The organism is Cellvibrio sp. BR (genome assembly GCF_000263355.1).
In the GTDB taxonomy this organism is placed as follows: domain Bacteria; phylum Pseudomonadota; class Gammaproteobacteria; order Pseudomonadales; family Cellvibrionaceae; genus Cellvibrio.
In genome coordinates this window covers 1-57,671 of the sequence record NZ_JH668206.1, presented here as the reverse complement: position 1 = coordinate 57,671, position 57,671 = coordinate 1, and the positions used below count along the sequence as shown (strand labels likewise).

Here is a 57,671-nt window from a genome sequence, read left to right as displayed (position 1 = left end):
TTACACCATCTACAACCCGCAACCATACCAACGCTGTTGCCACATAAACTCCACCATAGGCTGCGTAAATCCGCCCGCTGGCAGCCGGGTGCAATGTGAGCAACCAGACAAACAAAGCCAGGCTAGCCGCAGCGGGAACCAACAACCAGATCGAACCCTCTTTGCGCAACCAGAGGTAAGGCAAGAAACAACCAATAATTTCTGCCAACGCGGTGCCAATAAATAAAAGGGGGCGCTTGACCCGTTCCGCAAAATATCACACTTTACTCTGAAACCCACGTGACGTAAGGCTTTCACAGGAATGATCAAAATATACACTACTTTAATAACTCTTTTTTGTAGGCGGTATCGACTCACTATATCTTGCGATTTCTCCGTCAGATAGCGGCTTTTCCAGATAGCGGCGCTTAATTCATCCTATGTTTTTGAGTTATGTCACAGGTCAAATAGTTCTCGATACTTCCTGAAAAGTTGCTTGCTAGAATCCTGCCCCACTCTAAATAGATGGTGGGCGAAACATTGCTAGTGTTGATAAACGTCTCAAGATACTTACACAAACTGAAATTGATGAGTTATATGCTGCGCCAATCTTTAGCGCGGAAGATCGCGACTTCTTTTTTGACATGGATGAAAATGAACAGCGCGCCTTTGAATCGCGTAAAACTTATCCGGCACAACTCTATTTTGTTTTATTGCTTGGGTATTTTCGACGTAAACCCATCGTTTTAAGCGAGCTCCCAAAACAATACCGTGAGGATCTAGATTTTATCTCCGTAAAATATTTTAAGGGAAAACCGGTACCACGCAAAAACATTACTTCAACCGAGAGATTTCGCATCTACGACAAAATTTTAGATGTGTATGGATTGAATAAATTTGATAAATCACAACAAAAAGATGCTTTTACTTTTGTGAGTCGTACTGCGGCAACGTCCGTTGAGCCGCGATATCTATTCGACGAATTGTTCATGTATCTTTCTACTAAGAAAATTGCCCTTCCTGCCTATTCATCTCTTCAAACTATTATCAGCAAAGCCATCGCCGCAGAGAACGAACGTACATCTATCATGCTACGGACAATACTGTCAAAATCACTGAAAGAAAGATTGAATACAATCTTAACATCTGAGGATTCTAAGGCCTTACTGACGACGATTAAAAAATTACCAAAAGATTTTACACATCGAGAGATGTCCAAAGAGATAGAGGTGTTTAACTTTATTGAAGAAATTTATCCCGACGTTGAAAAAGCGATTAAGCAATTGGTCTTGTCTAACAGTAATATTGAACACTACGCATTATTGGTAGACTTTTATAGCCCGACCAAACTGAAACGTTTCGCCCCGGAGATATCCTCGTTGTACCTGGTGAGTTACATCTACAAACGTTACGCCAAGATGAACGAATGCTTTACGATTGCGATGCTCTACCACATAAATAAGTTCGCAAGTGATGCAAAGTCCTATGGGAAATCCCAGGCTTATGAAGCCTTGAGTGGTATGCGGGAAAAAGTTAAGAAGGCCGGCCCCATCATGAAGCTTGTCGTTAATGGCACGGTTAAGAAGCATGATTATTTCGAAGTCTTCCTAAATAAAGCGCTTGATATCCTTCCCGAGCAAGATATTTTTTTGATCGGTGATTACCTGGTGAACGAGGTCATTGATGAAAAAAAATATCAATGGGAGTTCATCGATCAAAACTTGTCAAAAATAAAAAAATCAATCCGGTCGCTGTTTAAATGCCTGACCTTCTCTGATCGTGATGGCGATACCTTCGCAATACGCGAGATTGTAAAAGCGCAAGAGCAGTTGATTACCGACGGAAATTTATCGGATTTCAACCAGCAATTCATAAAAAAGAACATTCGTCCTTACATCATTGACAAAGATGATAGTGGCGCAACGCGGATAGATTACGATCGCGCGGAATGGTGGTTGTACACGAAACTAGCGTCATTGATCAATGAACGCCAAGTCAATATATCGGCGAGCCTAACCTATAAAAGATTCGAAGATAATTTGCTTAATGATGAGCGCTGGACCCGCAAACAACAATTGCGTGAAAATTCTAATTTAGAGTCCATGAAGGCTGATGAAAAAGTATTTGTGCCTGCGAAAGTAACGGTATTAAAAGACAAATTGACCTTTGTCAGTAAACGCGTTATGGAGGGGCAAAATACAACGATGGTTTACGCTGATAGAGACGGACAAACGACTTGGACTATCAAGAGGAAGCCGAATGCGCCCGAAGTGAACAATCCATTTTTTGAAGTGATGCCGCAGATTCATATCGGCGATGTGCTTGGCGTAACCCAGAGGGAAACAAATTTCACCTTAGCACTCACTCATATTCACGCCAAACCGAACGCAAAGAACAAGCCTGAATTAAATCTATCTAACGCCATCGCCTGTATCGTCGGCAACGGAGCCAGGTACGGTATTTTTCAGATGGCAAGACTATGCAGCATTCCATACGACCAGCTCAGGAATACCCAAATGGGTTATCTAAGTTTGGAAAACTTACGTAATGCACATGACATCGTCAGTGATGCGATCGCGGCCTTACCCATCTTCAAACATTACAACATTCAGGAAAATCTTCTGCATGCGAGTGCTGATGCACAAAAATTTGAGAGTCGCGTGAGCACAATTCGAGTCCGCTACTCATCGAAATATTTAGGTCGTGGCAAAGGGCTGGCAGGTTTGTCATTGAGTGCAAACCATGTACCGGTCAATGCTAAGTTGATGGCTCTCAATGAACATGAATCTCACCATATGTTTGATTTACTCTACAACAACAATAGCTCCATTCAACCGGACATGGTGTCTACCGACAACCACGGTACAAATCAGTGTAACTTTGCGCTTCTGGATCTTTCTGGTTGGCAATTCGCACCGCGTTACGCCCAGGTGCGTAAAGTACTCAAGGATTTATTTAAAGTCTCTAAAGACGGTGTTTTGGAACTTCGCATCGCGATTAAAACAAAGATAATCCTTGACGGATGGGACTTGATTCAGCGCATTATTTTGTCGTTGCATTCAAAAGAACTTTCACAAGCCACGATATGCAAGCAATTGTCCAGTTCAAAATCTAACAGCAAACTGTTTAAGTCGCTTATCGAGTACGATCGTTTAATCAAAGCCATTTACATGCTGGATTACGTTGATAGTGAAGAACTACGTGACTACGTGCAACGAGCATTAAATCGCGGAGAGGCCTATCACCAAATTCAACGCACAATTGAAGCCGTGAATGGAAATAAATTTCGGGCAGGTAACGATGACCAACTGGACATTTGGTATGAGTGCGCACGCTTTCTTGCGACCGCTATTATTTATTTTAACTCGTGTTTGCTATCGAACTTGATGGATATTTATGAAAAGCGTGGTGATCTGGACATGGTGGAGCGAATAAAAACCTTCTCGCCCGTCGCATGGATAAATATCAATCTGAATGGCATTTATTCTTTTTCGTCACACGGTGAACACGTTAACCTTGCGGATCTAGTAAAGGAAATGACGCAACGGGTAGCCGCATGATACCGAGCGTTATTCATATTCCGTGAGCGTTTTTTCGCAATCGCCACACACAATGTACAACTCCGGTTTGCCCCAGACCTGCATGCTACATTGTGGGCATTGATACTTATGTCTATTGGATTTATTCGCAGGCTTGGAGGTTGGGACGGTAAGTGGCCTCACGGGTTCTGGGACGCGCAGTGATGCCTGCAAGGCCGCATCAAGCTCTTCAAAACTGTACGGAAAAGTTTGCTCGAATTTATGAACGGCACTTTCCGCTATGGGCGACTTTGCAGCCGGCTCGGGCATGATAGGAACCAACTTACCTAAGGCTGTGAACGTCGGCGTCGGCTGTGTATGGCGAATAACAGGATATCGATCTTTCCATTTCAATTTAAAGCCGGTAGTTTCGAACGTTTTGAACGCTTGCATGAAGGCACCATCATGCAAAATATAATCTGAGACCTTTTCACCCACGAGGTCACCGCCCGGCGCGCCGGTGGTCGAGGGCATTAATCCTACCGATTTCATTTTTTGCGCCCACTCGTGATTATGGTATCCACGACGGCCTGGCGTTCCGAATTCTGCTTGCCAGATATGGACCATTTCGTGGCACAGAGTTTGGCAGATTTCGATCAATGGGTAATGCGCAAAATATTCTGGGTTTATCGCGAGCTCATGGATATACTGTTTTTCGTCGTCGACCCAACGTTCGAAAGAGACGTATCCCATTATTCTCTTCTGGCGTTGAAAGTTTATAAAGCAAACAGGTAGCTCCCCGCCAAATACGTGGAGATTAAAGAAGTCATAGGCTTCTTGAAACGCGCTAAATGTCTCTTCCGTTGGTGTCTTCATCGTTTATTGTTTAATCAACACTCTGGATTGCACAATCCACAAAACTTATATTTGGTTATAATATTTAAGCCTACAATAACCATTGTATATTTTTGTCTCTCTTATTGTTGGATTAACGCACAGAATTAACCAGTTTCCAATAGCATCCTGATGTTGTGCGAACATCCAGAATAAAAGCCCACTCCATTTTATTGGAGTTGCACACCGGATTATTTGCTAGGGGATGGCGAATTAGTTGGAATTTTCGCTAATGGGCGATTCTGGCGATGTATTAATGCGGTGTTTCAAACGGATCAGGACTATCACCGTAGCAGAACGTTAATCTCCTTTCCTACCGACGTAATTCCTCAATGTTTTCACATCCCAACCACCGGCTGACACCCAACTAGCAAAGCCACCCCAATCATCACATACCCGGATCATGAGATTGGGACGATGGAATACTGCCTTTTTCAACTGCTTTTACGGGTCTACTGATAACGCTTGTGGCGGAGTTAGAAATTTTTGCTAGTGAACTTACTGAAGAAAAAGATGGGGACGATATCGTAACCGAAGTACTTGCACCTGCATTCGTTGGGATATCTTGTCTTGGCAGGATGTCATCTTTAACGGATAACCACAAAACAATCGCCGTTAGTGCCATTATCGCTGCGCCGCTGAACCATGCACTTATGAAAAAAGTATGTTCAGATCTGCCAGTTGGAACTGACACCATCTTTTCGTATTCTGTTCCTGGCAAAAACCGGTATAACTTGGACTGCCAGTCGGCCCTTAACTGGCGTTGGATAGAAATAAATTGTGTGCCTGAATAGATAATTACGCTGACATAAACTACGACTAGCAGCATGACTGCAACGATAAGCCAGGCATTAGTATTTGTTGATATACGGGTTGCAATTAACCCGAAACCAACTGCCATGGCAGCAGTTACGCCTCCAATCAACTGCCGGGTAACATCAGTCATTTTTGCCGTCTCTTCCGTTACGGCTTTTCGAAGGTCGCCCAACGCTTTAAGCGTGTCTTTGCTCACATCAGACAGCATCATTTGGTAGGCGATTTTAGCACTGCTCAAAGACGATGAAATTTGTTCACCAAAACATTGGAGCAGGTTTGTACCCGGGTGTCCTGATCGTGCAACTTCAGTGGCCAACAAGGTATGTCTTGACTCTGCCTCACGTTCATTTTCAAAAATCCAGGTAGCCGCAACCTGGAGGTTTTTAAAATTTTCTAACGAAAATGAAAGGGACAAATCCTCCGTAGCATCCGGAATGGGAATAGAGAGTTTAGGTGTCCCATTGCACTTCAGCGCTCCGGTTTCAGGATCAATTTCGCTTGCGAGTGATCGACAAACTGCTCTCGCAGATGCATTTAGCCATGTGGAAAAAGCGCCACTAGCAGTGAAATGCGTATCAGGATTTACTAAAAGCCAAGGACCAACATTTGGAGGAACTGTCCTTTTACTGGTGTACTCGCGTACAAGCGACCTAGGATTTTTTGTGGCAGGCATGGGATCGAAATCATATTCGTCGTACCAGGGGCACAGCAAGGTAGATCGAGTCACTATACGCTCCGCTAAACCAGCAACGTACCATTTGACATAAGACGGTTGGGACTCCAGAAATTGTTTCATTCCGGTAAGAGTGAGTACTGATAATATCTCTGGCGATAATGTCGGCTTAACAATCACAGCGCGAAATGGAGCAAAGTCCGCATGTAGTGCTACCGTCGCACACGGTTGATCAGCCTCATCAAACAGCGAATAAGGCCAGCCGACCTCCTCGCAGATTTGCGTTATGCGAACGGTGTCTTCTAAATGTAAGTTGGACACCGACACGTTGATAAATGACTCCACCACTACAGCGGAGGCGTTATTCGCAAGCCCGTCGATGAAACTCCCTAAATCACTTATTTCCAATCTTTTCCTCGACGATCTGAGCCGTTTCAATAGTGATTGTTTCGCCGCCGTTAGCTTTTGGCACACGCATGACGGTTCCGCCAACGGTATAGTCGGGATACCGAATTTCTACACCTTCAGTCGTCCGGATTCTTACTGTCGGTGCCTTGCCTAAAATTGTCAGGTCGGGTCGGAACGCCAAACCTTCAAGCTTGTTGTTTTTTATCTTTCGTCGGGTGCAGGCTTCTATCGCTGCCCGAACTTTATCATCAGCTGGATCGCCGGCAACCGATAAAATAGCGTTAACAATGGAATTTTCGTCGATCGAGGGTACGTGCCGTAAAATATCTTTTGCTTCTTTGAGCGCCGTAGAAACAGTGGATGTCAAATTGTCTTTACATGCCTGGAGAGTTGATCTAAGTACGTCAAGAAGTTTGTTGTTTAAGTCCTCATCGCTTAAGACACGAATTACATCTAAAAAAGTTACGAAATAATCGGCGATTTCGGGAGGCCGCTTAGTGCGATCAGTGGCAGAAATTTCGAGTTCAGCCACGCCGTTTATCACTTTAACCATCGCCGATTTCTGAATGGCTTTTTTGTCTGCAATAAGTGCCTTGACGATCATACGAAGAACGCTACCATCTTGGCCGTCCGTTTGCTCAATGGCCTGATGGAAATCGTATTTAATGAAGCTGTAAAATTTCACTGCCTGGTTTTCACAGCCGAGTTCGAAAATAAATAATGCTCCAGCTTTACTACTGCCTACGTGTGCTGCTGAGAAAAGTCGTGATAACTCTCGGGCACCGTCTTCAAAAGATTCGCGTTGGGTGGCCATTCGTTCCAGTCGCGCTTTCACCGCTGACGTTGCATTGAAGCTATATACGGGATCTGCATGAGTGTCGCGTATGCGAGTTACAAAAAATTCCTCATGCTCCACTGCGCGCGCGTTCGCCGGTACAAATTCTGTGTCAGACCCCACAACGTGAAGGATCATATTAGTAATGCAAAGCTCACCGTCAGTATCATCGAATAACGCCATTAATATTCCCTTCTTAATATTTATATGAAGCCAGTAATAAGCTGTTCGATGAGTTAAGTCGCTTATTCACTGTTAGTCAATGACGCCGTATTACATATATTGTTACTCTTTCTGCGCTGAACCATCGTGACTGACTGCCGCCAAATATTACATAAACTCTTTCAAAGCCACGACTTTCAACGCAAAAGCTAGTGTTCGAGGATCTACATAATCTGTTCCGCATGGTGCTAACTAATCAGTCGTCTAACCGGGGATATTTTCAATGCTCTTCTCTGGAACGCTTGTGGGTAAGCATTGCACCTTTTCCATACAGGAATAAATGAGTATCAGGTAGCTTTCCTCAATCTAAAATGCACCATTGTCGATTAATTTTTAACAGGAGCCCAGTCGTGAATAGAATCCCAGGCTTGTTTAAGACTTGCCCCCTAAAGGATGAATTGAGGGGGCATTACGTCAGGTTGGGAAGTGTTGAGCGCAATGTTATGAATGGATCGCCACTACTATCGATATAGCGCATGGCTGAGCGGATATCTTTCCAGCCGATATATTCCATCATCGTTTTCAAATCCCATCCGCTGGAAGCCGCCCAGGTTGCAAAACCTCGCCGCAACGAGTGGCTGGAAAATGAGCCTGCATTCTCTAGCCCCGCGTCACTCAGTATCTTCCGCAAGATTAAGATGAAACTGGTTGGATGCATGGATGCCTTGCCCAATCTCCCCCACCGATTAATAGCTGGGAACACAGGCCCTTCAGTGATTCCCGCCATTTGTACCCATATTGCACAGGCATGGACGGGACAAAAGCGTCTAAGAGCCGGTACTTTGTAGGTGATCCCTTCGTGCTCAGTCTTGGTTTGCGGTAAATATAAGGTTATGCCCTCATGGGGTTGGATAATGAGGTGTTGGATCTGCAATCTGCTTAATTCATCACTTCGAAAACCCCGCCAGAATCCAAGTAATACTATGGCGTGGTCACGCAACAATCTTAAATGAGCGCTTTGATTCCCGGTTTTATCTGCTATGTCGATTCGACCAGCAAACCATGCATCAAGTTGCTCCAGATGTTTGAGTGCAAGAGGTTTAGCTTGTTTGATTTGGTTGGGATGCAGGGTTTGAATGCCCTTGAGTACTTTCTTAACGATGGGGCTCTTGGTCGGATCAGGGAAGCCTTGGTCCATATGCCATTGGGCAATCGCCGCCAACCGCAATTTTAATGTACTGATTGCCAAGGCATCAGCGTAATCAGCCAGGTACCGGGCTATTGAATCTGCTGTGGCGGGTAAAAACCCACCCCATTGAACTTCAAAATGCGCAATCGCTGATTGATAGCTCTTTCGTGTGTTGTCACGCGTGGCGGCGTTGATGTACTGGTCTACGTTTGCCATAGTGGATTTACTGGTTGCCTGTCGATGATAAATAGTGCGCTGGGACAACGCATGAAGCAACACCGTTATTCCTTAATCTTGGTTTTTTACATTACGCGTTTATTATCAGGTTGGGATTAAAATCACCACCCATTTTCCAGCGCTCATTAGGATAGCCAAATTGATTGCTCACTAATATCGTGTTACCTATGTAGGTCGTTGAAGACCAATGATTATGTCCGTAAAACCAATAGGCTGGTTGATAAGTCTCAATAATATCGGCGCAGTCAGCAGTAAAATATGAGGTTACTTTATCGAGTGTAAATTTTGGATGCCGCAATTTTTTTGCCGGAGGAAAATGTGTAACAACAACGCATTTCTTAGGATCAGACTCTGCCAATAACTGTGTGATTTTTGTTTTTGATTCCTCAAACAAAATCCTGGATGTCTCTGGGGTAAAAGCAACTACTTGATCCTTGGAGTCGTCTGCTATCAGGCTAAAATCTGACACGTTATCCTTTGCATAATTCATCACCTGTTCAGATGTGTATTTTGTTGAATGCAGTGGAAAGCCTGTCCACAACGTTGCCCCTATAAAGCGTATGCCCTCTATATCCACATAATCATTTTCTAAAAATGGATGCGTGTGTGCTCAACAAATGCCTCTCGATACGCATTCAGGGTGGAGAGCCGATATTGACGATAGAATTCATGATTTCCTGCTATAACCACCAAGCAGGTGCGGGGCAAAGCTTTGCTAACTCGCTCAATAAAGGGGATGAGTAATTTTCCAATGTGAATATCTCCAGCGAGTACTAACACATCAGGATTTTCGGGTAACGGTGGTAGCCAATCGGGTTCGTTTTTATAAAACTCGGCGTGTATGTCAGAGATAAGAGCAATTTTCATTTTTTATGTTGCTTGATTGATTTAATCATCAATAGTGTAACGTGAATGGCATGGTGTCCAGCACTGAAAGATCAATCCCTTGATTCAAGTATATGGTTTACATGAGGCTGGATTCACGTGCACAAAGTCGATGCAATTGCAGCAGCTCCTGTCGAAATCGACCGAACACATTGATGGTGGTGTCATAGGATTGTGCCAACATGGAAACATGAATGGGTTGCGGATCGTCTGGGTTAGTTTGCGACTCGCCTACAGGCATATTTCCAAAAATAATTTCTGTAATTTCTTCGATGTGCGGCTGCTCTTGCAGTTTAATCGCTAATGGTTTTTCATCGTCGCTATTTGGCATCGTCTCGCGTCGTATCGTTGCAGACTCCGGTATTTCCTCCACTACACGATTCGCGTATTCCACCAAATTGGGTTCAGCCGGTAAATACAAATAACTGTCACCGGGAATATCCCCCATGCGTAAAACACGCCCCAATACTTGCCGAAAATGCAATTCTGTTTTGACGCGTGTCAGGTGGCAGCACACGCGCAGTCGTGGAATGTTAGTGCCTTCGCTCACCATCCCAACGGAAATAATCCAGGGCTGAGCACTGTTTCTAAAGGAATTAATAGTGCCGTGGGCATCTTCATCCAAATAGGTAGCGACGCAAGCACGTTGCCCCAAATGACGTTCCAGTAGCGTCGCAATCTTATAGGCATGATCTACTGATGCGGCGACGATAAGGCCGCCCGCATTCTGGTGTTGCTTGCGAATTTGCATCAACTTTTTAGACGATTGTTTTAACAAATACACAATCAGCGCATCGTTATCAATCAGTTGTTGGTACGAGCAGTCCGATAGTCTGAGCAACTCGGCAAAGGATGAATATTTCTCAGTAGTATCACCGCATTTCACGATGATGCGGTCATTGTCCACTAGCGTGATGCTGGGTGCCCGACACACATTTTCCTGGATAGCCTGCGCCATTCCATAAATAAAATCACAGCGGATTTTATTGTGCTGGCAGTAACTGGATAACGCGATAGGAATTCGGTCGGAGCGCCAGGGTGTACCGGTTAACGCAATGGTATAAGCCGCGCGCCCCTGGATATGCTGGATGATAGTTTGACCCCAGGCATTGGCATTCTCAAGGTTGTCACCGGCGCAGTGATGGATTTCATCGAAAATCACCAAGACGCGATGGGTTTGAAACAACGCCCAAAACGCGTCTTCCAAACTCAACATCGATTGATATGTCAAAGATTGACCCTTTGATCCCAGGCGGCCATCCATTCGGGAGCTTGTGTGGGCTTCCAGCGCTTGCTGAAAATCAGAGGACACGATGATGGAGGGCGAAAAACACAGCACCAGGTCGATCATTCCCAACTCAAGAAGTTGCTGGGCCAAGGTCGCCGCCATGACTGTCTTGCCAGCACCGGGTGTGGCAAGGCACAGGAAGTGGTTCTCTTCATTCCTGAATTTCACCAGAGCCTGTTCAACACACCTGAATTGCCAGCGCCTTAACTTCATTGCGCTAAACCTGTTTCCCTTGCCAATAGGCTTTCCAGGGCTTTCACACGTCCAAGCAACTTGGAGCATTTGTCGCGGGACTGGTTATACAGAGGCTGCACATCATCTCTTAACTCAGGCATCTCACTGCAAATCGCATCGTATTCCTCGGTTTCACCCATGGCGGACAGCATTTCCAATTTGTGCCGGTTGAGCCGTTCTTGCAAGCTCTGGCGAGGACTATCTTTTTTGACCATAGTTTTTGCGGGGGCCGCTGGCGGTGCGACAGCTACTACCGGAGCTTCCCCCAACGCTTTAAACCGGGGCGTTAGTCGATACAAGGGCCAGCCACCGTCTACAACGACCCGTGTCAATTCCCCGTTATCGATAAGGCGGAGCATGTTGCGATAAACAAATTGGCGCGCGGCTTTTTTGGAAATATGAAGGCAGGCCGGATCGTTCAAATAGGCTTCTGTGAGACCGTGTACGGTGAACTCGCGGTCTACCAGCGTCGATAATGCTGAGAGTAGCCCGGACTTAACGGTGAGAGATTTCATGATAGATATTGGCGCCTCATGTCTCGAATTTCGCGACATTCTATCTTGTCTCTATTATCGAGACAATGAAATCATCTCCTTATTCCTCTCATTACGAAAAGCTGAGAACCTGGCTGAAAGAGCAACGGGATGAGAGTGGTTTGTCCCTAAGAGATGCTGCTGATGCGCTGGGACGTCATCATTCGGTGTTGGGGAAGATGGAACAGGACCGGCGAAAAATCGAGATTCTGGAATTTGTTAGGTATTGCCAAATCATAGGCGCAGATCCCCATGAAGGGTTAAACGTTCTTATTGAATCGCTTGAACGTGAGGGCCAACATTAGTCCCAATGGATTGTTCTCTTTCATTTAATCTTGTCCACTTAACTTGTTGATACGACGTGCCATGGCTCAGGTGTAAAGTCCGGGATACACAATATCAACTGCGCGATGAATGTCCTCTGTGTAATTTTCTTCGATGTCGTCCAGGTAGCTGTGGAATGCATCCCAACCTGCTACTGAAAAAATCGCAGTTCCGTAGGGTTCCAGCACCCTTGCTTGCGGTGCTTCACACCATTGATGCATGATTCGATCAACGAAAATTGCATCGCAATATGGACCAAAAATTGAAATGCAATTTGAATCGTAAAACAAACCCGCGAGTTTTTTTCGTGCCTTTTCGGGATTTTTATAAGCACCCTCTTTGACGAGTTTACGTAACATTGCAAAAAGACCGCATGAAATGCGCAGGTGTGGAATCATCATGAAATGGGGTGAGACAAGAAACTTCGCGGCTCTCGCCAGCTGTGCATCAGATTGCAATGTATCTTTATCGTAATGCAGCAAATATTCAACGTACATTGCATCAGTGGGCGCATTCAGATAGGCAATTAGATCACCAGCTCCTAATGCCGTCAACATTTGAAAATATTGTTTCATGAGTGACTGGCCATATCCTTTGGCTTCGATTTCCATGTCCTCCGCGAATGACGTTGTTGACGCGGCCCAATCTGGAAACAAGTTAACGAGCGCTTCGATAGCGTTGAGCTTGCCTTGTCGCATCGCTTCTATATCGCCAAGAATGGGGCGCATATCGATATAAAAATAATCATCCCACGTATTCACATCCTCTCTGAATGCGTCATTTTTTTCGATTGGCTGAGTTATGTCGCCCTCCGCACGAAATGCTGTAAATGCGCGGCTGAGCTGGATACGTTTAATTTCAAAATCTTCATTAAATTTTTGGCCACGTGCTGTTTGTTTAATGAAAGTAAAAAGATCTTGTTGTTGTTCATGTCGCCACAAGTGCGTTTCTGATGTGTGCACCGAAGAATACGGACACACAATAAGTTGTCGTGCGGCCATGTCCGCAATTCGATGCGCTGCCTCCACAAATGGTTTCTCCTGCGCGCGGAATGCATGTGAGAGAAAAAACTGATCAAGATATATGACCTTTTTATTCACATCAGGAAGATAAAAATGTGTCCATTGACGGCAATGATTACACCCTCTCCTTAGCACGTTGTGATGCACATTCACATTGCCATATTTCCCGGTTCCGCCACAACGAGGACAGGGTTCGTCAAGATACTGAGTTATGAGCATATGCCTTCCAGTAGCGAATAAAGTGGCGATTTGGCGTCAGAAAATGTATGGCGGCCTGGGAGGGCCGATGTACTTATTAGCCATAAATCTACGCGTTATCGATTGTAGGAATTACCGTATCTTATCGCTACACTCAACGAAACCCCCAGTATGCGGTGAACTATGACTTATATATGCGCGGCATGCATTGACGAACCCAGACTCAAAGAGCTCGTGCTCCTGGAATCCAGTGACGATCAACCCTGTGAATATTGCGAGGGCATCGAACCTACCGTGGAATTGGATTTTATCGCCGACAAATGCGAGGACGTATTGGCGACCTTTTACGAGGTGTCGAGCCAAACTATGGCGGTGCAGGTCTATGACCAGCTGCCGTCAGGGAAAAGCCTTGAAGCAACGGTGGCAGAGCTGATCGGTGCACCCGATGAGGCGATCGAAGCCATCACTGAAATTCTGGATTTTCGTTGGTACGACAGGGACAGCGGTGAATACCAATACGGCGAGGATCCCTGGTTTATACCCAGTGCCCGGATGGAATCTCCACTGAGCCTTCAATGGGAAATGATCGAGTCCAGTTTGAGAAATGAGGGACGTTTTTTAAACCCTAAAGTCGCTCACTTTATGGATACGGTGTTTGGCGGCGTGATGAACGATGTTGCAGATAATCGACTTCCGGTGTTGGTAGATGCGGGTCCAGGAACGCGTTACGAGGCGCTTTACCGGGCCCGCGTATTTCAAAGTGAAAAAAGTGTGCTTGACGCGCTTGAACACCCGGAACGATTTCTTGGGGCTCCCCCGGTCGGTGTCGGCATGAGCGGCCGAATGAATGCTGCGGGCCAACCTGCTTTTTATGGCGCAACTGACGTGACAACAACGCTCACAGAAGTCAGGCCAGTTGTCGGTAGTTGGGTCGTAGCTGCAAAATTTTCCATTGACCGCCCACTTAAGTTGCTGGATCTGCGATTACTGGGAAAAGTGGTGCTTCCGGAGACTGCGAGCTTATTTGATGAAGCCACAAAAGTAGCAGCACAACGACGAGATTTTCTCCGTAAGTTTTGCAATGAAATGATCCTGCCCGTTATGCCGGAGCGACAAGATCAAAGTTATCTGGTGACACAAGTGATCGCCAATTATCTTGCCACTCATCCATTGGCGTCCATCGATGGCATCATCTATCCTTCTGTTCAGCGTGGCGGAAACGATTGTGTCGATGCGGGTGAAAACGTTGTTCTGTTCTATAAAGCTGCCACCACGGTGAATGCAGATAGTGATGACCCAACGGCTTACGCACAACTGAGGCATTACGACCATGATGGCCCTGACCATTACTTCAGTCCGGCTATTGTATTTTTAGACGTGAAACCCAAACCCCTGTGGTATAAAAAAGATGACCTGCACATCAGTCCGGCATTGTCACTCGTAAGAGACAGTATAGAAATACACGAAATCATGTCGGTACAAATTACCTCGAAAGTATCTTCCGTGGACGTGGGGGAGCAGCATTTCAATCATTGAGATAGTAATGATCAGGACGCTAACGATTGCATAACGTAACGCATCGTTTTGTCTGGAAGGTAACTATCCTCGCTACACATTGAGATCGGGCATTTAACTATGGAAAAAAAGAAATCGACAAGGGACGAGTTTATCCCGTCAATCAAACGGGTTATGGCAGAACGTGTTGCATGGCGATGCTGCTTTCCTAACTGCGACAAAATAACTATTGGACCTCAAAAAGGGGACGATACCAAATCTCTCAATCTGGGTGAGGCTGCTCATATCACCGCTGCCGCTGCCGATGGGCCGCGCTACGATGCAAACCTTGATCGAGCCCAACGTCGAGCCATCACAAATGGTATTTGGATGTGCCGGCCACATGCGCGATTTATAGATACGGATTACAAGGAATATTCTGCTGCGACGCTGCTGATTTGGAAAAAACAGGCCGAAGAAATGGCTTACCAACATTTGATGATGCAATCCGATTATCGACCGGAATCCAGCGTAACTTTGATTGCTTTGGGTACAGAATTATTGTTTTGGGGATCCTGGAAATCGGTGATCGATCAGTGCTGGACATTCGAAGTATCCTCCTATCTCAAAGGGGATGCCCACAACGTACGGTCTTACGCCGATAATTTTTTCAATCTGGATGAAAACCAAAAATTTATTATTGTCGAGTCGCAAGGGGATGCTCGGCAAATCACTGCACCGCTTGAGCTTGAATTCAGCGATAGTAAAAAAGTTACTATAACAATTATGGTGTCAGAAAAAACGCTTGCGACGCCGCCCAAAAGTGTCGGTATGGATTTGAAATTGGGCGAAGATGGGGATTTGGTGTTCATCAATGGCGACTTCGCTACAGTGAGTGGTGTTGAAGCAGCGATTCAGGCAATTAGCATCCTTGCTGGAACACTCTATGGCGAACTAAGGACCGACCCCGGTGCTGGTTCCTATATCAGCGATTACTACCGGCAATATCATCACAACGAAGCATTATTGGCACGGCTGATAAAAATTGAGTTAATCAGATTGTCATTGGTTCCTCGTGTGAAATCGGACGGAGAATGTATTTCGCCTCCGCTGAGTTTTATAAAGGAAATCGTTAGTATCGGCATGGCATCGACAACGTTAGAAAGATCGCGATTAACGCTAGAACTCTCGCTCATCCTTGGTGATGAAACGCGATGGAAAGGCACCTTGCGTATTTTTATAAAAACCACACTAGAGAGTCCTACAGTGAGTACCCATGGGTAAGTGAAAGTCGGTACCCAGCAAATCATCTAATACATCTGTTAAATAGGGATAAGCATACGTATGTCCATATCAAGTAACTTGCGCTGACATTGGTAAGTGCGTTCATACTAATTATGGATTGAATATGGGTTGTTCAAATGGTTTCTCAGTTAAAACAGGGATTGGCAACAAGTGTATCTGCAATCCCATCCCCACATTAAATTGATTATTTTTTAATTTTTGATTGTGCTACCTCGAGTTTTAAACCAGGCCCAACCAAAGCCTCCTAGTGCAATCAGGGCAACAATTGCCTGTGATGCAAATGTCTCCAGCGTTGGATAAAGTCCAAGCCATTCTACGCGCGGGATTGTAATGAGCGTCACACCTATCCATCCGGCCTCTTGCAACGCGGACACCCCTTTGCCAATTAACACTACTGCAAGCACAACGACCAAAATGGATGTGACAGAGAAGAATGTTCCAAGCGGCATACGTGCACTTGTGCGCAACAATACCCACGCGATGACTACCAATAACAACAAGGCTGTAAAAAAACCTGCTATCAATGCGCCGCTATTACCATCCGCTGCCAGCGCGGAATAAAACAAAACGGTTTCAAAAACCTCGCGATACACCGCGATAAAAGCCAGCGCAAACAATGCCCACGCTGAACGTTGCGACACCGCCATAGATAGCTTTTCTTTCAAATAATCTTGCCACTTGCCAGCGCTACTTTTTTGATGCATCCACAATCCAACACTGAGTAAAACGACTGCGGCGAGTACTGATCCAATTCCCTCGGTCACTTCACGGTTAGCACCGCTAATGCCTATTAGATAAGTTGCCACCACCCACGTCAGTACGCCAGCAAGCAAGGCACTTATCCACCCTCTATGGACATGGCGTAACACTTCAGGCCTGTCCGTCTTTTTCAAGAATGTAATCATGCCGATCACAATCAACAACGCTTCGATACCTTCGCGTAAGAGAATCGTGAGCGCACCAACAAAGGTTGTCGTGGGGTCAGCCTTGGCTTCTTGCATCAGCCCATCGACTTGCACAAAAAGTTGTTCCAGTTGAACCGCTGCCGCCTCAGCTTGTTCAATAGTTCCTTGTGAGACTGCCGAACGATAGGTGAGCATCGCGGTTTCCACGGCAATCAACAAAGATCCGTTGCGGGTATTTACTATCGGCTCAAGCGGCTCAAATCCATCCAGGTATGCTGACAAGCTCAAACGCGTTGCGAGATTTCGATCTCCGGCTCGCGCAGCGGCCAGACTTTCCGCAAGACGCAATCGGGCTAATGCCAAACCAACCGGTTTATTTGTTTCTACAACACCGGGACGGCTTCGTAAGTAGGCAGTGACGGAGCGAGCGTCACTTTCTTGTATTGTTTTGGCCAATGCCGCTTCGGTGATTGTTGTTAGCAGGTTCACATCAGCAAAGAGGCCCTTTATTTGTTCTTCACTATTCCAAATATGTTTGCCTTGTTCGCGCATGGATTCATCGTAGGAAAGCGTACCGATATAGAATGCGAGCGCCCATCGATCTTCTTCAGGTAGAGCTTTAAAACTTACCATTGATGTGCCTTCCACGCCTTGGGAAATCACCTGATACAAAGCCATCAAGCTTCGCGTGCGTGCACGTTCTGGATCTGTAAATGCAATCGGTTTGGGCTCCAGGTTTTCAGCGAGCGGGCCGTCACCGTTGCCGTTCACACCATGGCATGTAGCACATTGCGCTGCATACAGAGCCTGTCCGCGCGCAAGGTCGGGTACAGTTCGTGGAGCGACTGGAAATGGATAGGCAGTTATCAAGGATGCATTTGCCTGATGCGCAAGTCGAGTGACTTCGATGCTTGCCTCTTTACGCAGGACGGCTGCGCGCAACTCGGCGATTTTCTCGGCAATATTTGGTTTGGAAGCATGTTCCGGGAGAGATTGTAAAAACTTGCCTGCATTCTCTGTAAAATCCAGCATTTCAGCGTATTCCGCCTCGCTGATGATGACACCATCGGCGACAGCTCCACTGTAATCGACCGCAACATAATCAAGCAGTTGCCATAACTGCTTTGCATCTCCCGAAGTAGTGGTTTGTGCAAACACAGAACCTGTAATCAGAAATAATACTGCGCCAATGCTGGCAATGCGTTTAAGGAAACTTTTTTGATTATTCACGTTTATTTTTTGCCTCTACGTTTAGGGGGGCGATGGCGAATTTATATCAGCTCGCCGAGATGCCACTCTTTATTTTAAAACTTCATGCGCTGAATTCGCACGGCATTCATAATCGCTAGCAGCGCTACACCGACATCAGCAAAAACCGCTTCCCACATCGTGGCCAAACCACCGGCCCCCAGTATTAACACGATGGCTTTTACACCGAATGCGAGGCAAATGTTTTGCCAAACGATGCGTTTAGTTTGTTTACCGATAGCAATGGCGGTGGGGATTTTACTGGGTTTATCATCTTGAATGACAACATCGGCTGTTTCGATAGTGGCATCGCTGCCCAAGCCTCCCATCGCTATACCGACATCGCTTAATGCAACGACCGGTGCGTCATTAACACCATCACCGACGAAAGCAACAGTTTCATTGCGCGCTTTGATTTCTTTTACCTTGTTAACTTTATCTTCCGGTAGTAAATCACCAAAGGCATTGGTAATGCCTAATTTCTGCGCGACAAATTGCACCACGGAATTTTTATCGCCGCTAAGCATAGTGATGTTGACGCCCAGTTTTTTCAACGTATCCACTGTCAATTGCGCATCTTCTTTTATGCTATCGGCAATGGTGAGGTAACCTGCGAATTTATTGTCGTAGGCAATGGCGATGACGGTATACACAATGGTGCTAGGATCAATGTCGTATGCGACTGAGTATTTGTCGAGTAGCCTGAAATTACCTACCAGTAACTCCTTTCCATTCACGTCGGCTTTCAATCCATGACCAGATATTTCTTCAACATTATCTAATTTAATGGTGCTATCAATATCGCCTACAAATTGATGAATGGCTGTTGCTACAGGATGCGTACTTTGGCTTTCCAGTGCATTGACCATTTTGAGAATTTCATCTCGATTGACCTCAGGTTTGAGGTTGACCTCTTGTACTTTAAATACACCTTCAGTCATGGTGCCGGTTTTATCCATCACTACATTTTGAATGCTAGAAATGGTGTCTAAAAAGTTACTGCCTTTAAACAAAATACCATTTTTACTGGCAGCGCCAATTCCCCCAAAATAACCGAGTGGAATACTGATGACCAGCGCACAAGGGCATGAAATCACCAGGAAAATCAGCGCGCGGTACAACCATTGACTGAATACATATGTCTCAACAAAAAAGTATGGCAACAAACAAATCGCAAAGGCCAACACAACCACAATTGGTGTGTATATTTTGGCGAACTTGCGGATGAACAATTCGGTGGGGGCTTTTTGTGCTGAGGCGTTTTGCACTAATTCTAAAATTCTGGACAGTTTACTGTCGGTATAGGCTGCGGTTACTTTGATTTGTGATACCGCATTAAGATTAATCATACCCGCTAAAACACTTTCGCCTTTTGTTTTGGTGTCAGGCTTACTTTCACCAGTCAGCGCAGCGGTATTGAAGGAAGCAGTTTCGGATAAGAGTTCTCCATCCAGGCCTAATTTTTCACCTGCTTTGAGTTGGATAATATCGCCAATACTGACGGTTTCTGCTTTCAGTATCACAGCGCGGTTATCGCGTAACACTGTGACTTCATCGGGACGTTGGTCAAGCAATGTTTTGATATTAAGCTTTGCCCTTTTGACCGCGAGCGTTTGGAATACCTCGCCCACAGAATAAAACAACATAACAGCAACTCCTTCCGGGTACTCGCCGATAGCAAATGCGCCGAGGGTTGCAATACTCATCAAGAAAAACTCGGAAAATACTTCACCTTTCGTGATGCTTTGATAGGCCTCTTTCAACACTGGCAGGCCTACAGGTAAATAGGCGGCAACGTACCAACCAATACGTAACCAGCCAGTAAACCAGGTTTGTGGAAAATAATTATCCAGTACTATCGCAATAATCAGTGCAACCAAACTCATTGCGGCAGGCAGAAATAGCCTGATATTGCTACCGCCATCACTGGCATGATCGTGGTCATGACCACCATAATCGGTATGCTGATCTTGATCATCACTGGCACAACAACAGCTTTTCATGGGGCTATTTTTTATGAGCGAATCGGCTTGGTGATTTATTTTTTCTTCTTCTGTACAACATAGTTGTTTGCCCTGTTCATCATATTTGTGTGTATGTTCCATAGTGTTTCCTTTACTTGAAAATAGTGATAGAAAATGAAGGGTCATATCACAAAAAATCAGTGAGCCTCATGCGGCGTTTTTTGGTAACTCGATTTAATAATTAATGCCTGCGGATGTATGTCATTGATCACGACTGAAAAAGATCCTTTACGACGGGTATTGGGGCCGTAATGCAAGTGACAAGGTGAGTAATTTACATTGAGCGCTTTTAACAAAACGCCTTGGGTATCAAATATCTGAAACTGCAATTGTCCGCACGCGATATGTGGCTTTTTTTGTGTTGGCCAGACGCCACCACTTATTGTCAAAATGCCATCATTAAAACTGGCCGTTGCGTTGGTCAGTTCAAGCTTATGCTGACGCAGTGCATCGTCCTCGAACACAATATTGGACGTAGTGGGCACTGTTGTTTGGCAGGCACTGAGTAATGCAACAAAGAAAAATGAAATCAGTATTCGTGACAGGTTAATCATGTGAGTTCTCCTGTAGTGAATCGAAAGACGACTGGAAAAACATTTCCCAGTCGCACGTTATTCTGTGCTTACGAGCCGCCGATGGGTAATGCCTGTTCAATAGCACTCACATAAACCCATCCACAAACATCGTTACCAATGCGGCCAGCCTCGCGAATAATCCGGGTGATGGATTCCACATCGCTGTCCTCACAGGGGAGTGACAATTGCACCTCGGAAATAACCAGCCGGGCCTCCGACGAATAGGTCAATTCAAAATCGCCCAAGGGTTTGAGCGTACCTTTTACATCCTGTAAGTTGAGGTTGCGATAACCCGCATCGTTCAATGCATCGATAACAGCGGTTACCCGCACATGATGTAAAAGCGCAGTGATCAGTTTCATAATTCCAGTCTCCTGGCGAAGGCGCGCTGCCGATTTTGCAACGCGTCAGAATTAGGTTGTCACCAGCACGAGGCTGGTGACAGTTCAGGTTAGTGGCCTTTTTGTGCTCCGCGATAAGCCATTCGGTATAAACCCGGCAATACCAGCAGGGTCAATATGGTCGATGAAATAATCCCGCCAATGACTACTGTGGCCAGTGGCCGTTGCACCTCAGCGCCGGTGCTGGTGTTCAGCGCCATCGGCAAGAAACCGAGTGCGGCGACTAAAGCAACCATCAAAATGGGCCGTAAGCGCAACATGGCTCCTTCGCGGATAGCAGGTTCAATGGCCAGGCCATTGTTCAAGCTATCGCGGAAGGCAGACACCATCATTACCCCCGTTAGCACCGCCACCCCTGATAGGGTGATGAAGCCGACTCCAGCGGTAATGGAGAGTGGGATATCGCGCAACCATAGGAAAATAACCCCGCCCGTTAAGGCGAGTGGAACTCCACTGAACACCAATAGGGCATCTTTGGCCGAACCAAAGGTCATCATCAACAGCGCAAAAATCATGATCAGGGTCAGTGGAACCAGCAGCGTTAGTCGTTTTGATGCCGACTCCAATTGCTCAAACGTTCCGCCGTAATTAAGCCAATAACCCGGAGGAAGTTTTATTTCTTGTTCCACTTTGGCTTGGACCTCAGCAACAAATCCTCCCAGGTCGCGGTCGCGCACATTGGCTGTGACGACCAGGCGGCGCTTACCATTTTCACGGCTGATTTGGTTGGCTCCGGGTGCAAGTGTCAGTGTTGCGACTTCGCCCAGTGGGACAAATCCACCTTCTGGTAACGGGATAGGCAAATACGACAAGGCTGCCAAATCATTGCGCTGTTGTTCTGGTAAACGAACGACAATATCGAAACGCTGATCGCCTTCAAATATTTGGCCAGCCTCCTGCCCACCGGTCGCCGCTGCCAGTGTTTCCTGGACGTCGGCGATGTTGAGTCCATAGCGCAGCAACACATCACGATCTGCTTCAACCGCTAGAATCGGCAAGCCGTCGGCTTGTTCGACCTTCACACCATCTGCGCCCTCGATCCCATTTAACAACTTGGCAATTTGATTGCCGGTGGTCAGTAATTGGTTGAGATCGTCACCGTAAATCTTGACGCCGAGATCCGAGCGCACGCCCGAAATGAGTTCGTTGAAGCGCAATTGAATTGGCTGACTAATTTCGTAAGCATTGCCCGGTACTTTCGCCAATTGTTCTTCAATTGCCTCAAGTACATCTGCTTTGGAGACATCGGGATCTGGCCAGTCCTTTCTGTCTTTCAGCATGACGTAGCCGTCAGAAATGTTGGGCCCCATCGGGTCACTGGCAACTTCAGCGGTCCCCACACGCGAGAAGAAGGTTTTCACCTCCGGGACTTTCATGACCGCTTTCTCAACCTGAAATTGCATGTCGAGTGATTGGGTCAGGCTAGTACCCGGTATGCGTAAGGCCTGAACCGCGATATCACCTTCATCCAGGTTAGGCACAAACTCGGTACCCATACGTGTAGATAACCAACCGGAAAAAATAACAAACACAACTGCACCCACTAGAATCGGCACTCTGCGTTTAAGGGCAAAATCTAGGGTTGGTGTGTAAGCTTCTTTGGCTTTCACAACGATGCGATTGTCTTTCTCTTCGATTTTTCCCGTAAGAAGCAATGCAACAGCAGCGGGTACAAACGTCAGTGACAGAATCAATGCACCGATTAACGCCATAATCACGGCCAGAGCCATTGGGGTGAACATTTTGCCTTCCACACCGGTGAGTGCGAGGATTGGCAAATTTACTAAAATCACCACAAGCACACTGATTAGACTGGGCGTAAACACTTCGCGTGTTGCACTAAACACAGTTTGCAGTCGTTCCTCAAGATTTAGCAGTCGTCCGAGATGGTGTTGCCGCTGTCCTAAACGCATCAGACAGTTTTCAACAATAATGACTGCACCATCGACAATTAAACCGAAATCCAACGCGCCGAGGCTCATCAAATTGGCGCTGACTTTGGCCTCTACCATGCCCGTCATCAACATCAGCATTGAGAGTGGAATCACCATCGCGGTGAGTAATGCTGCCCTGACATTGCCCAGCATCAACAACAACACCACGACAACGAGAATTGCACCTTCCAACAAGTTTTTTTGTACAGTTGCGATGGTTTTATCGACGAGCACGGTGCGGTCATAAACAGTGTCGGCGGTGATCCCTTCGGGTAGGGTTTTATTAATCTCCACCAGTTTTTCAGCAACGGCTTCCGATACTGTGCGGCTATTGCCACCCAATAACATCACAGCGGTACCGAGCACAGTTTCTTCGCCATCGCGTGTGGCAGCACCGGTTCGCAACTCATTGCCTAATGCGACACCTGCGAGGTCACCAACGAGAACCGGTAAGCCATCTTTACGAGTTACAATGATTTTTTTAATAGCGGGAATATCAGCAACTTGTCCCGGTGCACGGATCAGGTATTGCTCGCCATTTTTCTCAATGTATCCCGCACCGATATTGGCATTGTTTCGTTCAAGTGCTGAAGCCAGATCGGCGAAGGTAACTCCATAGGCAAGTAATGCTGATGGGTCGGGTGTTATATGGAACTGTTTTTCATAGCCGCCAATAGTGTTGACTTCAGTTACGCCGGGAACGAGACGAAGCTGTGGGCGAATAACCCAATCCTGCAAGGTGCGCAGCGCCATGGCGTCATAAGGCTCACCGTTAGGCTGGCGAGCTTTTGCGTCGGCATGAACGGAGTAGTGAAAGATCTCACCCAACCCGGTCGCAACCGGGCCCATTTCGGGTTCAATACCGGCGGGCATCTGACTTTTTGCTTGCTGCAATCTCTCATTAATAATATTGCGGGCGAAGTAAATGTCAGTGCCGTCTTCAAACACGACCGTCACTTGTGACAATGCATAACGAGAGAGTGAACGTGTGCTTTCTACGTGAGGTAAACCTGCAATCGCCACTTCCACTAGATATGTGATGCGCTGTTCTACTTCAAGCGGCGAATAACCGGCCGCTTGTGTATTGATTTGAACCTGTACGTTAGTAATGTCAGGAACTGCATCAATCGGAAGCTTTTGATAATTCCATAAACCTACACCGGCAGTAACGGCCACTAGAAATAAAATCAGCCAACGTCGCGCGATGGAAAATTGTAACAGTGCATCAACCATGGTTCATTCCTCCTAATGGAGAGTGATCAGGGTTGAGCAGCAAAATGCACAGATTAATGTCCATGTTCAGCGCTCTCCTTGCCCATTTCGGATTTCAGAATAAAGCTATTACGTGCAACATAAGTTTCACCTGCCGCAATACCTTCTAACACCTCGCTGAATTTGCTATCGGCTTTTCCGAGGCGAACAGGCCTGGGCTCAAACCCATCTCCTTCTTTTACAAAAACAACAGTTTTGCCTTCAAGCGTTTGCAGCGCGTCGTTTTGTACCGCGACCGCAACCGGAGTTTTGCCCAAGGTTGCTTGCGCGTTTACAAAATGCCCTGGAATCCATTGGCCTTTTGAATTATCCAACAACACCCGCGCACTGGTTGCCTGGTTGACAGGATTAGCATTTGCAGAAATATAAACGAGCTGTCCCTTATCGACGAGTTTACGTTGCGCTTGTTCAACACGAACCTGTTGTCCAAGTTGTAGTTGCGCAACATCGCGAGGGAATATGGATAAATCAACCCATACGGTGGTCATGTCTGCGACCACGAACAGCGGCTCATCACCCGTTTGCTCACCCTCAACTGCATGACGGTCAGTAATGATCCCGTTCATGGTGGCGTTGATGGTGTACACCTTCATACTTTCATTGCTTTCGATAGTGGCTAATGCATCACCCACCGATACATTATCGCCTTGTTTACGATTTACCTTGCGAATAACACCGGGAAAACGCGCTGTAATGTTTTGGATACGCTCTGCATTGACTCCAACAACACCATAAAGCGGCAAAGTTTGCTGAATATCAATCGGACCTGCTTCTGCTACTTGAATGCCACCATTTTTTTGTTGCTCGGCAGACAACTTCATTTTTTCATCGTCATGGCCACCTTCTTCATCTCCGTGCTCATCGCCATGTTTTTCTTCGCCTGATTTTTTATCTTCATGGTCATCACCATGAGCATCTTTTTCGTCTGCCTGCTCATTCTCTTGGTGCTTGTGATCGTCTTTCTCTGTGGCCGCATTGGCCATGTAAATGTCAGCCAAAAATAGAGCCAGTAAAATGACTAAGACAAAAACAAGTGCGGGTGCGGATTTTAGGAAATTTTTTTCTGGTGATTTCAAGGTATTCTTTTTTAAAGTTTTCATTGCGTAACCTCATTATTCTGCTCATTCAGTGCGGAACCAATCATCCGCTCTAATTCGATCCGGGTTTCCTGCATGCGTGCCGCCGCCTCAACCAAGGCTTGCTGGGCATCCAGCAATTGGCTTTGTGCAAGGTTTAATTCCATGTAGCTATAGCGCCCCTGGTCAAAAGCACTTGCTGTACTGCGCATGGCTTTTTTTAGCGAAGGAAGGACTTGATCACGCAACACATTGACTTCATCAATAGCTTGCCGATGAGCCTCATAAGATGAGATGAGTTGAGCCTCTAATTGAACTCGCGCACTGTCCCGTTCAAGTTCAGCACTTTGTTGGTTGGCACTAGCGGTTGTGATTGCACCACTGGCTCTACTGCCTGTACCTAATGGCATACTCAAGCCAAGAACGACAGCAGAATCCTCGGTAGCTTGAAGGCGACGAACACCGGCATTCCACTCCAAAGAAGGGCGTCGCTCGCTACGAGCCTGTTGCACTTCGGCTATGCGAACATCTACCCCTTTAGTCAACTGCTCCAAATCCGGATTGCCAGACAGTTTTTCCAGCAGCATTGGTAACGGCATTGCCGTTGGAACAGCATAAAGATCTGCTGTTACCGCTCTAAAGTCCGGCGAGGAGTCCGCCCAATAAGCACTGAGCTTGACTCGCTCACTGCTGACCATTTGTCGGGCTTGTTGCAAAGCAATATTAGAGAGAGCCAGTGCAGCGTTTCCGCGTAAGAGTTCACTGTCCGCTGTCCCGCCTGCCTGAACCTGCCTGGTCAGTGAGTTGAGGGTTTGTTGGATTAACTGGTGCGACTCTTCCTGTAGTGCCAATTGTTCTTGCGCTGCCAGTAATTGAATAAATTGATGAGTTACTGCTGTAATCACATCCAGTGTAAGTACGCGTTGGGTGGATTGCAGTTGCTGTTGACGAGCAGTTACTACACTCATGCGCGCATCGCGCTGACCACCTAATTCGATGGCGGACGACAACGAAATGGTTAATTCACTGGCTTTAGTGCCACTAAATTCACCGGAACCGGCGACGTTTTCCAGATCAGCACTAATGCGGTACTCCGGTCGTAGTGCGGCAGTTTGTTTTTCTCCGGCCAATGCATTGACCTTAAAGGTATAGCCCGCCAGCTGAGGATTTTGTTGCAGGGTTGCCCGAACTGCTTCGCTCAACGTGAGTGTTGATTGTGCAGTTGACGACGCAGCATAGGTACTACAGGTAATGGCAATAACCGAGACGGTTAATGCCCGATGGATAAATTGCATAGAAAGCTCCAGCCATATTGGTATTTCCCGGCGCAGCACGTGGACGCACAATGGAAATACACGAATTACCCCTGTCAAAAAAGGGGCGTTATGGGTAATCAGACTGGAGTTACGGGAGGCGCGCGCGGTGGTGGACGTAAACCGACAATACGGCGTGGGTGACACGCTTTAGAAAACGAAACGGAAAATGGGGCTTGTGGCAATACTAAAAGAACAAAAATCGCAACGAGCAACAACGCCAAAGTTGCATCGAATTTCAGCAGTTTTGCGACGACCGATTGGGATAGATCGATATCCATATCAACATGTGCACTGTCTGCATCATGCCCTACATGTGTATCGATATTGTCGAGATGAATGGAAATAGGAGGTTCCTGACCATCAAAGCAATAGTGCCCGTGCACACCAGCCCAACTAGCCATAAGCCAGAGCAGTGTGGACAGCAAGGCCCAATACTTATAACGCAGGAAACAATTCACGATTACTTATTTGTTCCAGAAAAGTTGACTGGATTATGGCAGTAAACCAACGATTGTCTGTAGTGATCATTACCATATTATAAAAAGTGGCGGCTCAAATACCGACACTGTGGTACCAGACAATTATGAGGGGTTTCGCCCTTATAAGTTCACTGCCGCATCCTTACGATGCGCCGAACTGTGAAAGAGTATAAAGTCTACAGTAACTATAGAGTCAATACTGGACAGTCTATGAAAATAGGTGAGCTCGCAAAACTTACTGGTCTTAGTGTCCAAACCATACGCTATTACGAACACGAGGGCTTGCTATCTACGGCCCCTCGTACCGAAGGCAATTATCGTTTTTACGATGAAGCAGCCTCCCATGATCTTTTCTTCATTAAACAGTGCCGGAACCTTGGCTTGACGCTAGAGGAGATCCGCCAGTTGATCGGCTACTCCAGCACTCCGAACGAAACCTGCAACAGTGTAAATATGATTATCGATAGCCATATCCAGCAAGTAGATATTCGCCTTGCTGAGCTTCAGGAATTACGCCGTCAGCTCGGTGAACTTCGAACTAAATGTGATGCTCACCAAGCGGTAAAAGATTGCGGCATCATGAAGGAGTTGTTGGAGCATTGATTTACATTAGCGTTATTTGTATTGCCAGCGCGCGTTTATTGCAACGCTGGCAAACGGTTCGGAATTGAGTTGTTTTAGCAATAGCGCCAGATAATCATCTAGTGCTATTGGTCAATTGCATCATTGAATTTTGTAATCGGTTATTCTTTTACGTCATGCTTCTTACGCTGCACCAACAAATACGCCGCTGGCAATACCAATAGCGAAAGCAAGGGGGCGCTAATCATTCCTCCCACCATCGGTGCTGCAATACGGCTCATAATTTCCGAACCTGTACCGCTGCCTAAAAATATCGGCAATAAACCGGCAACGATCACTGTAACCGTCATCATCTTGGGGCGTATTCGCAACACGGCACCTTCCCGAATGGCATCGAGTAAATCCTCTTGCGTGGTTGTGCCTGCTTCAATACGCCGCTGCCACGCCTGTTTCAGGTAGAGCAACATAATAACCCCGAATTCAGCGGACACTCCGGCCAGTGCGATAAACCCGACGGCTGTTGCAACAGATAGCTCATAGTCCATCAGGTATAACAGCCAAATGCCTCCGGTTAACGCAAAAGGTAAGGTGCCCATGATTAACAGGGCTTCATCCAAACGGGAAAAGGTCAGGAATAACAGCACCAGAACGATAACGAGCGTTGCCGGGACTATCCATCGCAGGCGGGCATTGGCGCGTTCCATAAATTCAAACTGGCCGGCGTAACTAATGCTGGTGCCCGGTAGTAAAGTCACCTCTTGGTTAATAGTTTGTTGCAGATCCCTCACCGTCGAACCCAAGTCGCGGTCGCGCACATCAATGTAAACCACACTGGTGGGACGGGCATTTTCGCTCTTGAGCATACTGGGGCCATCGGTAACTTTGATGGTGGCAATCGTACCCAATGTGATTTGGCTGCCGAGTGGCGTAATGATGGGTAGGTTTTGCAGCTTGCCAATGCTGTCACGCCAATCGCGCGGATAACGCAGGTTGATAGGGAAACGTGCACGACCATCAACGACTTCACCAATATTGTCGCCGCCGATCAGACTGCTTACTACCGATTGCGCCTGAGTGATACTCAGACCATAACGCGCGAGTGACGCGCGGTCGAACTGGATATCAAGGTAACGCCCACCACCCAAGCGCTCGGCAACTGCCGAGGAGATACCGGGGACGGTTTTGGCAACTTGCGCAACCTGTTGCGCAACCTCATCAATATCGGCCAGGTTCTGGCCTGCAATCTTGACGCCGATGGGGCTTTTGATCCCGGTGGCTAGCATATCGATACGGTTGCGGATGGGCGGAATCCAGATATTGGATAGCCCCGGTATTTTGACCCGTGCATCCAGTTCAGCCATGAGTTTTTCCAGCGTCATGCCGGGGCGCCACTGATCACGCGGCTTAAACTGGATGGTGGTTTCAAACATCTCCAAGGGGGCAGGATCGGTGGCGCTGTCGCTGCGGCCAGCCTTGCCAAACACACGCTCCACTTCCGGGACAGTTTTAATCAGCCGATCTGTTTGTTGCAGCAAGCGGCTGGCCTGTTGGGCACTTAACCCCGGCAAGGCACTGGGCATGTACAGTAAATCCCCTTCGTCCAGCGGCGGCAGGAATTCACTGCCCAGCTGGCTTAATGGCCAAGCGGTGCTCAGTAATACCGCTAGTGCAAAACCCAGTGTCTTTTTCGGGTGGCGCAAAACTCCGGTCAACAGTGGACGATAACCCCGGATCAGCCAGCGATTGATGGGATTTTGATGTTCCTGCGGAATCCGGCCACGAATCCAGTAACCCATGAGTACCGGGATCAGGGTGATAGAAAGCCCGGCAGCAGCGGCCATGGCATAGGTTTTGGTAAAAGCGAGTGGACCAAAGAGCCGACCCTCTTGCGCTTCGAGTGTAAATACTGGAATAAACGAGAGGGTGACAATGAGCAGCGAGAAAAATAGTGCAGGTCCCACCTCGGCCGCCGCCTGGGTCAATACCTGCCAGCGCGGCTCGCCAGTCAGCTCTTGGTCGGGATGTTGCTGCTGCCATCGCTCCACGTGCTTATGCGCGTTTTCAATCATCACGATGGCCGCATCCACCATCGCCCCGATGGCAATGGCAATACCCCCAAGCGACATGATGTTGGCATTGATCCCCTGATAGTGCATCACCACAAAGGCGATCAGTACCCCAAGTGGCAAGGCGACAATGGCTACCATCGCAGAACGCCAGTGCCAGAGGAACAAGGCGCAGACTAAGGCAACCACCAGAAATTCTTCGAGCAGCTTGTGGCTAAGGTTGGCCACGGCACGATCAATCAGGAGACTGCGGTCGTAGGTGGTGATGATCTCAACCCCGGCAGGCAAGCTGTGTTGGAGTTGCGCGAGCTTTTCCTTTACTGCGGCGATAGTGGCGCGGGCATTTCCGCCCGAGCGCATGATCACAATACCGCCGGTGACTTCGCCTTCACCGTCCAGCTCCGCAATACCCCGGCGCATTTCCGGCCCGAGCTGGATATGGGCGACGTCGGCCAGGGTAACGGGAATGTTATCGACCAACTTCAGCGGTATGGATTTGAAATCCTCCAGCGTGCGCAAATACCCGCTGGCGCGGACCATCAGTTCGGCTTCACCCAGTTCAAGAACACCACCACCGGTTTCCTGATTGGCCTGCTGCACTGCGGTAACCACCGCCTCATGGGACAGGTTATGGGCGGCGAGCCGAAGCGGATCGAGCACCACTTGGAATTGCTTGACCATACCACCCACCGCAGCAACTTCCGCCACATCCGCCAAGGGCGCGAGTTCAAAGCGCAGGAACCAATCCTGCAACGCCCGCAGTTGGGCGATGTCATGTTGGCCCGTCTTATCGACCAGGGCGTACTGGAATATCCAACCCACACCGGTGGCATCCGGTCCCAGTGCCGGTCTGGCATTGGCGGGGAGTTGCCCCTGTATTTGGCTCAAGGATTCCAGCACACGGGAGCGCGCCCAGTACAGGTCAGTACCATCCTCAAACAGCACATACACAAAACTATCGCCATACATCGAATAACCGCGCACGGTTTTGGCGCCGGGTACCGACAGCATTTTGCTGGCCAAGGGGTAAGTCACCTGGTTTTCCACGATTTCAGGGGCTTGTCCCGCAACGCTGGTACGGATAATCACTTGCACATCCGACAGGTCGGGTAAGGCATCAATGGGGGTAAACTTAATCGCCCAGATTCCCCAGCCGGTGAGCAGCAGCGAGGCCAACAGCACCAATACCCGGTGGGCGACAGACCAATGAATCAAGCGGCTAATCATGGTTGTGTCCTCCCGTTGTTTTTGGTGCAATTCCCAAAAACGACGCTTCGGAGTCCAGCAGGAACTGGCCGCTGACCACTATCTCCTGATTTTCCTCCAAACCTTCGCGGATGAGGGTCTGGCTACCCATCTCGTGGCCAGTGATAACTTCCACCGGGCGGAATTTGCCACCCGCTTCAGCCAGCATCACCAGTACCCTTTTTCCCGTGCGGATTACCGCCTCCGTAGGCACAAACAATCCGCTTTCATCGGTCGCGGATTGTAGGAGTACTCGCCCACTGGTGCCAGGTTTCAGGCGTCCTTTGGGGTTGTCGAGCAGGATTCGCGCAGTCAGGGTGCGGGAGCTGTCATTGAGCGAAGGCAACAGGTACTCCAGTGTGCCGGTCAGCACCGGATCGCCGGAATTAGCCGAATGGAAAATAGCCTTGTCACCTGGATGCAAACCTGTTATTTGCGCTTCGGGAATGGCGGCATCCAGCCACAGGCTATCCAGATTGTTAATCTTTGCCAGCATAGCGCCACTGGCTAGCGCCATACCGGTTTTCACCTCCAGTATATCCACCACGCCAGCGATGGGTGATGTGATCGTTACCCTGGTCTCCGGTTGGCGGGTTTTTTCCACCTTGGCAATCAAGGTATCAGGCATTCCGAGTAATTGTAGGCGTGCGCGCAATGTGGCCAACAAATGAGGGTTCTGTCCAATTGGTTGGGAGAGCAGCTCATTTTGGGCATCCAGCCATTCGGGGATCTGGAATTCAGCAATTGGCTGACCGACGCTGACGTGATCGCCCACCGCTAGCGGCCAAGCTTTTTCCACATAACCTGCCGCGCGCAATTGCACTATTGCTTGGTTGCGCTGGTTAAATTGCAGTTGCCCAACTACTTCCAGTTCATTGTGGATCGGTAGGCGCTGCACCCTGGCTTTGCGCATACCAAGGTTTTGCACCAGAGCTGCATCGACGGTAAGCCCCGGTTCTTGAGTTGATGGCGCTGCATATTTGGGTACCAAATCCATGTCCATAAAGGGCGATGGACCCGGTTTATCAAAATGCTGGTCCGGCACCATTGGATCGTACCAATACAAAATACGTGGTTCCTGTTTGGCCTCATTAGGAGCATTATGTTGAGGCGGCGCTGTAGAGGTGAATTTATGCAGGTGCTGCCAACCAACACCTATCGCAATGCCAAGTACCAACGTGCTTAACCCAACGGCTGCAAGCAGGCGTACAGAGAGATTATTCATTCAGATGATTCCTGAGAGACGATAAAAAACGTCCCGCCTGAACACCCGGTATCTTTACCGGTTCAAGCGAGGTGTAATCGTATTAACTCAGGAGGCGTTCGGAGGTCGCCAGATACTGGCGGGATTGAAGACAGCAAGATTCAATGGACGAGTTTTAGTGTGTGCCGACAAGCTTGAAAGAGAGAAAAACGACGCGGGTGTATAGAGATATACCTGCACCGGTGTTTTACAGAGATGGCAGGATTTAGCGGTTTCACAGGAATTTATAGCATCACCTTCATCTGCATCAGGGCAGCAAGGCATAGTTTCACTATCACCGGATTCATCCATCACCATTGCCATCTCTTCAGGGCACGGCGACGCGGACAGCAGAATTTCTGCCGCGACTTGCAGAGGCATCACGAAGCTCAGAAGTAAGATAAAAAACAATGAATAACGGCGCATAGTGTCAGCATAGCTCAATGCAGGCGACAGAAAAATACGTCATCCAGGATTAGGGGGGGTAAGCCCTCAAAACTCACTCCCCCCGAGTCTATTGATCGTTGACAGAGATTTTTCCCCGTTTCAACCGCAGGGCATTTCCAATCACCGATGCAGAGCTGAGGCTCATTGCCAGTGCTGCGATCATTGGCGACAACAACCAGCCCGTCCAGGGAAAAAGTATTCCGGCAGCAATTGGAATTCCCAAACCGTTGTACAAGAATGCAAACATCAGGTTTTGTTTCATATTGGCCACGGTGGCTTCCGATAAAAACCGCGCGACCGCAATACCGCGTAAATCGCCTTTCACCAATGTAACTTGTGCGCTGTTCATCGCTACGTCAGTACCGGTGCCCATGGCAATACCCACATCGGCTTTGGCCAGAGCGGGTGCATCATTGATTCCATCGCCCGCCATGGCAACAACCTTGCCCTCGGCTTGCAAGCGTTCAACCAAACGCAATTTATCCTCTGGTTTCACTTCACCGTGGACTTCATCGATACCCAGGCGCGCCGCCACGGCTTTGGCTGTAGTGAGGCCATCGCCCGTCGCCATAATAATGCGTAAACCAGCGGCTTTTAGTGTCGCCAAGGCTTCCGGTGTACTGGCCTTGACGGGGTCAGACACCGCCAACAGACCCGCGAGCTGCCCATCCACTGCCAGGTACATAACACTGGCACCCTCACTGCGTAAGGTTTCGGCTTCGGGCACCAGCGGTGCAACAACGACACCCTGTTGCTCCATTAGCACCGTGTTTCCCAGCGCCAGCTTGCGCCCCGAAACGGTTCCATACACTCCGATGCCAGAACCCGATTCAAATTGTTCGACTTTTTCCAATGCGAGATTGCGCTCGCGCGCCGCGCGGACAATGGCATCGGCCAGCGGATGTTCGCTTCCCTGATCAAGGCTTGCGGCAAGGCGCAACACATCGTCTTCATTAAATCCTTGAGCCGGTACCGCACGATCAAATGCAGGTCGTCCTTCAGTCAAGGTTCCCGTCTTATCGATAATGAGGGTATCTATCTTGCGAAAGTTCTCGATGGCGGCGGCGTCCCGAAACAGCACACCCTGTGTGGCACCACGCCCGGTGGCCACCATGATTGACATAGGTGTCGCCAGTCCTAACGCGCAAGGGCAAGCAATAATCAGTACCGCTACCGCATTAATTAAACCGAATACCCAACGCGGTTCAGGGCCGAACAGTCCCCAGGCAAAAAAGGTCAGCACGGCAATCGCGACTACAGCAACGACAAAATAACCGGCGACGGAATCCGCCATGCGTTGCATCGGTGCTTTGGATCGCTGCGCTTGCGCCACCATCTGAACAATCTGCGCCAACATGGTCGCCGACCCCACGCGCTCAGATTCAATGGTGAGTGCACCATTGGTATTCATTGTCGCTCCAATGACTTTATCACCCGCGCGTTTCATCACCGGCAGCGGTTCACCTGTCAGCATGGATTCATCCACAGCGCTACTACCTTCCACCACAACACCATCCACCGGTACTTTTTCGCCGGGGCGAACACGCAACTTGTCCCCCACATGAACATGCGCCAGTGGCACATCCTCTTCACTGTTATCATCGCGAATACGTCGGGCTGTTTTTGGTGCTAATCCCAGCAAGGATTTGATCGCCGCTGAGGTCTGTGAGCGCGCTTTTAATTCCAACAGCTGCCCCAGCAGCGTCAATGAAATAATAACGGCTGCTGCCTCGAAATAAACGGAGACTCTTCCCATGGATACGAAGGAATCAGGGAATACGTTAGGAGACAATGTTGCCACTAGACTGTAAACAAACGCAGCGCCTGTACCTAAGCTAATTAAGGTCCACATGTTGGGGCTGCGATTCATGATTGACTGCCAGCCACGCAGAAAAAAAGGTGTTCCAGCCCATAAGACGATGGGTAACGTCAGGAACAGTTCAATCCAGGTTTGGATGGACGCATCAAATAAGTGAAGCTGATGACCAAACATGGCCAGAACAGTTACAACTATTGTCAGCGGCAATGTCCACCAAAAGCGGCGAGTGAAATCACGCAACTCCGGATTTTCGTCTTCATCGAGTTTGGGCAACAGTGGTTCCAGTGCCATTCCGCATTTTGGGCAGATCCCGGGATGATCCTGGCGAATCTCCGGGTGCATTGGGCAGGTGTAAACCGCGCCCGGACCGGATATCGCCGGTGCAGGATCAACATGATCGACTTGATCTGGCAGCACCAGATATTTGCCGGGTTCGGCTTTGAACTTTGCCTTGCAGCTCGCGCTACAGAAATAATAGGTTTTGGCCTGATGATCGACGTGATGGACTGATACTGGAGTGACCACCATACCGCAAACCGGATCTTTCAGCGTTCCAAGGTTCGTCGATTGTTCAGTGTGCGAATGCGTGTGTATGTGTTCCATCAGTAAACCTCTTAGCGGTTGATCTACTCAGTAACCTTACCGGTTACTGATATTGCCTGTTTGAGATATATCAAGCCCAGACCCTATTTTTCAGTGTAGCTCAGTGGTGGCTCGTTCAGCCGCCGCGCGCGCCGTCAGGATCTGGTATTGCTCTGGAGTCAGGGTCGGTAATTTCTGGATAAACGCCACCATCGCCCAAATCCGTTGGTCATCATGGGTTGGCCCCCAGGCGGGCATACCACTGGCCTTGATGCCGTGCTTGATGATCCAGAATTGGCGCTGTGTGCTGCCAGTGTCTCCAGCATCGTGGGCATGCTCGTGATCATCCGGTGCCAGAGACAAATTGGGTGGACTGGGATAAAGCCCGATGCTCATATCACTGCTGTTGGTACCCGGTTTGAGATGGCATTGGGCGCACATGTCGTTGTAATCCGGGCCACCGCTCAGCAAAAGTTCCGGGCTGGAAAGATCCGGTACCTGAATATCTGCCGAGGCACGGGATATTGATCGCTCGCGCACCGTTTCCAACAACGAATAAGTGATCCGGTTGTGCGGCACATCGGCACCCATGGGATAAATGCCGGTATAGATAAATGCAGCTCCCGCCAGAAGTGCGGCTGTGCTCATCAGTAATAACCATTTGACCAGTTTCATAGCCTATTCTCCTCAATATACAGAGAGGCGATTAATGCCGCCCCCCTGCAAAACAGCCTTAGTGGGAACCATGACCTTCATGGCTTTCACTGGAGCTGACCTTTTGGTCGTCCATTCCTTTCATATCACCATGATCCATCCCCTGATGTTGCTCACCTTCTTTTTTCTCGGCCGGTGCAGCACTGCATTTTTTCATCAGAGCTTGCATCACCGGATCATTCATATCCATCTTGGAGTGATCCATTTTTTTCATCGCGTCACAATCGGGTGTTTCCGCTGTTTTGGCATGCTCTGCGGGATCATGGGCAAAACTCGGAGCTACCATCAGTACACTGGATAAGATCAAAGCAGAGTTAAGTAAAAACGTTTTCATCGTATATTCCTCAGTAATTAATATTGGTTAACACTGGAATTAAAACCAGGCGCGAACACCGGCGACCCATTGGGTATCGCTGGTAGACTCGCCATGTTCACGCACAAAATCGGCGGTATTGCCGAAGCTTTTCGTCCAATTCACGCCGATATAGGGTGCAAACTCGCGGCGAATTTCATAACGCAGCCGCAGGCCAGCTTGGGCATCGGATAACCCTGAACCCGTCAGGCGATGCATATCGTTTTGGCCATAAAAGTTCACCGATGCTTCAGGTGATAAAACCACTTTTTGGGTAAGCATCCATTCGTATTCCGCCGATAGACGCGCGGCGGTATCGCCTGAATCGCCGATAAACAACGCCGCATCGATTTCAAAGTAATACGGCGCTAATCCCTGGATACCGATCACACCCCATTCACGCTCCGGTGTGGGTTTCAGGTCTTGCCGCACGCCTACCTGGATATCCCAGAACGGGGCGATGGCACGGCTGTACAGCGCTTGGATCTCGGCTTCCTCCGTTTCACCATCCACACGCTCCACATCGGTTTTGATCCAGAGTTTATGCAGGTCTTTACCAATCCAGCCCTGGGCTTCGAGCACATACGGATCGGCCTCGTCATCGCCATCGCGCCACTCGAATTGGTCAATCATCACCCGCGTCAGCAAGGGGTCATCACCCTCATGGGCAATCGCGGGCAGACTGGATAACGCGGTCGCCAGTGTCAGAGTCAGTTTTTTAGATAGGTTTTTCATTGGCGTTTCTCCTAAACAACCCTGACTTCACGCATCATGCCGGGCATGTGGTAAAGCAAATGGCAGTGATAGGCCCAGCGGCCCTTGGCATCGGCAGTCACGAGGTAACTGATGCGCGAGCCGGGCTGGACAATGATGGTGTGCTTGCGAGGGATGTAATTGGGATCACCGGTTTCCAATTCGCTCCACATACCGTGTAAATGGATGGGGTGCGTCATCATGGTGTCATTGACCAGGATGATGCGCACACGCTCGCCAAAGCTCAGTTCCAGCGGCTTGGCGTCGGCAAAATTGAGGCCATTGATCGACCACATGTAGCGGCGCATATTACCGGTCAGATGTAGCTCAATTTCCCGTGAGGGCTCACGTTTGTCGTAGGTGGGATGCAGGCCGCGAATATCCGCGTAGGTCAATACGCGGCGACCGTATAGCTTCATGTGGTCACGCAGGCCAATACCCGGATCGGTCAAACCGCTTTGCGGGGCATCGGAATGGCTATCCACATGGGGGCCGAATTCCGTATCGACATGATTGATCTTGGCGAGTGGATCGAAGTTGCTACCAAAACCCGCTTTGGCCAACCGCGATTTGCCGGTGTGCTGGCTGTGATCCATGGTTTTCATTGCCGACATATCGTGCCCGCTATGATCCATCGCGCTCATGTCATGGCCGGAATGATCCATAGCTTCCATTGCTGGCTTTGCCTGTTCACTATGGTCCATACCCGGCATCCCACCCGACATATCATGACCACTATGATCCATACCGGACATATCCATCCCCATTTCGCGGTGACCCAACGTGGGAGCTGGATCCATCGCCGGTATTTCGGCACGCAACGCAATATCCGTCGTCAGGGTGCCACGGGCATACCCGGTACGGTCATTACTTTGGGCAAAGATGGTGTAGGCGCTATCGCCAGCGGGTTCCACTATCACGTCGTAGGTTTCCGCCACCCCGATGCGAAATTCATCGACCACTATCGGCTGGATATTCTGGCCATCAGCGGCAACCACTGTCATTTTCAATCCCGGAATCCGCACATCGAAAATGCCCATCGCCGCGCCGTTAATAAAACGCAGGCGCACTTTCTCGCCGGGTTTGCAAAGTCCCAACCAGCCTTGATCTGGCGTAACACCGTTCATCAGATAGGTGTAGGTATAACCGGTCACATCCGAGATATCGGTTTCGCTCATGCGCATCTGGTTCCACATGGCGCGCTCGTTCCAGGTGGCTGATAACCCCTTGGTTTTGAGGTCACGCACCAGATCGCCGACCGTCCGCTCGCGGAAGTTGTAGTAGTGGCTCATCTTTTTCAAAGTGCCATAAACCTTTTCCGGCGCGGTGTCCGTCCAGTCCGACAGCAGCACAACCATATCCCGGTCATAGGCAACCGGATCAGGATCTTTGGGATCGATGACGATGGCGCCCATTAATCCAGTCTGCTCCTGAAAACCGGAGTGGCTGTGATACCAATAGGTACCGCTTTGCTGGACATCGAACTCGTAAACGAAGGTCTCGCCCGGTTTAATACCGTCGAAACTCATGCCCGGCACCCCATCCATTTCCGAAGGCAGAATGATGCCGTGCCAGTGGATGGAGGTGTCGTGGTCGAGCGTATTGGTCACTTTTAATTTAACTCGCTCACCTTCTTTCCAGCGCAGGATGGGCGCAGGCAAGCCCTGGTTAACGGTGGTGGCGATCCGTTGTTTGCCGGTGAAGTTGACCTTCTGAAAACCAATCGAGAGATCGAACTGGTTTCCCGTCAGAGTTTGCGGGCCATTGGTTGGCCGGGGTGTGTCCGCAAATACCTGACCGGATAATGGCAATACGCTCAGGGCAGCCAAAGAGGAAGCGCCGAGTACAAAGCGACGCCGGGACTGGTCGGGTGGCAACACATCAGGTACCACCGGATAGCGATCCATTGCTGTAATCAATTCCATTGTTGTGCGTATCCCCGCTGTGCGGGTATCGGGAATTTTCATGCCCATTCTCCTTAGAAAGTTTGCGTCAAACTGGTGATGCGAAGGTACACCTCACTGCTGCCATCGCTTTTAAGCAAGAGCACATCGTAGGGTGTGAATCGTTCGCCCATCTCCATGCCTGGGCTACCTACCGGCATACCAGGAACGGCCAAGCCTATGGCCCCTTGAGGCTTTTCGGCGAGGAAACGGGTAATGAGCTGCGCTGGAATATGTCCCTCAAATACATACCCCTCAGGGGAGACAGCTGTATGGCAGGACTGGTATTGGGGACTGATCTGGTAGCGGTTTTTGATCACATTCAGATCATCGGGATGATGGATAGTGGATTTCAACCCATGGGATTGCAGGTGGGAAATCCATTCTTCACAACAGCCGCAAGTCGGGCTTTTGTATACCGCTAACTGAACGGGTTTATCGGCAGCCGCAGCTGGCGATGGGATGGATGAGGCGTATGCGGTGTGGCTTATCAATAAAAACGAAATCGCCAAGCTACCGATAGCGCCCATAAAACGCTGGAAAACCATAAAAGCTCCAAAACAACGCGAAGTTTGTTAAACATCTACGGAGGGAGCTAATGTCACTCCCGCGAATACAATTGGAAGATCGATACGCCAAATTTCAGGCGTAACTGTCCTGTATCAGCGGAAAATGGGGGGACGATAGAGGGATGAAACGGGCGAGCTGGGGATGTACTGGTGATAACCGTTGGTGTTCACTGACGTGTCAGATTGGATTGCAAAAGCCACGCTATAGCTCAACGCCGGAGCCGAACAACTGCTGGAGGAGCAATGCCCCATGGTTTTGCAACAATCGTGAGTGGCTTTCATATCCATGGTTTTATTCTGGACACCCATTTGGCTCATATCGTGATGCATACCCATCATGGAATGATCCATGGATTCCATGTCATGGCTCATGGGAGCAACGTCCATCAACTGGCATGGCATAGCCACAACCGCTAACGATTGGCCTAAAAAGACCAAAGTAAGCAGTGCGATTAACCACACAGGGTGACGTTGTTTAATGACCATAAAAATGGATATCGTGTGAATACGGTTAAAAGCATAGTGCAATAAGGAGCATGGAGTCCAGCGGTATGGTAGGGCGTGGGCGTGCAATCACAATATTTGCATTTTTAATTCCGACCGCTAAATAGCTCATGGTGCTGACATCATGTGAATCGGATGCGCATTTAACTCTACAGTGATATGCACGAGTTCTTCATGGATACCCAATTGCTCTTTGAAATAATCGGGTTGGACATCACCGGTGGTAGCAAGAGAGAGAATACAGGCATATTTACCCTTGGCCACGCGCCACACGTGTAAATCAGTAATGTCAGCTTTGACGGGGCTTGCTGCAATCACTTCCCGAATTTCAGCCACAACTGGCGCGTCCATTTCCGCATCAAGCAGCACACGTCCTGTATCGCGTAACAAACCATAGGCCCACACTGACACTAACACGGCACCCACAATTCCCATTAGCGGGTCAAGCCAATCGGCCCCCCACAGTTTGCCACCCGTCAGCGCTACAATTGCCAGCACCGATGTAGCCGCATCAGCCAAAACATGCAAATAAGCCGCACGCAAATTCAAGTCATGATGATGCTCGTGATCATCTAGCGAATGATGATGGTCATGGTGGTCGTGATGATGAGCATGGTTATCTTTTAGCAACCACGCACAGATAAGGTTAACCAATAGGCCGACACCGGCAATCGCTATAGCGTGATCGTAGTGAATAGGGGTTGGTGAAATCAGCCGCTCAACAGACTGGTAGAGCATGAGGCCCGCCACACCCAATAGGAATATCGCACTGGTGTAACCACATAACACTTCGACTTTCCAAGTACCAAAAGAAAAGCGTGCATCCTGGGCGAGACGCCGAGCGGCGGCATAGGCGAATACAGATAGCCCCAACGCCAAGGCATGGGAACTCATGTGCCAGCCATCAGCCAGTAACGCCATCGAGTTGTATACCCATCCGCCACTAATCTCGGCAATCATCATTACAATCGTCAACAGCAATGCCCAACGAATGTTCCGCTCCGCCAAGGGATTGCCATCATCAAACACATGCGAATGACGGAGGGTATCTATATCAACGGCGTGGGATTGCATTTAAAGTATCCTTTGGTCAGATTTAATATACTCCCCCCTAGTATATATACATTCCCCTAATGGTGTCTTATGGCTCATACCACTAAATCCAAAAAACCACTGCTGACCCGTGTACGGCGTATCAAGGGTCAAGCTGAAGCATTGGAACTGGCGCTGACACAGGAAACTGAGTGCGCAGCAATTCTTCAGCAAATATCGGCCATTCGCGGGGCGGTTAATGGGCTAATGACAGAGGTATTGGAGGGGCACCTCCGCGAACACCTTGGTTCAGATGATGCATCCCCGCAGCAGCGTCAGGACGATTTGGAGCAAGTGATATCGGTACTGCGAACTTATTTAAAGTAAGTATTTCTAGCAAGGGGTGGATTACAGCGGTAATTATCCATCTGTACCATTTTTATTGATCTTTCCCGCCCAAAATCCTTTTAACATTAGATAAGCCTGCATTATCTAATGTTATATATGACCAATATTTGATCTTTAATGTGCCGCAATGTACTATGTAATTACATAGTACGTACTACAGTACGAAATAATCAGGGCAATTGAATATGGCAAACAGTGGCATTAACAAAGCACAAGTCAAAAAGGCTCGTGATGCCCTTATCGCACGGGGTACAAACCCGTCTATTGATGCAGTGCGTATTGAGCTTGGAAATACAGGTTCCAAAGGTACAATTCATAAATATTTGAACGAGTTAGCGCAGGAAGGTGGTGTAGCACTGGGTGACAGTATTGCACTTGGCGATACGCTTGGGCATATCGTTGCGGATCTGGCAAATCAGCTGCAGGGGGAGGCGCAAGCCATCGTCAAGGAGGCCTCGGAAACGCATCAGGCAGAGGTGCAACGACTTAACGATCGCTTAGTGGAACAACAACGGCTACTTACCGCTGCCAATCAGCAGCACGAGACGCTTAGTCAATCGCTTGCAGAAGCCGAACGTTCAAGAGAGTTGTCGGTAAGGTCGGAACAGGAGCTTGCGTTAAAAACCGAGCGATTGGCTCAGCAACTTGAAAGCCAGAAAGAACTTATCGCGCAAAAAGACGCGCACATTATTTCGCTGGAAGAAAAACATCACCATGCGCGGGAAGCATTGGAGCATTACCGCAACTCGGTTAAGGATCAACGCGAACAAGACCAGCGCCGTCATGAGCATCAGGTGCAGCAGTTACAAGCGGAGATTCGACAGCTCAACCAAACCCTATCGCTGAAGCAAACGGATATTACCCAGCTCAATAAGGACAATGCGCGCCTTGCGACGGAAATAAGTGAGGCCAGAAGGCAACTTCGCACGGGTGAGCAACACCAACTATCGCTTACGGCGCAACTGAGGACATGCGAAGAATCATTATTGACGATGACCACAAAGTTTACAGATTTAGCCAGACAGCAGCGAGAGGATGCCGACGTGATTACGGATCTCAAACAACAGCTTGCAGCGCTCCAGCAAGCATCCCAATCCATGCAGGTCGAATTAATTACCACAAAAACAGAATTGACCGTCAAAAACCAATTATTTGAAGCGTTACAGCCACGCGCACAGTAACGCTGTGATTGGATGAACCATTATCTGTCCTTTTTGAGTTTTCAAAACAGGACATCTACACTTCAGCATAATTCATGGAGAATGAATCATGGCTACGAACAGCAAAATAGAATGGACCGAACAAACGTGGAATCCTATTACCGGTTGCACGAAAGTATCACCCGGTTGTAAATACTGCTACGCCGAAGTCATGGCTAAACGGCTGCACGCTATGGGCACACCAGGGTATGAAAACGGCTTTAACAAAATCACGTTGATGCATGAAAGACTTGATCAGCCGCTACACCGTAAGAAACCCACCATTTATTTTGTTAATTCGATGAGTGATATGTTTCATGAGGATGTACCAGATGATTTTATCGATCTAATTTTTGACACCATTCGTGCAACGCCACAACACGCTTACCAAATTCTCACCAAGCGCGCTGAGCGAATGAATGTCTATTTTCAAACACGTACAGTACCTGACAATGCCTGGCTGGGCGTATCCGTTGAAGATAAGCGCTACGGCGTACCACGTATCGCTTATCTACAAGCGATCAAGGCAAAAACGCGTTTCCTCTCGGTTGAACCTCTCCTGGAAGACCTTGGTCGAATTTCGTTAAAGGGAATTCACTGGGTCATCGTCGGAGGCGAATCCGGTTCTAAAGCTCGGCCTATGGAAGAAGCGTGGGCGCTTAGGCTGCGCGACCAATGCCAACGCACTGGCATCGACTTTTTTTTCAAGCAATGGGGTTCCTGGGGTCAAGATGGCGTCAAGCGAACCAAAGGTGCTAACGGTAGAGAATTACAAGGTGAAGTGTGGGACATGATCCCAGCAATAGCCGTTTAATAATTTTAGGAAAAGGAACATCCGTGTGAGCAAAAATAATAAAAAATATGATTGGGAAATTGGATCTGAATTACCGCAGCTGGATGAGCATAGCCATACCAAACATTTAATCATTGCCGATTATCTCAAGCGTTATGTTGAAGTGTATATGAGCAACACCAACATTGAGAGATTACCGTTAACGATTGTGGATGGCTTTGCCGGCGGCGGTAAATACCGTGGCTTCGACGAGAAAAACGTTGTCGATGGCTCACCATTTTTAATTTTAAAATCTATTAAAGAAGCAGAAGCAACAATCAATAATGGGCGTAAAAAGCCTCGCCATATTGAAGCTGAATATCACTTCATCGAAAAGGAATCACCCCATCTGGAATTCCTTCGTCATGAATTGGCCATGTCCGAATTCTCGCATTTGGTAGATAAAACGACACATCTCTACAAAGGTGATTTCGCCAAAGTTTCGCCAGCAATTATCAATAGAATCCAACAGCGTAATCGCTCAATGCGAGCCATTTTTATACTTGATCAATACGCTTATAAAGATGTTCCATTTCCTTTAGTCAATACCATTTTATCTAGCACGAACAGCGAAATTATTCTCACGTTTAACTACGACACACTACAGGGGTTTCTTTCCGAAAATTCTACCAATCGAAAAGCGCTGGAAAATATTGGCCTAGCGCAATACATCGATTGGCAACGTTTTAATCTTCTTAAAGAAGCCGGTATGTGGCAACAAGCTATACAAGAACAATTAGCCAACGCGATCCTTCATGCATCAGGTGCAAAACACATAACGCTGTTTTTTATCAAACCTAAAAAAGGATGGACCTACTGGCTCGTTCATTTGTCGAAAGTATACCGTGCTCGCGATGTCATGATGGATTTGCATTGGAAGCACTCCAATGTGTCCACAGGTTTTGAGCACCATCTCGGGAAGGGCTTATTCGCCTTAGGGTATCAAGCGTGCAAAATACCAGGGCAGAACACCTTGGATTTTGGCGAACCATTTGATTTTGGTGCAGATGCCAAGAAAAAATGTATTTCTGATTTATCAGAAGCTATTCCACGCCTGTTAGATAATCAGCGATTAGAAATTCCTTTCCATACACTGACCGATACCATTGGGAGCTTGACACCAGCATCCGCGCAAGAAATCAGGATAGCGCTTCAAGGTGCAATGAAAAATAAAGAAATCCTTGTCATAAACAAGAATGGAAACCCAAGATCAAGTGCTGCTCAAATTGGTGGTGAAGACGTTATTAAATATCATCAGCGGCAATTAATTTTTTTATAATAATTAACAGGGAATACATGATGGCACTACCACAGGAATATATCGGCCGCGAACAAGCGTTTATCAAACACACTATTCTCAAAACCTATCTTGAGCGGCTGTTCATGATTATTGGACAGTCTGAACTTGTCATCAACTATGTTGATTGTTTTGCTGGCCCATGGTCGGATGAAAATGAAGAGTTAAGGGATACATCCATTGGAATATCCATTAACCAAATGAAAAAATGTGTAGCAACTTTAAAAAAGGAACCCTTTAAGCGTTCGGTAAAGTTTCGTGCGTTGTTCATTGAAAAAGATAAAAAGGCATTCGCGCGCCTGTCAGAGTTTCTGGGAAAACATAACGATCCTGATGTTAGCGTTGCATGTCGGCAAGGCGATTACACAACCCACATACCGGAAATTGTTAGCTGGTCAGAGTCCCATTTCACCTTCTTTTTTGTTGATCCAAAGGGATGGAAGCGCATCATTGGCCCATCAACGTTAAAGCCTCTACTGGAGCGCCCAAAAACGGAATTTTTAATTAACATCATGTATGACTTCGTTAATCGTGCTGCGAATATCGCAAAGCACGATGCTGATATTGAAGAGCTATTAGGTAGTCCAATCCTTTACACAGGAACAGAGTCAGTTCAGCAACGGCAAATGCTTTTGCTTTCTCATTATCGCGCTGGTGTTAATGACATATTTAAAGGAAGGACAGCGTTCATTCCGATTGAAAGACCCGGTGAAAAAAGAGTGCTTTATTTTCTGGTGTACCTCACTCGTCACGCCAAAGGTATTATTGTTTTTAAAACGGAAGCTGAAAAAATGATCGTACTTCAGCGAGAAACACAAGCTCAAGTTCGCCTTCGAAACCAGATCAATACCCGATCAACTCTGGATATGTTTGGTGAATCCAGTGCGGTCGCCGAAGTAGATTTTTTTGAAATAGAAGATGTGCGAAGAGCAGCCAAGGAGTACCTGCTCAAACAGCTCACTACCATACCATTATTAATCGATAATGAGTGCTGGGCGCGTTTTTTACAGGAAACAAATTTATATCCAGGCGATTTACAACGAGCGATGAAAGAGCTTCATGATTCAGGAATGGTCAGCAACCTTGATGCCGACATTAGTCGACGGCGCTCGCAATTTGTAAAACCTGACTGGCCAAAAAAGAGTGAGCGTTGGGCTCTAAAGCAACAACAAATACGAGCATAAATAAAGGAAAAGCTATGTTAATTCTAACCAGACGTATCGGTGAGACACTAATGGTCGGTGATGAAGTGACAATTATCGTGCTGGGTGTAAAAGGTAATCAGGTGCGCATCGGTATTAATGCACCAAAAGATTTAGCGGTTCATCGTGAAGAAATCTACAACAAAATTCAACGCGAAAAAGATGATATACCCAACCGTTAGTTCGTGATTACATTAGAGTAAAAATCACAAGAAAAATCAAAAAACTGATGTCTAAGTTTTTCATTAACGTTAAAAAAACGGAGCTTATATGAAGGAACTACCTAGATCGTTATTTGATGTTTTTGCGCTTTCGTTGCCGCGCGGTCATGGCTTCGGTAATACACCGCCTCTTGGGGCTTGGCAAAGTGATGATGGCTTGGCATTTGGTATTGTCACACATGATGATAGAACAGATGTTTTCGGTACCATGGTGCTAAGGCGTCGCGTCGATAACGTCTGGGTGGTTACGTCACAGAACGATAATATTCAATCATTCGATACCGCCATGATGCAGTTGCAGCCTCTATTGAAAGACGGGATTCCGCCAGAATCAATGCTACCAAATACCGCACCACGTCCTGCTTTACATGATTTGAAAGGACGAACGCCTTCAGACGTTTTTAAACGCTTAACAAGTCCCACTGATCATGTGGCAGCGTGGATGCTCAATCAACTATACCTTGCATTACCCAAGCCTGATGCTAACTGGGTAAGTGATTGCCAGACCGACAATTTTCATACGCGCTTATGGGAAGCGCAGTTATTAGCAAGTTTTCGAGAACAAGGTTTATTGGTCACACAACCTCATCGATCACCTGACTTTTTAATTCAAAACAGGCTCGGTGGATCAGCCTGGGTCGAAGCAGTGACAGCCAATCCACCTGAGCGCTATAACCATGTCAGTACCGAATCTATTGAACCACCGCAGGATCGTAAAGAGCGCCTATTAGGTACAGCTGCTGTCAGATTTGCTAAGACGTTGGGAAACAAACTTGGCAAAAACTATCATGAACTTCCGCATGTTATTGGGAAGCCTTTTATAATTGCGCTCGCGGATTTTCAATCATCAGCATCCATGACGTGGACGAGAGAAGCTTTGATAAGTTATTTGTATGGCATTTATCCTCAGGTAGAAAATGTTGATGGCCACCGTTTTGTGTCTGCACAATCGATTGATCGCTTGCTGGGTGATTCAGGATTTCCAGCCGGATTATTTCGCAATCAAGAACACAGTGAGCTATCTGCCGTCATTTTTACAAATGCCTGCTCAATAGCTAAATTTAATCGAGTTGGAGTGTCTGCTGGAGCAGCGACAAAACAATTACGGTACGTTCGTATAGGTGAATTTTTTGATCGCACGCCTAACGCTCTCGAAGGCATTCCTTTCTGCTTAGATATTACGAGTCCAGAATACCGATCATTATGGCCGCAAGGCTATGAACCATGGTGCGCGGAACTTGAAGTATTTCATAACCCATTTGCTAAATATCCTGTTCCAAAAGAATTACTTCCTGAAACAACACATTGGTTTGAGCACAATGGTGAAATAATATGCCGTTCATTTTATGAAACTTCTATATTGCGCTCTTTTACCCTGATTCAAAATGAAGCAGACAAAATGCCTACACTTGATGACTTGTTTCAAGGTGACTTGACTGACTAATTTTTAAACACATTTCGTATTGTTAATGTGGACGTAAAGAGAGAAATATTATGGATATAAATGATCACAGAGATATGGCTATTCGCTTTAACCATATACAAAACACTGATGATATTTATACATTTTATTACGATGAAACAAATAACATTCGAAAGTTATATTTAACGGAATCAGGGTTTAATGTAGATCAAGCAGACAACTTTGTTTTAGCAGGAATTATGCATAAGGGACTGAGCTGCCAGAAAGATTTCTCTGCATTATTTGATCGTCTGAAGCTACAAAAATCAATAAAAGAACTGAAGCTAAAGCATGTAGCAAAAGGATCTTTTCTTGATATGCTAAAATCTGAAGGCTTGCACACCATATTAAAATGGCTTCTCGATAACGAGTTTTATATTCATTACTTCAATTTGAATCTTTTATATTGGTCTATTGTCGATATTATTGACTCCATCATTGACGGAACCAAAAATCCTTTTTATGTGATGAATCACATGCTATTAAAAAGTGATTTATATGAACTTGCCAATGGTAAACAACACGAGTTTCTGGAAAAACTCAGATACTTTAATTATCCCGATGTTACTGAAAATCAAGCCAGTGCATTTTGTGAATGGCTTGTGTCCTTTGTGGATGAAAATAACGTTGCACTACCAAACGATAGAGCAGAAATTTTAAGTGAGTTTGTGAAAGAGTCAGTCATAATGGACGAGCTTCCATTCATATCAGGGTTTCATGGTCGCGAGCTGATATCCAACTTTATGGTTTTTTATTTACAGAAATTGTATCTCTTTAAAAATTCAAAACACATCTTTGATGAGGAGCATAGTATCGAAGAGCTTCTTAAAATAGATCCACTGACTGAAAATGGTAAACCATTTAAAAACTACGAGTTTATTAAATCGCATGATCTTAAAGCAGTGCAGATCTCTGATGTCATTGCAGGTTTGCTTGGAAAATATTTTACGTATTTCAAGAACGTTAGTTTTCTTCAAGTTAAGTTGGATAAGGAAAGTTTGAGCGCTCAGCAGCTCGATACGTTGGGTGTGTTAAGGCGGTTGATTGATGTATCTGATGATCTTAGCAGTGGGTTATTTATTACGGTTGTGAGTGAAAGAGAACACACAAAACGTAATTGGTTTTTACATAAGGTGCCGTAGCAAAGTGAATAGCAAACTTAAGATTAATTTTTGGTCAGACCTTAGGAAATATATCACTTCGCAGCTGACTGCTTTCGGTTATCAAACACCAAGCGCCAAGGAGCTACGAGATCAAGATCGTGCACCTGAAGAACGTAAAAATGCTACGGAACACTACGATAGCCAAAGGTTGATAACGCATTATTTTTCCATATTAATGCGGCGATTACCGAAAGCGAATTATCAAGTATTTGTTTCAGATACTATTAAAAACGACGCTCAAAAACTTACGCTTGCGAGTCTCATAGAAAGTATGTTTGTATCAGGTGAAGACGTAAATACTCACCTGAGTCATCTGGTAAAAAAGACCGACCAGCTTAAGAAAGAGCATTTGGATCTTTTACTTTCCGAGTGGGGTATTCATCACATTCATTTCGATCCAGATCGAACAAACAAGTTGTTATTTGTTCACATAAAAGGAACCTCGGTATATTTTATTGATGTACTTGAGCATGAAGATGATGAAGGGACGATAGAAACCTGGACCAATACCGGCCTGATAGAAATTATTCATCGTAACTGGCCTGACGCTATCAAGGCCTACAAAGTTAATGGTGATTTCGGGTGTGAAGAGCGTACAACAGAACAGCGCCGAAACCTGCGCGATAAATTTACAAACAGTTTTGTCACGGTGCCTGATGGGACAGTTTATCGCGGCCCAGGTGGTGGTTTTATGGCTAACGGGGGAGCGATGGAAGTGCTTCGTGCCACGGACTTTATTATCGAACAAATTTGCCAGCACGAAAAAGATGTCAGAGCTGGTGCGGAGAAGATAAGAGCTCAACTTAACATTGCGGATACCGACAGTCTTCGGCTTCAACTCAAATTTGAACCAAACTTGGCGAGCCATATTTATCACAAAAACCGGGACAGAATTATTCGCTTTGCCAATCCATGAACCAGAAAAAGCAAAGGTACTTTTTGAGTGAAACCCTTGCTATGACTGGATTACAGGCAATTTATGTATCATTTGGCGGAAATGTTCTGGCGCTGGATGTTCAGTAGGCTGAGAGGGAGAATGCTCACGCAAATGAGAATCATTTGCTATGGCCAAAATGGGGTTTTGTTTAAAGTTAACCTTCTGATATTCCGGATGAAGTGAAAGCAAGTGACAGTATAAAACGACTGCTGAAAAATCTTGCCGATATTACCTACGGTGTTGCTGAGTTAAGAAATAGCTATGGCACTGGCCATGGCAAAAATGCAAAATCCCGGGGACTCAGTTCGCGACATGCCAAACTGGCCGTTGGAGCTGCATCAACCCTGGCAATTTTTCTGATTGAAACCCATAGCGAACGATAAAACGACTGAAGGAGACTGCATGGTCATACAATCGATTAAAACACGGTATAAAGGTTGCCAATTTCGCTCTCGCCTGGAGGCTCGATGGGCAGTATTTTTCGATGCACTAAACATTATCTGGGAGTATGAAAAAGAAGGTTTTCGACTCTCCGAAGGAACCTTGTATTTACCCGATTTTTGGTTGCCTGAACTGGATTGTTTTTTTGAGGTAAAGGGGGCGGAACCAACGGATCGAGAAAAAAATATTGCGAAGCAGCTTAGCAGTGAAGCACATAAACTGGTCATCATTGCCTCCGGCACCATGAACGTTGAAGAGTTAAGGGCCGGAGATATATCCTACGGTGATTGGCCGGCGAAAGGTTTTATGATGACCGCCTAGAGGTCCGGCCGGTAAAAGCGTTGGAATTAGCCACTTTGCAAATAAGACATTGATTCATTTAGCTTTTCTGACAAGGGCTGGATAAAATCCTTACCGAGATAGCGAATCCTGAAGCTGCTTAAACTGTCCCTGAATCACCGCTTTTTCCTGAAGAATCAACCTGTTCTCATCGGACAGAGCTTCCACTCTATTCTGAGAGACTATCAGATCCGTTTTAGTGGCCTCCAATGCTTGGGATAGTACGGCCACTTGCTTATCGGCATCTGCTTTCTGGCTGGTAAGTGCGGCAATATTATCCGCCAGTTGTTCACTTTTATGTTGCTGCTCCCGGCTTTTTGCCGAGGCGTCGTTAAGTCGATGCTCCAAGTTCTCGATATCGACCACTTGTCTATCCAAGGTGCTTTTGTTCATCGCATTGGCCTGTTCGAGCTCATGCGTTTGTCGTTGTAAGTGCGCATTAGTGTCTATCAGTTCGGACGCGCTTGACTCGGCTTGGATGAGCCGGTGTTGCAGGTCTTGAATCTGGTCTTTCAGGCCCTGGTTAACCACGTGGAATTGCTCGCGTTCCTGCTGCCGATCTTCGGCGGTGCGTTGCTGGTAGTGTTCAAAGTGATCACGAATATCCTTATTTTCCTGCTTGAGTTCTGCAACGCTTTCCTTTAATTCAGCAGTTCGTGAAAGGGCTTCGTCGCGTTGAGCCTCTGCCGTTGCTAGCTTAATGCGTACATCTTCCAGGGACTTGCTTTGCAGGGCTTTTGCTTCGGTAATTTGCGATAGCTGGGCGTTCAGATCCTGTTGGCGGTCGGTAAGCTGCGCGATGCTGTTACGGGCCTCAGTCAATTCTTTCCGGAGTTGATCATTCGATGCCTTGAATTCGTCGCGGGATTGCGCGATGCGCTGGTCGGCCATCTGCTGAACCCGTTCATGTAAGGCTTTTACTACCTCGACGAGATCATTCGGCAACCCGCTCACATCGACCACCTCCCCATTATCTGACCGCCAGCGCTTGAGTAGTGGTGCAATGGTGCTTTTGCTGCCGGTTCCCAAATGCTCGCGGACACGATCTACGGTAGGCTCCTGGTTCTGGATTTTGATAGCCTCTGCGGCTTTCGAGACATCGTAGTAAGTGATTCCGGCGCGAGCCATGACAGTTTCCCTCGGTGATTATTTAGTAACGTATTACATAGCACGTAATATAACATAATATATTGACTTTTATGCAGCCAATAAAAATTAAATAGTAACCTTCGATAATGAATGTTATCGTTGGTTATGAGTGAGAAATGAAAAATTGATGTTTGTAACACCAGTACATTGGTGCCTTCCAGCGACCCACAGAAAAGGGATAACCATGGATAACTACACACCCAAACTCACATCGGATTCGCCATTGCGTAGTGAGCAATCAGTTTTGCCGTCGCTGGCAGAATCCGACTCACTGCGCCACTATCTGCAAGCGGCGACCTCCAATAACACGCGAACAGCCTACCGTTCAGCGATTCGGCAGTTCGAAAAATGGGGCGGGCGGTTGCCCACGGATCGGGATACCCTGGTGCGTTACCTGGTGGCCAAGGCCGATGTGCTGAATAGCCGGACTCTCGCCCTTCACCTCACGGCCGTTAGCCAATGGCACCACTACCAAGGGTTGACTGACCCGGTTCGTGATCCGCTGGTATGTAAAACCATGGAGGGCATTCGCCGCACCCATGGACAGCCCAAGCGCAAGGCCAAGGCGTTGCGCTTGGAGCACATCGCCCAACTAGTAAATTACTTGCGGCACTTACCGGACAACAAAAAGAAATACCGGGATATTGCCTTGGTACTCACCGGGTTCTTCGGCGCCTTGCGTCGCAGTGAGCTGGTTGCTCTTCAGGTCAATGATCTGGTTTGGGAGCCGGAGGGGCTACTCATCCGGTTGCCGCGCTCCAAGACCGACCAGCAAGGCATGGGTTTAATGCGAGCTTTACCTTACGGAAAGGCCGCTTGTTGTCCGGCTACCGCCGTGAAAACTTGGTTAGATGCAGCGGGCATCACCAACGGTCCGGTGTTTCGTCCCACCAACCGCTGGGATCACATTCAGGAAAAAGCGCTGGCTCCAGGTGCGGTCAATGCTTTGCTCAAAACGCTGGGGCAAGCCTGTGAGTTTGATTTTGTGCCTGAACTCAGTAGCCACAGTTTCCGTAGAGGGTTATCCACATCGGCAGCGCGTGAGCGAGTGGATTTTGAGTTGATCAAGAAACAAGGCGGCTGGAAGAGCGATGCCACCGTCTGGGAGTATATCGAGGAAGGCCAGCAGCTCAGCAATAATGCGTCAATTATCTTAATGGAGAAGATGGCAACCCTGATGGATGCTGAATGATTCGGTCAACATTCGGGGCAGAATCAATGTATCGGGCCAAACCCAAATACCAAAGCTGGTAATGTTACCGCCACGATCATGGATCATTCTGGCCGCTTTACACCATCGATAAAATATTGTAGATTTTCCTACCTTTGTGTAACTAGATCTACAATATATGAAATGGGTATTACTGATCTTATCCCTGCCCACCCAAAACGCGACAGTGCGTATGCGGGTATGGCGAACCCTCAAGTCCTCCGGTGCAGCAGTATTGCGTGACGGCGTTTATCTGCTTCCCCATCGACCAGAACATCAGCAATTGTTCGATGGCTTGCTGCAAGAAGTAGAGGCAAGTGAAGGCTCAGCTTATGTGCTCCTGGTCGATACCGAAGATGCTGGCCAATTCAGCGGCCTGTTTGATCGTCAGGATGATTACGCCCATCTTTTACACGAGCTGCCCCCAATAAAAGAATTGGCCAGTAGTTCCCTGCAAGAAGCAACCAGACAGCTGCGTAAACTGCGCAAAAACTTCACCGCTATCGCCGCAACGGATTTTTTCCCCGGTGAAGCGCAGGCACAAACCCAGCAGGCGCTGCAACAGCTTGAACTTCAGCTCAATCGCCAGTTATCGCCCAACGAACCCCATGAGCACACCGGTGAAATCCCACGGTTGGATATCAGCCTCTATCGCGGGCGGTTATGGGCAACCCGTCAACGTCCCTGGGTGGATCGCCTTGCCTGTGCCTGGCTAATCCGCCGTTTTATCGATCCGGAGGCTCGCTTTGTGTGGTTGCAAGCACCGAAGGATTGTCCCGCCGATGCGCTGGGCTTTGATTTTGACGGAGCCAGTTTCACTCACCTGAATGGCAAGGTCACTTTTGAGGTTCTGCTTGACAGTTTTAGGCTCGATCACCCCGGCTTAACGCGCTTGGGGGCCTTGGTGCATTTTCTGGACGTAGGGGGTATCCAGCCCAGTGAAGCCAGTGGGCTGGAGCAAATCCTGTGGGGATTGCGCAACAGTATTCATGACGACGATCAACTCATCGCCACGGCTAATGGTGTCTTCGATGCCTTACTGGCTGCTTTTACAGATAAGGAAACACACCATGAGTAACACCACCGAATTAATAGCTCACCAGCCGGTTGAAGCGCCTGCGCCGGTCAGTTTTTGGGAAGCCTTCCGTTTCTGGTTAAAGCTCGGGTTTGTCAGCTTTGGTGGCCCGGCAGGCCAAATAGCCATCATGCACCAGGAGCTGGTGGAGCGCCGGCGCTGGATCAGCGAAAAACGGTTTTTGCATGCGCTCAATTACTGCATGGTGTTGCCTGGTCCGGAGGCGCAACAACTTGCCACTTACATTGGCTGGTTAATGCATCGTACCTGGGGCGGTATAGTGGCGGGTGTGCTGTTTTTGTTGCCATCACTCTTCATTTTGATTGGACTCTCGTGGGTATATATCGCTTACGGCGACGTAAGTTGGGTAGCCGGTTTGTTCTACGGTATCAAACCGGCGGTGACTGCCATCGTCGTGCATGCCGCCCATCGCATTGGTTCACGCGCGTTGAAAAATAATGTGATGTGGGCGATTGCTGCCGCCGCGTTTGTGGCCATTTTTGCACTCAATATCCCATTCCCTTACATCGTGATTGCAGCGGCACTGATTGGTTATTTGGGTGGGCGGTTTCTACCTGACTACTTCAACAGCGGCGGTGGCCATGGCAAGGCTGATAAATCCTTCGGCACCGCGTTATTCGATGATCACACACCCACGCCCGCGCACGCCATGTTCCGCTGGTCGCGTTTCAGCATGATCTTGATCTCCGGTGCATTACTCTGGGCTGTTCCGCTGTTTGCACTTTGGAGTTATTTCGGTTGGGATCACACACTGACACAAATGGCCTGGTTCTTTACCAAAGCGGCACTACTCACTTTCGGTGGTGCCTATGCGGTATTGCCCTATGTTTATCAGGGTGCGGTCGGCCACTATGGTTGGCTCACGCCCACGCAAATGATCGATGGCCTCGCGCTCGGTGAAACCACACCAGGGCCGCTGATTATGGTGGTGGCCTTTGTCGGTTTTATTGGGGGATATGTACAAGCCGTATTTGGCACCGACATGGTATTTCTCGCGGGCGCAGTAGCCGCCACCATTGTCACCTGGTTTACCTTCTTGCCCTCGTTTATTTTTATTTTTGCGGGTGCCCCCTTTATTGAAACGACGCACAATGATTTGAAATTCACTGCGCCACTCACGGCCATCACGGCGGCGGTGGTAGGTGTGATCTTGAATCTCGCCCTGTTTTTCTGTTACCACATTTTGTGGCCAGAAGGCTTTGATGGGCGGTTTGAATGGATATCAGCGGTAATTGCTGTTGCAGCGGGTATCGCATTATTTCGTTACAAAATGAATGTGATGAAGGTGATTGGCATGTCGGCGCTTGTTGGGCTTGCGGTGTCGTTAATGGGGATTAATTAAGTCATCTTTCGATCTGCTCGAACTCATTGCTTACACTTAACGGAGGAAAACCAATGAATGATTTTAACCAAAACAAACGTGATTTCCTGGCTACCAGTGCGACCGCTGCCGCAGGGTTGCTTATTGCATCGGCATCAAATGTTAGCGCAGCTGAATCGTCGTCTCAGGCAGCACCTAAAGGAGCAAATTGGATGATCACCGAAATAAAACCAAAACCTTTATCCTTCAATGCCGCAAAATTAAAAGGCCTTTCTGCCAATTTGATCGAGTCGCATTGGACTAACAATTACAGCGGTTCGGTAAAAACATTGAATGCGGTGAATGATCAGTTGAGTCAGGCACTCGCAAACCCCGACACGCCAGCGTTTCTCTACAATGATCTCAAGCGGGAGCATTTGATTCGCACAGGCTCGGTCATTTTGCACGAATTATATTTTGATAACCTGGGCGGTAATGGCAAAGCCGATGGTGAATTACGCTCAGCTTTCGCCAAACAATTTGGTACTTTTGATCGCTGGGAAACCGAATTCCGCAAAATCGCTCAAGGCTTGGGCGGTGGTTCCGGGTGGGTTGTTCTGGGGTATAACACGCATTTCAATAAGCTGGAAAATTATTGGATGGGTGATCACGCACATTTCCCGGTAGGCACAGTTCCGTTGTTGGTCATGGATATGTATGAACATTCTTATCACATGGACTTTGGCGCGGCTGCCGGTAAATATATTGATGCTTTTTTCAATAATATTAATTGGGATGAGGTTGCTCATCGGCTCCAAGCCACTCACACGAAGACAACATCCTAAAAACGCTATTGGTATGCCTTCTCTTAGGGGGCATACCATTCGCTTCGGCGCAACCAATCAAGGACACGGACGTTATTGATCCGGCGCTGAGTGACGTGTGACTAAATTAAGAGAAAACCAAATGGCGACCAGAAACCTGCAACTAGCCCACCTGCGAAAACTGTCCCAACTGAAACTGCCATTAACAAAGTAGCGGATCGATGGCGGCCATTTACCAGACAGCCTATCCGCGGATCAAGTCAGATATCACGCATGTCGAGTTAGGGGATGTCTACACACCGACACCGGAAGAGCAGCAGTTTGCTGTGAAACATTGCAAACGGGCGAGCACTTCCTTTCTGGGATTACTAATCCAGTTAAAGACGACCCAACGATTAGGCAGATTTGTCACATTGGGTGAAATTCCAAACGTCATCATCGCACACATCAAAAGCCAGTGTCGTTCAAGAGCATCATTCAAGGATCTTCAAACCTATTACGTGTCAGGGGCAAAGGATCGTCATGTAAAACTGATTCGACGTTATCTCTATATAAAACCCTACGATGCAGCCAAGACCTCCGGATTAACAAAGAGTTGGGCGCAAGAGGCGGCAACAACTAAAGAAGCCCTGCCGGATATCATCAATGTCACGTTGGAATACTTGGTCAAGGAGCGATACGAGTTGCCAGCGTTCAGCGTGCTTGAGCGAATCTGCCAAACAGCCAGAGCGGAAGTCAACACCCGGTATTACGGTCAACTGTGTGAATTTTTGACGGCTGAAAGTCGCCAGTGCATCACGGATATTCTCCGTTCCAGCACCGGGCCGAATGGTTTTGGCTGGAGCACGCTGAAAAATGAACCGAAACGCCCAACTCCTCGCAATATCCATGTGTACATCCACTACCTGGAATGGCTGACCTCCCTGCAAACACTACTGCCTGCGGATTTGGGGTTGCCACCGGTGAAACACCAGCAGTTTATCGACGAGGCCAAGGCCCTGGATTACGCCGAATTGATGAAGCTAAAGCTGAACAAGCGACTCGCTCTGGTCATCGTTTTAATCCGACACCAATACGCACGAACTCTGGATAATGCCGCCGATATTTTTATCAAACTGCTGTTAAAAATGGATCGCTCGGCGCAGAAACTGTTGGAGAAATACCTTGCAGACCATCAAAAGCAAACTGATCATTTGATTTCTGTGCTGACTGGAACGGTCAAGGTTTATTTGGATAAACCCGAATCGGTGTCAGCTTTTGATCCTGTCCTGGGAAAGAACAGCGATCAGTTGCTGCAAATGTGTGAACACTACATGGCGTTCGCGGGTAACAACTACTTGCCGTTCATGGTTCAACTCTACAAAAAGCAGCGATCAACGTTGTTTCGCACGATTGAAATACTCAATCTGGCTTCGTCCACGGAAGACAAGGATCTGCTGAATGCATTTCAATTTATTTTGAAATACAAACAACGGCGCGCCGAGTTCCTGTCCATTCAAAGTGATCCAAACGATCC

Annotated in this window: 50 protein-coding genes and 1 pseudogene (1 of these 51 running past the window's edge); 21 read left to right on the top strand and 30 right to left on the bottom strand. The window is 47.7% G+C overall.

What is annotated here, in order from left to right; genetic code table 11:
• Positions 1–241 (bottom strand): annotated as a pseudogene (locus O59_RS18505) (YnfA family protein) (its annotated part extends 83 nt beyond the left edge of the window); the annotation flags it as partial.
• A gap of 259 nt (positions 242–500) precedes the next feature.
• Here O59_RS18505 and O59_RS18500 point away from each other — a divergent pair.
• Positions 501–3,539: a Tn3 family transposase gene (locus O59_RS18500; protein ID WP_369728941.1), complete on the top strand. Its 3,039-nt coding sequence runs from the start codon at positions 501–503 to the stop codon at positions 3,537–3,539.
• Positions 3,540–3,548: 9 nt separating this feature from the next.
• Here O59_RS18500 and O59_RS18495 read toward each other — a convergent pair whose 3' ends face one another.
• From O59_RS18495 to O59_RS18460, 8 genes are all read right to left on the bottom strand, one after another.
• Positions 3,549–4,373 carry a SprT-like domain-containing protein gene (locus O59_RS18495; RefSeq protein ID WP_007645442.1) on the bottom strand — a complete coding sequence of 275 codons (825 nt, stop codon included), beginning with the start codon at positions 4,371–4,373 and terminating at the stop codon, positions 3,549–3,551.
• A 406-nt stretch (positions 4,374–4,779) separates the two neighbouring features.
• Positions 4,780–6,288, bottom strand: coding sequence for a hypothetical protein (locus O59_RS18490; RefSeq protein WP_040393436.1), 1,509 nt, complete (start codon positions 6,286–6,288; stop codon positions 4,780–4,782).
• A complete protein-coding gene (locus O59_RS18485; protein WP_007645438.1) occupies positions 6,275–7,306 on the bottom strand; it encodes a hypothetical protein in 1,032 nt (343 codons plus the stop codon). Before O59_RS18485 ends, O59_RS18490 begins: the two co-directional genes overlap by 14 nt.
• Before the next feature lie 448 nt (positions 7,307–7,754).
• Entirely contained in the window at positions 7,755–8,753 is a 999-nt protein-coding gene (locus tag O59_RS18480) for a tyrosine-type recombinase/integrase (protein WP_007645436.1), read from the bottom strand.
• 28 nt (positions 8,754–8,781) lie between these two features.
• Positions 8,782–9,288, bottom strand: a complete 507-nt coding sequence (locus O59_RS18475) for a metallophosphoesterase (protein ID WP_157152642.1) — start codon at positions 9,286–9,288, stop codon at positions 8,782–8,784.
• 11 nt (positions 9,289–9,299) lie between these two features.
• The gene (locus O59_RS18470) at positions 9,300–9,578 is read right to left on the bottom strand and encodes a metallophosphoesterase (RefSeq protein ID WP_007645433.1); all 279 of its coding nucleotides are present in this window, start codon (positions 9,576–9,578) and stop codon (positions 9,300–9,302) included.
• A gap of 97 nt (positions 9,579–9,675) precedes the next feature.
• Positions 9,676–11,097: a DEAD/DEAH box helicase gene (locus tag O59_RS18465; RefSeq protein WP_007645431.1), complete on the bottom strand. Its 1,422-nt coding sequence runs from the start codon at positions 11,095–11,097 to the stop codon at positions 9,676–9,678.
• Positions 11,094–11,633: a hypothetical protein gene (locus O59_RS18460; RefSeq protein WP_040393428.1), complete on the bottom strand. Its 540-nt coding sequence runs from the start codon at positions 11,631–11,633 to the stop codon at positions 11,094–11,096. The genes O59_RS18465 and O59_RS18460 overlap by 4 nt, the downstream gene beginning before the upstream one ends.
• Positions 11,634–11,698: 65 nt before the next feature.
• Between O59_RS18460 and O59_RS18455 the strand changes: the two genes are divergently transcribed.
• Positions 11,699–11,956 (top strand): helix-turn-helix transcriptional regulator, encoded by a 258-nt coding sequence (locus tag O59_RS18455; protein ID WP_040393520.1) that lies wholly within the window; start codon positions 11,699–11,701, stop codon positions 11,954–11,956.
• Between the two features lie 66 nt (positions 11,957–12,022).
• On the opposite strand, the gene O59_RS18450 is transcribed toward O59_RS18455, so the two are convergent.
• Positions 12,023–13,216: a hypothetical protein gene (locus tag O59_RS18450; protein ID WP_157152641.1), complete on the bottom strand. Its 1,194-nt coding sequence runs from the start codon at positions 13,214–13,216 to the stop codon at positions 12,023–12,025.
• Positions 13,217–13,378: 162 nt separating this feature from the next.
• Between O59_RS18450 and O59_RS21180 the strand changes: the two genes are divergently transcribed.
• Together O59_RS21180 and O59_RS18440 are read left to right on the top strand one after the other, a co-directional pair.
• Positions 13,379–14,731 carry an RES family NAD+ phosphorylase gene (locus tag O59_RS21180; protein WP_050977116.1) on the top strand — a complete coding sequence of 451 codons (1,353 nt, stop codon included), beginning with the start codon at positions 13,379–13,381 and terminating at the stop codon, positions 14,729–14,731.
• A gap of 99 nt (positions 14,732–14,830) precedes the next feature.
• Positions 14,831–15,973: a hypothetical protein gene (locus O59_RS18440; RefSeq protein WP_007645422.1), complete on the top strand. Its 1,143-nt coding sequence runs from the start codon at positions 14,831–14,833 to the stop codon at positions 15,971–15,973.
• Between the two features lie 212 nt (positions 15,974–16,185).
• On the opposite strand, the gene O59_RS18435 is transcribed toward O59_RS18440, so the two are convergent.
• The 8 genes from O59_RS18435 to O59_RS18400 all read right to left on the bottom strand — a co-directional run bounded on the left by O59_RS18435 (position 16,186) and on the right by O59_RS18400 (position 27,146).
• Entirely contained in the window at positions 16,186–18,129 is a 1,944-nt protein-coding gene (locus O59_RS18435) for a cytochrome c/FTR1 family iron permease (protein ID WP_007645420.1), read from the bottom strand.
• A 74-nt stretch (positions 18,130–18,203) separates the two neighbouring features.
• Positions 18,204–20,297 (bottom strand): heavy metal translocating P-type ATPase, encoded by a 2,094-nt coding sequence (locus O59_RS18430; protein WP_232283113.1) that lies wholly within the window; start codon positions 20,295–20,297, stop codon positions 18,204–18,206.
• 11 nt (positions 20,298–20,308) lie between these two features.
• Complete coding sequence (locus tag O59_RS18425) at positions 20,309–20,725, bottom strand: hypothetical protein (protein WP_040393426.1); 417 nt, start codon at positions 20,723–20,725, stop codon at positions 20,309–20,311.
• Between the two features lie 68 nt (positions 20,726–20,793).
• Positions 20,794–21,108, bottom strand: coding sequence for a P-II family nitrogen regulator (locus tag O59_RS18420; RefSeq protein ID WP_007645415.1), 315 nt, complete (start codon positions 21,106–21,108; stop codon positions 20,794–20,796).
• 89 nt (positions 21,109–21,197) lie between these two features.
• Positions 21,198–24,314 (bottom strand): efflux RND transporter permease subunit, encoded by a 3,117-nt coding sequence (locus tag O59_RS18415; protein ID WP_007645413.1) that lies wholly within the window; start codon positions 24,312–24,314, stop codon positions 21,198–21,200.
• Between the two features lie 53 nt (positions 24,315–24,367).
• Positions 24,368–25,453: an efflux RND transporter periplasmic adaptor subunit gene (locus tag O59_RS18410; protein WP_157152640.1), complete on the bottom strand. Its 1,086-nt coding sequence runs from the start codon at positions 25,451–25,453 to the stop codon at positions 24,368–24,370.
• Positions 25,450–26,724, bottom strand: a complete 1,275-nt coding sequence (locus O59_RS18405; protein WP_007645400.1) for a TolC family protein — start codon at positions 26,722–26,724, stop codon at positions 25,450–25,452. The genes O59_RS18410 and O59_RS18405 overlap by 4 nt, the downstream gene beginning before the upstream one ends.
• 98 nt (positions 26,725–26,822) lie before the next feature.
• Positions 26,823–27,146, bottom strand: coding sequence for a hypothetical protein (locus O59_RS18400; protein WP_007645398.1), 324 nt, complete (start codon positions 27,144–27,146; stop codon positions 26,823–26,825).
• Between the two features lie 288 nt (positions 27,147–27,434).
• Between O59_RS18400 and cadR the strand changes: the two genes are divergently transcribed.
• Positions 27,435–27,827: a Cd(II)/Pb(II)-responsive transcriptional regulator gene (gene cadR / locus O59_RS18395; protein ID WP_040393423.1), complete on the top strand. Its 393-nt coding sequence runs from the start codon at positions 27,435–27,437 to the stop codon at positions 27,825–27,827.
• 140 nt (positions 27,828–27,967) lie between these two features.
• Here cadR and O59_RS18390 read toward each other — a convergent pair whose 3' ends face one another.
• The 11 genes from O59_RS18390 to dmeF form a co-directional block, all read right to left on the bottom strand.
• On the bottom strand, positions 27,968–31,099 hold the full coding sequence (locus tag O59_RS18390; RefSeq protein WP_007645394.1) for an efflux RND transporter permease subunit: 3,132 nt from the start codon (positions 31,097–31,099) through the stop codon (positions 27,968–27,970).
• Positions 31,092–32,342: an efflux RND transporter periplasmic adaptor subunit gene (locus O59_RS18385; protein ID WP_007645392.1), complete on the bottom strand. Its 1,251-nt coding sequence runs from the start codon at positions 32,340–32,342 to the stop codon at positions 31,092–31,094. Before O59_RS18385 ends, O59_RS18390 begins: the two co-directional genes overlap by 8 nt.
• A gap of 87 nt (positions 32,343–32,429) precedes the next feature.
• Positions 32,430–32,741: a hypothetical protein gene (locus O59_RS21730; RefSeq protein WP_157152639.1), complete on the bottom strand. Its 312-nt coding sequence runs from the start codon at positions 32,739–32,741 to the stop codon at positions 32,430–32,432.
• 133 nt (positions 32,742–32,874) lie between these two features.
• A complete protein-coding gene (locus O59_RS18380; protein WP_040393422.1) occupies positions 32,875–35,229 on the bottom strand; it encodes a heavy metal translocating P-type ATPase in 2,355 nt (784 codons plus the stop codon).
• A gap of 90 nt (positions 35,230–35,319) precedes the next feature.
• A complete protein-coding gene (locus O59_RS18375) occupies positions 35,320–35,883 on the bottom strand; it encodes a cytochrome c (protein ID WP_007645378.1) in 564 nt (187 codons plus the stop codon).
• Positions 35,884–35,941: 58 nt separating this feature from the next.
• Positions 35,942–36,208, bottom strand: coding sequence for a hypothetical protein (locus O59_RS18370; protein WP_007645377.1), 267 nt, complete (start codon positions 36,206–36,208; stop codon positions 35,942–35,944).
• An 87-nt stretch (positions 36,209–36,295) separates the two neighbouring features.
• On the bottom strand, positions 36,296–37,009 hold the full coding sequence (locus tag O59_RS18365) for a copper resistance protein B (RefSeq protein WP_007645375.1): 714 nt from the start codon (positions 37,007–37,009) through the stop codon (positions 36,296–36,298).
• An 11-nt stretch (positions 37,010–37,020) separates the two neighbouring features.
• Positions 37,021–39,000 carry a copper resistance system multicopper oxidase gene (locus tag O59_RS18360; RefSeq protein WP_007645374.1) on the bottom strand — a complete coding sequence of 660 codons (1,980 nt, stop codon included), beginning with the start codon at positions 38,998–39,000 and terminating at the stop codon, positions 37,021–37,023.
• A gap of 5 nt (positions 39,001–39,005) precedes the next feature.
• The gene (locus O59_RS18355; protein ID WP_007645373.1) at positions 39,006–39,518 is read right to left on the bottom strand and encodes a DUF411 domain-containing protein; all 513 of its coding nucleotides are present in this window, start codon (positions 39,516–39,518) and stop codon (positions 39,006–39,008) included.
• 114 nt (positions 39,519–39,632) lie between these two features.
• The gene (locus O59_RS18350; protein WP_007645372.1) at positions 39,633–40,025 is read right to left on the bottom strand and encodes a hypothetical protein; all 393 of its coding nucleotides are present in this window, start codon (positions 40,023–40,025) and stop codon (positions 39,633–39,635) included.
• A gap of 126 nt (positions 40,026–40,151) precedes the next feature.
• The gene (dmeF, locus tag O59_RS18345) at positions 40,152–41,117 is read right to left on the bottom strand and encodes a CDF family Co(II)/Ni(II) efflux transporter DmeF (RefSeq protein ID WP_007645371.1); all 966 of its coding nucleotides are present in this window, start codon (positions 41,115–41,117) and stop codon (positions 40,152–40,154) included.
• A 69-nt stretch (positions 41,118–41,186) separates the two neighbouring features.
• Between dmeF and O59_RS18340 the strand changes: the two genes are divergently transcribed.
• The 11 genes from O59_RS18340 to O59_RS18295 all read left to right on the top strand — a co-directional run bounded on the left by O59_RS18340 (position 41,187) and on the right by O59_RS18295 (position 50,558).
• On the top strand, positions 41,187–41,462 hold the full coding sequence (locus O59_RS18340; protein WP_007645370.1) for a metal/formaldehyde-sensitive transcriptional repressor: 276 nt from the start codon (positions 41,187–41,189) through the stop codon (positions 41,460–41,462).
• Between the two features lie 206 nt (positions 41,463–41,668).
• Positions 41,669–42,664 carry a DNA-binding protein gene (locus tag O59_RS22105; RefSeq protein WP_007645369.1) on the top strand — a complete coding sequence of 332 codons (996 nt, stop codon included), beginning with the start codon at positions 41,669–41,671 and terminating at the stop codon, positions 42,662–42,664.
• 88 nt (positions 42,665–42,752) lie between these two features.
• Positions 42,753–43,496 (top strand): phage Gp37/Gp68 family protein, encoded by a 744-nt coding sequence (locus O59_RS18330; RefSeq protein ID WP_007645368.1) that lies wholly within the window; start codon positions 42,753–42,755, stop codon positions 43,494–43,496.
• A 25-nt stretch (positions 43,497–43,521) separates the two neighbouring features.
• Complete coding sequence (locus tag O59_RS18325) at positions 43,522–44,793, top strand: three-Cys-motif partner protein TcmP (protein WP_007645367.1); 1,272 nt, start codon at positions 43,522–43,524, stop codon at positions 44,791–44,793.
• Positions 44,794–44,813: 20 nt separating this feature from the next.
• Positions 44,814–45,995 (top strand): three-Cys-motif partner protein TcmP, encoded by a 1,182-nt coding sequence (tcmP, locus tag O59_RS18320; RefSeq protein WP_198284835.1) that lies wholly within the window; start codon positions 44,814–44,816, stop codon positions 45,993–45,995.
• A gap of 14 nt (positions 45,996–46,009) precedes the next feature.
• Positions 46,010–46,195 carry a carbon storage regulator CsrA gene (gene csrA / locus O59_RS18315; RefSeq protein WP_040393419.1) on the top strand — a complete coding sequence of 62 codons (186 nt, stop codon included), beginning with the start codon at positions 46,010–46,012 and terminating at the stop codon, positions 46,193–46,195.
• Positions 46,196–46,283: 88 nt separating this feature from the next.
• Positions 46,284–47,678, top strand: a complete 1,395-nt coding sequence (locus O59_RS18310) for a hypothetical protein (RefSeq protein ID WP_007645364.1) — start codon at positions 46,284–46,286, stop codon at positions 47,676–47,678.
• Between the two features lie 50 nt (positions 47,679–47,728).
• Positions 47,729–48,838 (top strand): DUF3800 domain-containing protein, encoded by a 1,110-nt coding sequence (locus O59_RS18305; protein WP_007645361.1) that lies wholly within the window; start codon positions 47,729–47,731, stop codon positions 48,836–48,838.
• Between the two features lie 4 nt (positions 48,839–48,842).
• Complete coding sequence (locus O59_RS18300; protein WP_040393417.1) at positions 48,843–49,775, top strand: hypothetical protein; 933 nt, start codon at positions 48,843–48,845, stop codon at positions 49,773–49,775.
• Positions 49,776–49,963: 188 nt separating this feature from the next.
• On the top strand, positions 49,964–50,179 hold the full coding sequence (locus O59_RS21545; protein ID WP_157152646.1) for an abortive infection family protein: 216 nt from the start codon (positions 49,964–49,966) through the stop codon (positions 50,177–50,179).
• 19 nt (positions 50,180–50,198) lie between these two features.
• On the top strand, positions 50,199–50,558 hold the full coding sequence (locus tag O59_RS18295) for a hypothetical protein (RefSeq protein ID WP_050977115.1): 360 nt from the start codon (positions 50,199–50,201) through the stop codon (positions 50,556–50,558).
• 90 nt (positions 50,559–50,648) lie between these two features.
• Here the strand turns inward: O59_RS18295 and O59_RS18290 are convergent, their stop codons facing one another.
• Positions 50,649–51,704, bottom strand: coding sequence for a DNA-binding protein (locus O59_RS18290; protein ID WP_007645345.1), 1,056 nt, complete (start codon positions 51,702–51,704; stop codon positions 50,649–50,651).
• Positions 51,705–51,909: 205 nt separating this feature from the next.
• On the opposite strand from O59_RS18290, the gene O59_RS18285 reads away from it, so the two are divergent.
• From O59_RS18285 to O59_RS18265, 5 genes are all read left to right on the top strand, one after another.
• A complete protein-coding gene (locus O59_RS18285) occupies positions 51,910–52,917 on the top strand; it encodes a site-specific integrase (RefSeq protein WP_007645343.1) in 1,008 nt (335 codons plus the stop codon).
• 157 nt (positions 52,918–53,074) lie between these two features.
• The gene (locus tag O59_RS18280; protein WP_007645340.1) at positions 53,075–54,013 is read left to right on the top strand and encodes a chromate resistance protein ChrB domain-containing protein; all 939 of its coding nucleotides are present in this window, start codon (positions 53,075–53,077) and stop codon (positions 54,011–54,013) included.
• Complete coding sequence (chrA, locus tag O59_RS18275) at positions 54,006–55,373, top strand: chromate efflux transporter (protein ID WP_007645338.1); 1,368 nt, start codon at positions 54,006–54,008, stop codon at positions 55,371–55,373. Before O59_RS18280 ends, chrA begins: the two co-directional genes overlap by 8 nt.
• Positions 55,374–55,426: 53 nt before the next feature.
• Entirely contained in the window at positions 55,427–56,176 is a 750-nt protein-coding gene (locus tag O59_RS18270; RefSeq protein WP_007645336.1) for a superoxide dismutase, read from the top strand.
• A 200-nt stretch (positions 56,177–56,376) separates the two neighbouring features.
• Positions 56,377–57,671 (top strand): DUF4158 domain-containing protein (locus O59_RS18265; RefSeq protein ID WP_040393412.1); only part of this gene is annotated, 1,295 nt, incomplete at its 3' end.

Coding starts and splice junctions, on each gene's coding strand:
- O59_RS18350 (WP_007645372.1), bottom strand. CDS start 40,025: ATGGTCATTAAACAACGTCACCCTGTGTGGTTAATCGCACTGCTTACT.
- O59_RS18355 (WP_007645373.1), bottom strand. CDS start 39,518: ATGGTTTTCCAGCGTTTTATGGGCGCTATCGGTAGCTTGGCGATTTCG.
- O59_RS18305 (WP_007645361.1), top strand. CDS start 47,729: ATGGATATAAATGATCACAGAGATATGGCTATTCGCTTTAACCATATA.
- O59_RS18405 (WP_007645400.1), bottom strand. CDS start 26,724: ATGCAATTTATCCATCGGGCATTAACCGTCTCGGTTATTGCCATTACC.
- csrA (WP_040393419.1), top strand. CDS start 46,010: ATGTTAATTCTAACCAGACGTATCGGTGAGACACTAATGGTCGGTGAT.
- O59_RS18450 (WP_157152641.1), bottom strand. CDS start 13,216: ATGCTCATAACTCAGTATCTTGACGAACCCTGTCCTCGTTGTGGCGGA.
- O59_RS18485 (WP_007645438.1), bottom strand. CDS start 7,306: ATGGCGTTATTCGATGATACTGACGGTGAGCTTTGCATTACTAATATG.
- O59_RS18410 (WP_157152640.1), bottom strand. CDS start 25,453: ATGAAAACTTTAAAAAAGAATACCTTGAAATCACCAGAAAAAAATTTC.
- O59_RS18360 (WP_007645374.1), bottom strand. CDS start 39,000: ATGGGCATGAAAATTCCCGATACCCGCACAGCGGGGATACGCACAACA.
- O59_RS18365 (WP_007645375.1), bottom strand. CDS start 37,009: ATGAAAAACCTATCTAAAAAACTGACTCTGACACTGGCGACCGCGTTA.
- O59_RS18310 (WP_007645364.1), top strand. CDS start 46,284: ATGAAGGAACTACCTAGATCGTTATTTGATGTTTTTGCGCTTTCGTTG.
- O59_RS18400 (WP_007645398.1), bottom strand. CDS start 27,146: ATGGCTAGTTGGGCTGGTGTGCACGGGCACTATTGCTTTGATGGTCAG.
- O59_RS18465 (WP_007645431.1), bottom strand. CDS start 11,097: ATGAAGTTAAGGCGCTGGCAATTCAGGTGTGTTGAACAGGCTCTGGTG.
- O59_RS18370 (WP_007645377.1), bottom strand. CDS start 36,208: ATGGTAGCTCCGAGTTTTGCCCATGATCCCGCAGAGCATGCCAAAACA.
- O59_RS18290 (WP_007645345.1), bottom strand. CDS start 51,704: ATGGCTCGCGCCGGAATCACTTACTACGATGTCTCGAAAGCCGCAGAG.
- dmeF (WP_007645371.1), bottom strand. CDS start 41,117: ATGCAATCCCACGCCGTTGATATAGATACCCTCCGTCATTCGCATGTG.
- O59_RS21730 (WP_157152639.1), bottom strand. CDS start 32,741: ATGCCTCTGCAAGTCGCGGCAGAAATTCTGCTGTCCGCGTCGCCGTGC.
- O59_RS21180 (WP_050977116.1), top strand. CDS start 13,379: ATGACTTATATATGCGCGGCATGCATTGACGAACCCAGACTCAAAGAG.
- O59_RS18455 (WP_040393520.1), top strand. CDS start 11,699: ATGAAATCATCTCCTTATTCCTCTCATTACGAAAAGCTGAGAACCTGG.
- O59_RS18295 (WP_050977115.1), top strand. CDS start 50,199: ATGGTCATACAATCGATTAAAACACGGTATAAAGGTTGCCAATTTCGC.
- O59_RS18420 (WP_007645415.1), bottom strand. CDS start 21,108: ATGAAACTGATCACTGCGCTTTTACATCATGTGCGGGTAACCGCTGTT.
- tcmP (WP_198284835.1), top strand. CDS start 44,814: ATGGCACTACCACAGGAATATATCGGCCGCGAACAAGCGTTTATCAAA.
- O59_RS18440 (WP_007645422.1), top strand. CDS start 14,831: ATGGAAAAAAAGAAATCGACAAGGGACGAGTTTATCCCGTCAATCAAA.
- O59_RS22105 (WP_007645369.1), top strand. CDS start 41,669: ATGGCAAACAGTGGCATTAACAAAGCACAAGTCAAAAAGGCTCGTGAT.
- O59_RS18270 (WP_007645336.1), top strand. CDS start 55,427: ATGAATGATTTTAACCAAAACAAACGTGATTTCCTGGCTACCAGTGCG.
- O59_RS18285 (WP_007645343.1), top strand. CDS start 51,910: ATGGATAACTACACACCCAAACTCACATCGGATTCGCCATTGCGTAGT.
- O59_RS18385 (WP_007645392.1), bottom strand. CDS start 32,342: ATGAATAATCTCTCTGTACGCCTGCTTGCAGCCGTTGGGTTAAGCACG.
- O59_RS18430 (WP_232283113.1), bottom strand. CDS start 20,297: ATGACCCTTCATTTTCTATCACTATTTTCAAGTAAAGGAAACACTATG.
- cadR (WP_040393423.1), top strand. CDS start 27,435: ATGAAAATAGGTGAGCTCGCAAAACTTACTGGTCTTAGTGTCCAAACC.
- O59_RS18375 (WP_007645378.1), bottom strand. CDS start 35,883: ATGAAACTGGTCAAATGGTTATTACTGATGAGCACAGCCGCACTTCTG.
- O59_RS18460 (WP_040393428.1), bottom strand. CDS start 11,633: ATGAAATCTCTCACCGTTAAGTCCGGGCTACTCTCAGCATTATCGACG.
- O59_RS18340 (WP_007645370.1), top strand. CDS start 41,187: ATGGCTCATACCACTAAATCCAAAAAACCACTGCTGACCCGTGTACGG.
- O59_RS18495 (WP_007645442.1), bottom strand. CDS start 4,373: ATGAAGACACCAACGGAAGAGACATTTAGCGCGTTTCAAGAAGCCTAT.
- O59_RS18425 (WP_040393426.1), bottom strand. CDS start 20,725: ATGATTAACCTGTCACGAATACTGATTTCATTTTTCTTTGTTGCATTA.
- O59_RS18390 (WP_007645394.1), bottom strand. CDS start 31,099: ATGATTAGCCGCTTGATTCATTGGTCTGTCGCCCACCGGGTATTGGTG.
- O59_RS18470 (WP_007645433.1), bottom strand. CDS start 9,578: ATGAAAATTGCTCTTATCTCTGACATACACGCCGAGTTTTATAAAAAC.
- O59_RS18415 (WP_007645413.1), bottom strand. CDS start 24,314: ATGGTTGATGCACTGTTACAATTTTCCATCGCGCGACGTTGGCTGATT.
- O59_RS18330 (WP_007645368.1), top strand. CDS start 42,753: ATGGCTACGAACAGCAAAATAGAATGGACCGAACAAACGTGGAATCCT.
- O59_RS18280 (WP_007645340.1), top strand. CDS start 53,075: ATGAAATGGGTATTACTGATCTTATCCCTGCCCACCCAAAACGCGACA.
- chrA (WP_007645338.1), top strand. CDS start 54,006: ATGAGTAACACCACCGAATTAATAGCTCACCAGCCGGTTGAAGCGCCT.
- O59_RS18380 (WP_040393422.1), bottom strand. CDS start 35,229: ATGGAACACATACACACGCATTCGCACACTGAACAATCGACGAACCTT.